This window comes from Ruminiclostridium papyrosolvens C7 (assembly GCF_000421965.1).
In the GTDB taxonomy this organism is placed as follows: Bacteria; Bacillota; Clostridia; order Acetivibrionales; family DSM-1351; genus Ruminiclostridium; species Ruminiclostridium papyrosolvens_A.
This window is the reverse complement of sequence record NZ_ATAY01000006.1, coordinates 115,344-173,014: the sequence shown is the minus strand read 5'-3', so window position 1 is coordinate 173,014 and position 57,671 is coordinate 115,344. Positions and strand designations below refer to the sequence as shown.

At 36.7% G+C, this 57,671-nt stretch carries 56 protein-coding genes and 1 tRNA gene (2 of these 57 cut by a window edge); 39 read left to right on the top strand and 18 right to left on the bottom strand.

The features are described from left to right. Positions 1-358, bottom strand: the 5' portion of a protein-coding gene (locus tag L323_RS22420) for a formate--tetrahydrofolate ligase (RefSeq protein ID WP_020813878.1). 1,313 nt of this gene lie to the left of the window's left edge; 358 of the gene's 1,671 nt are visible here — the first part of the coding sequence; the start codon lies at positions 356-358; the stop codon falls past the left edge of the window. A gap of 271 nt (positions 359-629) precedes the next feature. On the opposite strand from L323_RS22420, the gene L323_RS0120395 reads away from it, so the two are divergent. From L323_RS0120395 to L323_RS22350, 15 genes are all read left to right on the top strand, one after another. Next, positions 630-842, top strand: coding sequence for a sporulation peptidase YabG (locus tag L323_RS0120395; RefSeq protein WP_031341696.1), 213 nt, complete (start codon positions 630-632; stop codon positions 840-842). Between the two features lie 151 nt (positions 843-993). Next, on the top strand, positions 994-1,260 hold the full coding sequence (locus L323_RS22415) for a Veg family protein (protein ID WP_004619034.1): 267 nt from the start codon (positions 994-996) through the stop codon (positions 1,258-1,260). 267 nt (positions 1,261-1,527) lie between these two features. Next, the gene (locus tag L323_RS22410; RefSeq protein ID WP_020813877.1) at positions 1,528-3,096 is read left to right on the top strand and encodes a DUF3794 and LysM peptidoglycan-binding domain-containing protein; all 1,569 of its coding nucleotides are present in this window, start codon (positions 1,528-1,530) and stop codon (positions 3,094-3,096) included. A 203-nt stretch (positions 3,097-3,299) separates the two neighbouring features. Then, the gene (gene ispE, locus L323_RS22405) at positions 3,300-4,151 is read left to right on the top strand and encodes a 4-(cytidine 5'-diphospho)-2-C-methyl-D-erythritol kinase (RefSeq protein ID WP_020813876.1); all 852 of its coding nucleotides are present in this window, start codon (positions 3,300-3,302) and stop codon (positions 4,149-4,151) included. A 17-nt stretch (positions 4,152-4,168) separates the two neighbouring features. Beyond that, the gene (locus tag L323_RS22400; protein ID WP_020813875.1) at positions 4,169-4,855 is read left to right on the top strand and encodes a GntR family transcriptional regulator; all 687 of its coding nucleotides are present in this window, start codon (positions 4,169-4,171) and stop codon (positions 4,853-4,855) included. An 88-nt stretch (positions 4,856-4,943) separates the two neighbouring features. Then, positions 4,944-6,545: an ATP-binding protein gene (locus tag L323_RS22395; RefSeq protein WP_020813874.1), complete on the top strand. Its 1,602-nt coding sequence runs from the start codon at positions 4,944-4,946 to the stop codon at positions 6,543-6,545. Between the two features lie 147 nt (positions 6,546-6,692). Beyond that, positions 6,693-7,424, top strand: a complete 732-nt coding sequence (locus tag L323_RS22390; protein WP_020813873.1) for a PspA/IM30 family protein — start codon at positions 6,693-6,695, stop codon at positions 7,422-7,424. Positions 7,425-7,447: 23 nt separating this feature from the next. Beyond that, entirely contained in the window at positions 7,448-7,942 is a 495-nt protein-coding gene (locus L323_RS22385; protein WP_020813872.1) for a GNAT family N-acetyltransferase, read from the top strand. 31 nt (positions 7,943-7,973) lie between these two features. After that, positions 7,974-8,801, top strand: a complete 828-nt coding sequence (locus L323_RS22380; protein ID WP_020813871.1) for a hypothetical protein — start codon at positions 7,974-7,976, stop codon at positions 8,799-8,801. Between the two features lie 73 nt (positions 8,802-8,874). Next, positions 8,875-10,452, top strand: coding sequence for a DUF342 domain-containing protein (locus tag L323_RS22375; protein ID WP_020813870.1), 1,578 nt, complete (start codon positions 8,875-8,877; stop codon positions 10,450-10,452). A 47-nt stretch (positions 10,453-10,499) separates the two neighbouring features. Next, a complete protein-coding gene (locus L323_RS22370) occupies positions 10,500-12,425 on the top strand; it encodes a GAF domain-containing protein (RefSeq protein WP_020813869.1) in 1,926 nt (641 codons plus the stop codon). Between the two features lie 13 nt (positions 12,426-12,438). Then, on the top strand, positions 12,439-12,843 hold the full coding sequence (gene acpS, locus L323_RS22365; protein ID WP_020813868.1) for a holo-ACP synthase: 405 nt from the start codon (positions 12,439-12,441) through the stop codon (positions 12,841-12,843). 28 nt (positions 12,844-12,871) lie between these two features. After that, positions 12,872-14,011: a metallophosphoesterase family protein gene (locus tag L323_RS22360; RefSeq protein WP_020813867.1), complete on the top strand. Its 1,140-nt coding sequence runs from the start codon at positions 12,872-12,874 to the stop codon at positions 14,009-14,011. A 21-nt stretch (positions 14,012-14,032) separates the two neighbouring features. After that, positions 14,033-16,027: an ATP-binding protein gene (locus tag L323_RS22355; protein ID WP_020813866.1), complete on the top strand. Its 1,995-nt coding sequence runs from the start codon at positions 14,033-14,035 to the stop codon at positions 16,025-16,027. 50 nt (positions 16,028-16,077) lie between these two features. Then, entirely contained in the window at positions 16,078-17,004 is a 927-nt protein-coding gene (locus tag L323_RS22350) for a C40 family peptidase (RefSeq protein WP_020813865.1), read from the top strand. A gap of 5 nt (positions 17,005-17,009) precedes the next feature. Here L323_RS22350 and L323_RS22345 read toward each other — a convergent pair whose 3' ends face one another. Beyond that, positions 17,010-18,122, bottom strand: a complete 1,113-nt coding sequence (locus L323_RS22345) for an MGDG synthase family glycosyltransferase (RefSeq protein WP_020813864.1) — start codon at positions 18,120-18,122, stop codon at positions 17,010-17,012. 187 nt (positions 18,123-18,309) lie between these two features. Here L323_RS22345 and sleB point away from each other — a divergent pair, with 187 nt between their 5' ends. From sleB to L323_RS22300, 9 genes are all read left to right on the top strand, one after another. Next, the gene (gene sleB, locus L323_RS22340; protein WP_020813863.1) at positions 18,310-19,002 is read left to right on the top strand and encodes a spore cortex-lytic enzyme; all 693 of its coding nucleotides are present in this window, start codon (positions 18,310-18,312) and stop codon (positions 19,000-19,002) included. Between the two features lie 15 nt (positions 19,003-19,017). Beyond that, positions 19,018-20,409 (top strand): germination protein YpeB, encoded by a 1,392-nt coding sequence (ypeB, locus tag L323_RS22335; protein ID WP_020813862.1) that lies wholly within the window; start codon positions 19,018-19,020, stop codon positions 20,407-20,409. Positions 20,410-20,575: 166 nt separating this feature from the next. After that, the gene (locus L323_RS22330; RefSeq protein ID WP_242835218.1) at positions 20,576-21,025 is read left to right on the top strand and encodes a MarR family winged helix-turn-helix transcriptional regulator; all 450 of its coding nucleotides are present in this window, start codon (positions 20,576-20,578) and stop codon (positions 21,023-21,025) included. A gap of 86 nt (positions 21,026-21,111) precedes the next feature. Then, positions 21,112-21,642 carry a hypothetical protein gene (locus L323_RS22325; RefSeq protein ID WP_020813860.1) on the top strand — a complete coding sequence of 177 codons (531 nt, stop codon included), beginning with the start codon at positions 21,112-21,114 and terminating at the stop codon, positions 21,640-21,642. A gap of 67 nt (positions 21,643-21,709) precedes the next feature. Then, positions 21,710-22,165: a peptide deformylase gene (def, locus tag L323_RS22320; protein WP_020813859.1), complete on the top strand. Its 456-nt coding sequence runs from the start codon at positions 21,710-21,712 to the stop codon at positions 22,163-22,165. 10 nt (positions 22,166-22,175) lie between these two features. Beyond that, positions 22,176-22,844: a class I SAM-dependent methyltransferase gene (locus L323_RS22315; protein ID WP_020813858.1), complete on the top strand. Its 669-nt coding sequence runs from the start codon at positions 22,176-22,178 to the stop codon at positions 22,842-22,844. Between the two features lie 20 nt (positions 22,845-22,864). Continuing rightward, complete coding sequence (locus L323_RS22310) at positions 22,865-23,044, top strand: hypothetical protein (RefSeq protein ID WP_020813857.1); 180 nt, start codon at positions 22,865-22,867, stop codon at positions 23,042-23,044. Between the two features lie 96 nt (positions 23,045-23,140). Further along, on the top strand, positions 23,141-24,154 hold the full coding sequence (locus tag L323_RS22305; RefSeq protein WP_020813856.1) for an S-layer homology domain-containing protein: 1,014 nt from the start codon (positions 23,141-23,143) through the stop codon (positions 24,152-24,154). Positions 24,155-24,323: 169 nt separating this feature from the next. Beyond that, complete coding sequence (locus L323_RS22300; protein ID WP_020813855.1) at positions 24,324-25,340, top strand: type II CAAX endopeptidase family protein; 1,017 nt, start codon at positions 24,324-24,326, stop codon at positions 25,338-25,340. 36 nt (positions 25,341-25,376) lie between these two features. On the opposite strand, the gene L323_RS22295 is transcribed toward L323_RS22300, so the two are convergent. Together L323_RS22295 and L323_RS22290 are read right to left on the bottom strand one after the other, a co-directional pair. Next, complete coding sequence (locus tag L323_RS22295; protein ID WP_020813854.1) at positions 25,377-26,387, bottom strand: ATP-binding protein; 1,011 nt, start codon at positions 26,385-26,387, stop codon at positions 25,377-25,379. 33 nt (positions 26,388-26,420) lie between these two features. Beyond that, complete coding sequence (locus tag L323_RS22290; RefSeq protein WP_020813853.1) at positions 26,421-27,407, bottom strand: DnaD domain protein; 987 nt, start codon at positions 27,405-27,407, stop codon at positions 26,421-26,423. Between the two features lie 200 nt (positions 27,408-27,607). On the opposite strand from L323_RS22290, the gene L323_RS22285 reads away from it, so the two are divergent. Further along, on the top strand, positions 27,608-28,123 hold the full coding sequence (locus tag L323_RS22285) for a ferritin (protein WP_020813852.1): 516 nt from the start codon (positions 27,608-27,610) through the stop codon (positions 28,121-28,123). Between the two features lie 67 nt (positions 28,124-28,190). Here the strand turns inward: L323_RS22285 and L323_RS22280 are convergent, their stop codons facing one another. The 7 genes from L323_RS22280 to L323_RS22250 form a co-directional block, all read right to left on the bottom strand. After that, positions 28,191-29,804 carry a peptide ABC transporter substrate-binding protein gene (locus L323_RS22280; RefSeq protein ID WP_020813851.1) on the bottom strand — a complete coding sequence of 538 codons (1,614 nt, stop codon included), beginning with the start codon at positions 29,802-29,804 and terminating at the stop codon, positions 28,191-28,193. 194 nt (positions 29,805-29,998) lie between these two features. Continuing rightward, positions 29,999-30,982: an ABC transporter ATP-binding protein gene (locus L323_RS22275; RefSeq protein WP_020813850.1), complete on the bottom strand. Its 984-nt coding sequence runs from the start codon at positions 30,980-30,982 to the stop codon at positions 29,999-30,001. Continuing rightward, a complete protein-coding gene (locus tag L323_RS22270) occupies positions 30,972-31,982 on the bottom strand; it encodes an ABC transporter ATP-binding protein (protein WP_031341694.1) in 1,011 nt (336 codons plus the stop codon). The genes L323_RS22275 and L323_RS22270 overlap by 11 nt, the downstream gene beginning before the upstream one ends. Before the next feature lie 119 nt (positions 31,983-32,101). Beyond that, positions 32,102-33,097 (bottom strand): ABC transporter permease, encoded by a 996-nt coding sequence (locus tag L323_RS22265; protein WP_020813848.1) that lies wholly within the window; start codon positions 33,095-33,097, stop codon positions 32,102-32,104. A 16-nt stretch (positions 33,098-33,113) separates the two neighbouring features. Beyond that, the gene (locus tag L323_RS22260) at positions 33,114-34,037 is read right to left on the bottom strand and encodes an ABC transporter permease (protein ID WP_020813847.1); all 924 of its coding nucleotides are present in this window, start codon (positions 34,035-34,037) and stop codon (positions 33,114-33,116) included. A gap of 565 nt (positions 34,038-34,602) precedes the next feature. Next, a complete protein-coding gene (locus L323_RS22255; protein ID WP_020813846.1) occupies positions 34,603-36,330 on the bottom strand; it encodes a methyl-accepting chemotaxis protein in 1,728 nt (575 codons plus the stop codon). 314 nt (positions 36,331-36,644) lie between these two features. Then, positions 36,645-36,721 (bottom strand) — tRNA-Arg (locus tag L323_RS22250). A 218-nt stretch (positions 36,722-36,939) separates the two neighbouring features. On the opposite strand from L323_RS22250, the gene L323_RS22245 reads away from it, so the two are divergent. From L323_RS22245 to L323_RS22235, 3 genes are read left to right on the top strand one after another with little or no spacing between them, the layout of a single operon-like run. Further along, the gene (locus tag L323_RS22245) at positions 36,940-37,866 is read left to right on the top strand and encodes a diacylglycerol/lipid kinase family protein (RefSeq protein ID WP_020813845.1); all 927 of its coding nucleotides are present in this window, start codon (positions 36,940-36,942) and stop codon (positions 37,864-37,866) included. Positions 37,867-37,882: 16 nt separating this feature from the next. Beyond that, positions 37,883-39,049 (top strand): exonuclease SbcCD subunit D, encoded by a 1,167-nt coding sequence (locus L323_RS22240; RefSeq protein WP_020813844.1) that lies wholly within the window; start codon positions 37,883-37,885, stop codon positions 39,047-39,049. Continuing rightward, positions 39,046-42,195 carry an SbcC/MukB-like Walker B domain-containing protein gene (locus L323_RS22235; RefSeq protein ID WP_020813843.1) on the top strand — a complete coding sequence of 1,050 codons (3,150 nt, stop codon included), beginning with the start codon at positions 39,046-39,048 and terminating at the stop codon, positions 42,193-42,195. The genes L323_RS22240 and L323_RS22235 overlap by 4 nt, the downstream gene beginning before the upstream one ends. A 28-nt stretch (positions 42,196-42,223) precedes the next feature. Here the strand turns inward: L323_RS22235 and glgB are convergent, their stop codons facing one another. The 5 genes from glgB to L323_RS22210 form a co-directional block, all read right to left on the bottom strand. After that, a complete protein-coding gene (gene glgB / locus L323_RS22230) occupies positions 42,224-44,452 on the bottom strand; it encodes a 1,4-alpha-glucan branching protein GlgB (protein WP_020813842.1) in 2,229 nt (742 codons plus the stop codon). Between the two features lie 112 nt (positions 44,453-44,564). After that, positions 44,565-45,623: a sugar ABC transporter substrate-binding protein gene (locus L323_RS22225; protein ID WP_020813841.1), complete on the bottom strand. Its 1,059-nt coding sequence runs from the start codon at positions 45,621-45,623 to the stop codon at positions 44,565-44,567. A gap of 198 nt (positions 45,624-45,821) precedes the next feature. After that, positions 45,822-46,325, bottom strand: a complete 504-nt coding sequence (locus L323_RS22220; protein ID WP_242835217.1) for a DUF3793 family protein — start codon at positions 46,323-46,325, stop codon at positions 45,822-45,824. A gap of 97 nt (positions 46,326-46,422) precedes the next feature. Further along, a complete protein-coding gene (locus L323_RS22215) occupies positions 46,423-46,854 on the bottom strand; it encodes a flavodoxin (RefSeq protein ID WP_020813839.1) in 432 nt (143 codons plus the stop codon). Between the two features lie 35 nt (positions 46,855-46,889). Continuing rightward, positions 46,890-47,195 carry a DUF2325 domain-containing protein gene (locus L323_RS22210; RefSeq protein ID WP_020813838.1) on the bottom strand — a complete coding sequence of 102 codons (306 nt, stop codon included), beginning with the start codon at positions 47,193-47,195 and terminating at the stop codon, positions 46,890-46,892. 253 nt (positions 47,196-47,448) lie between these two features. On the opposite strand from L323_RS22210, the gene rpsF reads away from it, so the two are divergent. The 3 genes from rpsF (at position 47,449) to rpsR (ending at position 48,553) form a co-directional block, all read left to right on the top strand. Further along, on the top strand, positions 47,449-47,733 hold the full coding sequence (rpsF, locus tag L323_RS22205; protein WP_014311766.1) for a 30S ribosomal protein S6: 285 nt from the start codon (positions 47,449-47,451) through the stop codon (positions 47,731-47,733). Positions 47,734-47,744: 11 nt separating this feature from the next. After that, on the top strand, positions 47,745-48,173 hold the full coding sequence (locus L323_RS22200) for a single-stranded DNA-binding protein (protein ID WP_014311767.1): 429 nt from the start codon (positions 47,745-47,747) through the stop codon (positions 48,171-48,173). Positions 48,174-48,259: 86 nt separating this feature from the next. Further along, positions 48,260-48,553 carry a 30S ribosomal protein S18 gene (gene rpsR / locus L323_RS22195; protein ID WP_004619077.1) on the top strand — a complete coding sequence of 98 codons (294 nt, stop codon included), beginning with the start codon at positions 48,260-48,262 and terminating at the stop codon, positions 48,551-48,553. Between the two features lie 102 nt (positions 48,554-48,655). Here rpsR and L323_RS22190 read toward each other — a convergent pair whose 3' ends face one another. Then, complete coding sequence (locus tag L323_RS22190) at positions 48,656-49,336, bottom strand: response regulator transcription factor (RefSeq protein ID WP_020813837.1); 681 nt, start codon at positions 49,334-49,336, stop codon at positions 48,656-48,658. Positions 49,337-49,495: 159 nt separating this feature from the next. Between L323_RS22190 and L323_RS22185 the strand changes: the two genes are divergently transcribed. Next, positions 49,496-51,010: a carbohydrate-binding domain-containing protein gene (locus L323_RS22185; protein ID WP_020813836.1), complete on the top strand. Its 1,515-nt coding sequence runs from the start codon at positions 49,496-49,498 to the stop codon at positions 51,008-51,010. Positions 51,011-51,133: 123 nt separating this feature from the next. On the opposite strand, the gene L323_RS22180 is transcribed toward L323_RS22185, so the two are convergent. Next, positions 51,134-51,811 (bottom strand): DUF2461 domain-containing protein, encoded by a 678-nt coding sequence (locus L323_RS22180; protein WP_020813835.1) that lies wholly within the window; start codon positions 51,809-51,811, stop codon positions 51,134-51,136. Positions 51,812-52,010: 199 nt separating this feature from the next. On the opposite strand from L323_RS22180, the gene L323_RS22175 reads away from it, so the two are divergent. The 7 genes from L323_RS22175 to tilS form a co-directional block, all read left to right on the top strand. Further along, the gene (locus tag L323_RS22175; RefSeq protein ID WP_020813834.1) at positions 52,011-52,337 is read left to right on the top strand and encodes a DUF2007 domain-containing protein; all 327 of its coding nucleotides are present in this window, start codon (positions 52,011-52,013) and stop codon (positions 52,335-52,337) included. 108 nt (positions 52,338-52,445) lie between these two features. Next, complete coding sequence (gene pheA / locus L323_RS22170) at positions 52,446-53,282, top strand: prephenate dehydratase (protein WP_020813833.1); 837 nt, start codon at positions 52,446-52,448, stop codon at positions 53,280-53,282. 99 nt (positions 53,283-53,381) lie between these two features. Next, positions 53,382-53,726, top strand: a complete 345-nt coding sequence (locus L323_RS22165; protein ID WP_020813832.1) for a MazG-like family protein — start codon at positions 53,382-53,384, stop codon at positions 53,724-53,726. 15 nt (positions 53,727-53,741) lie between these two features. Beyond that, positions 53,742-55,745: a DHH family phosphoesterase gene (locus L323_RS22160; protein ID WP_020813831.1), complete on the top strand. Its 2,004-nt coding sequence runs from the start codon at positions 53,742-53,744 to the stop codon at positions 55,743-55,745. A 27-nt stretch (positions 55,746-55,772) separates the two neighbouring features. Beyond that, entirely contained in the window at positions 55,773-56,219 is a 447-nt protein-coding gene (rplI, locus tag L323_RS22155; protein ID WP_014311775.1) for a 50S ribosomal protein L9, read from the top strand. A 42-nt stretch (positions 56,220-56,261) separates the two neighbouring features. Next, positions 56,262-57,602 carry a replicative DNA helicase gene (gene dnaB, locus L323_RS22150; RefSeq protein WP_020813830.1) on the top strand — a complete coding sequence of 447 codons (1,341 nt, stop codon included), beginning with the start codon at positions 56,262-56,264 and terminating at the stop codon, positions 57,600-57,602. Positions 57,603-57,624: 22 nt separating this feature from the next. Next, on the top strand, positions 57,625-57,671 hold the beginning of the coding sequence (tilS, locus tag L323_RS22145; RefSeq protein ID WP_031341692.1) for a tRNA lysidine(34) synthetase TilS. The gene runs 1,375 nt beyond the window's last position; 47 of the gene's 1,422 nt are visible here — the first part of the coding sequence; its start codon is at positions 57,625-57,627; its stop codon lies off the right edge, out of view.

Below are 57,671 nucleotides of genomic sequence, written 5' to 3'. Positions count from 1 at the left end.
CCATAGGAACAACCTGAGCATAGCCACCTCCGGCAGCGCCTCCCTTTATACCCATTACAGGGCCTAAAGAAGGTTCTCTTAAAGCTATAACCGCATTTTTACCTATCTTTGCCATAGCTTGTCCAAGACCTACAGTAGTAGTAGTTTTTCCTTCTCCTGCGGGAGTAGGGTTTATTGCAGTAACAAGAACAAGTTTACCGTCATTTTTATCCTTTACCTTATCCCACAGCTTATCTGACAACTTGGCTTTGTATTTACCATAGAACTCAAGATCTTCGGTATCAATACCAAGATTTTTTGCTATATCTGCAATATGCTGCATCTTACATCCCTGAGCAATTTGTATATCAGTTTGCAATGTAATTTCCCCTTCCAAATACATTTATTATTTAACAAAACACACTATTTCCATATATATAACAGGATTAGAATAATTAACTTAAATACGAAAATATTATATAACTTAAATAGACTTCACACAATAGTTCACAAAACAAGGTTCAAAAATCATAGTATATAATATAAAGACTATTTAAATGTATAATGGCTGAATTACTAAATTTATTATAATTTTAATAATTATTTATATATTTGGCATACTATATATAACTTGAAGGGAAAGAATAATTATGAAGGAGATTGAAATAGGAAGCTTGGTTTATAGAAAATCTTACGAGAAAGATGTTCTTTTCAGGGTAGACGACATCAAAGAATGTGATGGCAGAAAAATAATTATTCTTAAAGGTGTAGAGGTTCGGTTAATTGCTGATGCAGAAGAGGATGACCTTGATATTTTAGATGAAAATAATGAAGAACAAAACAATGAAGAACAAGGTGAGTAAGAAACTGATAACGATTTTCAAGGCACCCCCTGGAGCAGGCGCATGTACAAAAAATGCTTGACATAAGGGCAATACGCTTGTATAATATATTATTTTTGACAAGCGTCCGAATTTATGCTATAATAAATTAAACTGATGATGAGGTGATACCATGATAGACAAAGGAGAGCTTTTTCAGATAAAGAGAGATATCGAAGGCTGTATTGGTGAAAAGGTACAGCTCAGAGCAAATAAAGGACGTAAAAAATCTTTCATACGTGAAGGCGTCTTAGAAAATACTTATCCAAGTATTTTCGTAGTTAAGTTTGAGAACGAGTATGATAATACCAGAAGAGTTTCATATAGCTATACAGATATATTGACAAAAGCTGTTGAATTAGTTGTATGTAAGGATGACAAAAAAATTCAGGTATGTTAATCTTGTTTAAGATTTTTATTAATCCTTAGGATTTATGTTATAAGCTTTCTGAGAAACTTAATAATATAACAAAACAAAAAGGGGACACAAATATTTGTGTCTCTTTTTTGTTTTGTAGGTTATTGTAGACGAATAAAATATAATTAAAAGTATTTTTGAGGAATAATACCATTACATGGAAAATATATATTACATAGTACATAGTTGTTTGTTTTTATATTTTAGATTGTGATATGCAATATTTAAGGATAAGGGGAGGTTGGAAAAATGTCTCTGGAGTTGTTAAAACAGGCATTTAAAGTAAATAATTTATTAGGCGAGGATACAATAGATAATGTTATTGAAAATGATATAATTGTTCCGGATGTTAAACCGGATATTGCCAAGATACTTCTTCTGGATGGGGATGTATTTGTTACCGGGTGTGACACAGGCACTGACAGAGCTGTGGTTTCAGGCTGCCTGCTTGTTAAGATTCTGTATATTTCGGCAGACGAAAATAGAAGTGTTAAAAGTATTACAACGAATATCCCATTTTCTTATACTATGGATATACCTGGAGTAAGAGGCGGTGTTAAAAGCAGAGCAAAGGGCACAATTGAGCATATAGATTACACCCTCCTTAATGAAAGAAAAGTAAATATAAAAGCTATCTTATCAATAAATTGCAGGGCATTTGATGAAATTGATAGGGAAATAGCCTCAGGTATAACAGGTATAGACGATATTCAGATATTGAAAGATGATATAGATATAAATACATATCTGGGCAGTAATAAAGTAAATTTTATCATAAAGGAAGATATGGAACTTCCTTCTACAAAGCCTACCATTGCCGAAATTCTTAGAAATGACTTAAAGATTTCAGGCAAAGATTTTAAAATATCTGACGGTAATGTAGTAGTAAAAGGAGATATAAATATTGCTACCTTGTACATATCGGATGATGAAAACAGGAGTATGCAATATATGGAGAATGAGCTGTCATTTACACAGTTTATTGAGCTGGAAGGGGTCAGGGATGATACTGATGTAAATGTGGATTTTGATTTGATTGACTACAAAGTTGAACCTTTTGAGGATAGTGACGGAGAAAAGAGGAATCTTAGGGCTGAAGCGACAATGAATATTTATGTAACCGGCTTGTACAAAAACTCATTTGAGGTGCTGGCAGATGCCTATAGTCCAAAAACAAGAATTATTCTTGAAAAGCAGCAGTTCTCTATAGACGAGACTGTTTCAGACAACAGAAGTCAGCTTATAGTCAAGGATACATTAAATTTTGAGGATTTTAATCCGGATGTTCGCGAAATATTTAATGTACTGAGCAGGTGCAACGTTTCTGATACGCAGATAGAGGATGAAAAACTAACTGTAGAAGGGTCAGTGTTAAATAATGTGATTTACCTGTCCAATGATGAGGAACAGCCTGTATTCTGCTACAGTAAGGAGATTCCTTTTAAACACGTCGTTGAGATTAAGGGTTTGAAAAGTGACATGAAGGTAGATACAAGTGTTGAAATGGAGCATTGCAATTATAGTATGCTTTCAACAGACCAAGTTGAGGTTCGCTGTGCAATAGGTGTTAATGCCAGAGTTGAAACCACTAAGGTTATCCCTGTTATAAACAAGGCAACGGAAGGCGTTATTGATGAGAAAAAAATTCTTTCTATGCCCAGTGTAATAATATATATTGTGCAACCCGGTGATAGTTTGTGGAAAATTGCTAAGAAATACTCGACAACTGTGGATAATCTTCTTATGGTTAATAACTTAAATGAAAAGGATGTATTAATGCCGGGACAGCAGCTGCTTATTCTAAAAAGGGCAATATAATATAATATAATTATATCCATAAATATAAAAAGGTTTTTGAGATTAACCTCAAAAACCTTTTTTTTACACTGTTATAATAAATGTATTTATTTTTAATAATTTCATACACAAAAATTGCCGAAGGCCTGTTATGATTGAATTTATTGATATAAGTATGTATTTTGTATATAATGTACTTAAATAAAAAGCAAAGGATATGTATAATGATCACATTAAATGCACATGCAAAGATAAATTTATCTCTGGATGTACTCAATAAGAGGGACGACGGTTATCATAACCTAAAAATGATTATGCAAACCCTACAATTGCATGATATCATAACTATTCAGGAAATAAAATCGGGTATTGAGATAGAATGTGATGCGCCGTATGTACCGAATAACAATTCAAACATTGCCTATAAAGCCGCTGAGAAGCTGATTGAAAAATATGGACTTGATACAGGTGTGCGAATAAAAATAGAGAAAATGATTCCTGTGGCTGCCGGACTGGCAGGAGGAAGTTCTGATGCTGCAGCAGTTTTAAAGGGGATGAATATACTTTTTGGGCTTGGACTGGATCAACAGGGGCTTATGGATATAGGAAAGACAATAGGTGCAGATGTTCCGTACTGTATAGTTGGAGGAACCGCTCTGGCTGAAGGAATTGGAGAGATAATCACACCGTTGCCGGAAATGGAAGCTATCCCTGTTATACTGATAAAACCAAGGTTTGGAGTTTCCACGGCATCCGTATTCAAAAGTCTCCAATTGGATAAAATTGCTGACAGGCCTAAAACGGATATGCTTATAGATGCGCTCAAGTATAAAGATATAGATTTTATAGGCAAAAACTTGTGTAATGTTCTTGAAAGTGTGACTGTGGAGAGATACCCTCTGATTGATAAAATCAAGAAGGATTTGATGTCCAAAGGGTCAATCGGAAGCATTATGAGCGGAAGCGGTCCTACTGTTTTCGGCTTATTTGAAGATGATGATATAGCTAAAAAGGCTTACAGTAAAATAAATAAAAACAGAGCTGACTGTATTTTGACATATATTACGAATGATTAAAGGGAGGATCATGAATAATGGCTAGTAAATTATCGAAAATTAATTTGAATGATTATAAACCATTGAGAGAAGTTATTTTTAATTCATTAAGAGAGGCTATTATAATAGGTGAGTTGCGCCCGGGAGAGAGACTGATGGAGGTTCAGCTGGCAGAAAAAATGGGTGTCAGCAGAACACCTGTCAGAGAAGCCATAAGAAAGCTTGAACTTGAAGGGCTAGTGGATATGATTCCAAGGAAGGGTGCCCATGTTGCGGAGCTTTCTATCAAGGATATAATGGATGTTCTTGAGGTAAGAGCATCTCTGGATGGGTTGGCTACTTCTCTTGCGGCAGAGAGAATTACAGACGACGAGTTGAAGGAATTGAAGCATATAAACGGTCAATTTGCTTCCTACATTGAAAAAGAAAATCTCAACGGTTCCATAAAAAAAGATGTAGAGTTCCATGACATTATTTATAAAGCATCCCGAAACGATAAGCTGATTTCAATATTAAACAATTTAAGAGAGCAGGTTCAGAGGTTCAGGGTTATATATCTTAAGGAGTATAACAATTCCAAGAACCTTATAAAAGAACATAATGACATATATGAGGCTGTCAGTTCCAGATCAATGGAAAATGCAAGAAATATAGCTAAAACTCATATAATTAATCAGGAATCCACAATTCTTTCTTCTTTGAAGATGCAAAAAGGTAATAGTTAATTATTAGTTAATGAGGTTAACAGACATTTTAATATTTTTTGTATATAATAAAGAGTAGGGTTGATTAATTTACAAAGAGGAAAAAAACATGTGGTTCAATGAATTTTTATCGAAATACAAATCAGGTATATCCCATGAGTTTCTGTTTTACTTCAATGTAAAGGACACCATGGACAATACAAGGAATTTTTTCAGATATATAGATGATGAATTTATTAAGCAGAGGAATTTTGGAATTGTAGCTTTTTACGATATTTCCAGAGGCCTAACTTTTTTGGCCCCTGAAATGGAAAGGGAATTTAACAAAATAACTGACAACGGGGCAACGAAATTATTTTTTTCAACACCCTCAAGAATTTTTCCGTTTATAGATATCGCGCTAAAAAGTACAAAGATGGCGTTGTTTATAGACCATGCCGAGAAAATAGTGCCTTCAGGTGATATCGGAAGTATGACTTTAGAAGAAAGAATGTCTCTGATATGGATGTCTGAATGGTCGGTTAATTCTAAGATTTCGTCGGTTGGAAGTACAATATTTATGCTGGCGGACAACCTTGTTGACATAAGTCGTGAATTTTTAAAATCCTCCTACAGGATAGAGCCCATTCTTGTGGAACTTCCCGGAGAAGAGGAAAGAAAAAGCTATATCGAATTTCTACTTAATGACAAATCTACTACATCTGAAATCTCCATCGACGAGTTTGCAAAGCTTTCATCGGGACTAAACAGGAAAAGTATAAAAGATATAAAGTTAAAGGCAGAAGCAGAGGGCGTTCCTATCAGTTTTGATTTTATTAAAGAGAAAAAACATGAGGTTTTAAAAAAAGAATACGGGGACGTTCTTGATTTTATATATCCAGAGATAGCTTTTGAAGATATCGGTGGAATGGAAGCTGCTAAAAGTTATCTTACAAAAAACATTATAGAGCCTGTCAGAAGAGGTGATTCCAGAAGAGTTCCAATGGGAATACTTTTGTGCGGCCCGTCCGGAACCGGAAAAACCTTGTTAGTGGAAGCATTGGCAAAATCAAGTGGGTTTAATTGTGTAAAGATTGATATGTCAAGGATTTTGGGCCAGTATGTCGGAGAGAGTGAAAAGAATTTTAAGAAGTGTCTGCTTGGGGCTAAATCACAGGAACCTGTTATAGTTTTTGTGGATGAAATTGATACTGCTTTCAGAAGAGGAGAGTCCGGCGACAGTGGAGTAAGCAGGAATATTTTCAGTGAATTTTTACAATTCACCAGTAATACAAATAATAGGGGAAGAATTATTTTTATTGCTGCAACAAACAGACCTGATCTTCTTGACGCTGCTTTAAAAAGAGCCGGAAGGTTTGATAAAAAGATACCTGTACTCCTGCCTGAAAAAGAGGAACGTGCTGAGATCTTCGAAATAATAATTAAAAAATACGGGTTTAATACCGACATTCAGGACTTTATTCCATATTCCGAACTGGCAGAAAGTTATACGGGAGCTGAAATAGATACAGTTGTCAGGAAAGCATATGAACTTGCTTGCAACAAGACAGAGGATCATCCTGCAATTACAGATGAGATTCTTAAAGAGGCTCTCAAAAAGTGCAGGCCAAGTACTCAGGAGATAGAATTTATGACAGAGCTTGCTATTGCTGAGTGTGATGATATTGATTTGCTGCCTGAAAAATATTGGGGCAGGTTTGATAAATCCTAAGTCAATAATATATGGTATTTTTAGAAATAATTATTTACATTACTGTGTTTTTATTATAAATTTAAAGTATCTTATGTATGGTTCATAAATTTTATTTATAATATTGTAAAAAATAGTGTTTATATACTTTTAAGGAGGAATAGGATAATGGGTTTATTTAGTAGACTGGGACAAATGTTTAGGGGATTTTTCGGCTTATTTGTTGGAAATCTGGAGGAAAGAAATCCTGATGCATTGTTCGAAGATATAAAGAACCAGATAGATAAGGCAAGGCGTGAGGCTGAGCAACAAATTATTGAAATTCAAACAAGTGCTGAAATGATCAAAATAGAGATGAAAACAGCTGAAAAAAATCTTAATGCCATAAAAGCAAGAGTTGAGTCTGCACAGAGGGTTGGAGATAAGGAACTTTTAGTTGAACTTCTGGTTCAGGAAGAAGAATATCAGACTGTATATGAGACCCATAAAGCAACTTATGATAACGCCATGGAACAGGTTCAAAAGATACGAGAGGACTACAAGATTTTTGAGTCTGAGATGAATGCGAAACTTAATGAGCTGAAAACTCTTAAATCACAGGCAAAAATGGCTAATCTGCGCGAAAATATTAACTCTGTTAATGCACAATATACTTCAAAGAATAGCAGGGTAGGAAGTGTTAATGACAGCCTTGACAGGGCACGTGATATAGTTAACAAAAAGACTGCTAGAGCCAATGCTGTAGAATCACTTAATCAGGATAATATTGATATGAAACTTAAAAAGCTGGATATGAATTCTGCAAGAGACAGGGCAAAAGCGAGAGCAGAGGCACTTCTCGGAGGAGATAACGGTGGTTTTGAGGTAAAAGAGAAAACGGACAACAAGATATCAAATTAATTCATGAATAAGGATAGTACAAAATGGATACACATATTAGAGAAGTAATTGAAGCAGATTTACCCAATATAACGGATATTTACAATTGGGCGGTTGAAAATACAACTGCCTCATTTGATATAAACCCGCAAACCATAGAGCAAAGAGCTGTATGGTTTTCCCATTATAAGGGGAATCGTTTTCCTTTAGTTGTCTATGTAGAAGATGGAGAGGTTGCAGGTTATGCTTGCCTTTCCCAATTCAGGGCAAAAGAAGGGTATAAAAACACGTGTGAGATGTCAGTGTACGTCCATCCTCATTATCAAAAAATGGGGATAGGCAAAAAGCTTATGGATTATGTAATAGAACTGGGGAGAGAAGCGGGTTACCATGTTATTATTTCGTGTATTACAACAGATAATAAAGTAAGTATTAAAATGCATGAGAAAACAGGGTTTAAGCTTTGCGGTGAAATGAAGGAGGTCGGGTACAAATTTGAAAGATACCTTGACTGCCTTTTTTATCAGCTTTTTCTATAGGATTGAATTTTTTATGTAAGCAGAGGGAATTATGAATTCTAATTTATTTGTAAGTGCACTTTTAAGATTCAGAAATTTTTCAACATTGATTATATGGACGGCTTTAATCAATTTGATAAGCAATAATAGCCAGGTTCAAAATATGATTACGTCACAGACTGCCGATTATTCTCTAGTTTTAACAGGAGCTTATGGGGCGGGAGTTGTGGTGTACCTTGCTATGGTTATACAAAGCATGTTCAGTAACAACTACAAGGAAGAAGTTAAAAGGAAGGAAAAGAAAAAGGAAATCAATGATCTGAATCGACAGTGCAACAGGCTTTCTTCGCAGGCAAGAAACCTGGGCAACCCAATTCAGAAACAAAAATTGAGAAAGATAATGCAGGATAAAAACGATATTTTTAATTCGCAAAAACGTGGTGACGAATACAGTTATCTTAAAGAAAAAATTGTTGAACAGAGTTTAAAGCTTGTTATTTCCTATACAAAGCTTATGACGAACTATTCAATAAGAAGTAAGGAAATATCTGAAATTAATATCAGTGATTTGATGAATAAAATCAATGCAAACCGAAGAAAGATAAGTTTTATGAAAGATGACAGAATGCTTGACGATATAAAGAACATCATTGAAATGGATGAAAAGGCTATTGAAAGAGTCAAGGAGGAGAGGAACGAATTAGAAAGAATACATGCAAGACTTGATTATATAGAGAGCATGTTGAATATGTTCAAACATCAGATAATATCAAGTATAGAATCTGAAGAAATGGTTGAAAAATTAGAGACAGCTGTGAACGAGGCAACGGCGCTGGACAGCGTGTTACAAGAAAGAAGAAGGAATCAGATAAGATTGTAATACAGACTGAGAGTGAGATAATTTGGACAACCGGCATTTGTAGCGTTTTATATGAAACCAAGGGGGATTTCAAATGTCAGCAAATATCACTATCTATTCTTCTCCGTACATTATCATAACACAACGGGATGATGGGTATTACATACAATCCTTAAAAAAAGGATTGAGTATAGATGAATTTCAAAAAATTCTAAATTCACATCCCGAAATCAAAGTAACAAACTTTGCAGTAATTAAAAATGCACTTGTATTGGCACCACAAGACCCCAAAAAATTTGCCAGTGCAAAAGAGAGAGTAAGTATAGAAGTATCCGGAGACGAATTAAGAGCTTACGTAACCGTTAATGTGGGACAACAAGAAATTTTAGGGACGGAAATAATCAAAGAGGTAGTTCTTGAATTAAATCGCAGAGGCATTGTTTATGGGATTAAAAAGGACGTGCTTTTAAATTTGATTGTCGGCAAAACGGTACTTATAGCTGAAGGAGAACTTCCTCATAACGGGAAGGATTCTCAAAACAGGTTATACCAAATAAAGGAAGCCAAACCTGAAATTAAAGAAGATGGCACTGCGGATCACTATGACCTTAACCTGATAAACATGGTGCAAGAAGGCGAATGGCTCGGCGAAAAAATTCATTCAACTTCGGGAAAAGAAGGGAAAACAGTATTTGGTAATCCCATAAAACCCATGCCCGGAAAAGACTATCCGATTTTTTTTGATCGCAAAACAGTTAGTGCCCTAGAAGAAGAGGGTAAGACAACTCTATACGCCATGAGAAAGGGCGCTGTTTATTTCGCAGGTGACAGTATAGGTGTATCCAATCATTTGGAAATAGGCGATAATGTAGGAGTTAAGACAGGAAACGTTGATTTTGACGGCTACCTAACCGTTAAGGGTACAATTGAGGACAACTATACAGTCACTACTACAAAGGATATAGAAGTACTTGGTGAATACGGTGTTGGTAGTTGTAAAGAAATAAACAGCAGCGAGGGAAGCATTTACATAAGAGGCGGTATCGCAGGTAAGGGTAAGACGGTTATAAAATGCAAAAAAAATCTGTACCTTAAATTTGTTGCTGATGCGGAAATAATCTGTGATGGAAGTGTACATGTAGGGTTTTACTGCCTGAACAGCAATATTATTGCTAAGGAAGTAATACTGGAATCATTAAAAGGCCAGATTATCGGAGGAAATATAACTGCAGATATTAGGGTACTTGCAGCTACATACGGTACTCCAAGTGAGAAAAGAACCAATATATGTGTAAAAGGATTTGACAGGATTGCACTTAAAGATTTACTTGATAATCTCACACAGGAAATAGAGCAGCTTAAAACCTCAATGAACCAGTATAAACAACAAATATCTATTTTTAACTTATCTGATGCAGGAAAATCAAGAAAAAATGAGTTTGAGAAGCTTAACGAAATTTATAACAATATTAGAGCGGAGCTGCAGGCAAAGGAGGAAGCCAGAAAGAATATTACAGGGTATCTGAAAGTCAAGGGAGAAGGAGAAATTACAATTCTTAAGAAGGCATTTCCGAACACCTTTTTTGAAATTAAGCGAATCCAGAAGGAAATTCAAAAACCGGTACTTAGAACAAGCTTTTACTATAGCGAAGGCACAATAAAAGAACTATAGATAGTAATCAATGCAGCAAAGTTTAATTGTTGGGGAGGGTAAGGTATATGAAATACCAGTCAATACTACAAAGGCTTGAAGATGAGAAGAAAGATGAAATATTATCAGCAAAACTATATAGATATACCGGGCTAATGCAAGCAATAGAATACTTTTCACAAAAACTTGTGTTTGATCAGATAATAGAGGCTGCTTTTGATTTTATAAACGAATTATTACTTGTAAACAACTCTATAGTATATGTTCTTGAAGATAACAGATACATTGCAAAGAAGGTTAAGGGCTTTAAGGACTATATAAGAGAAATAGAAAACACAAGTAAACTTGAAACTCTTGCTACTTTTTATGGAAATGTACTTTACGAAAAAGATAAAATAGTCAAGTTTTTTGACTTGGAAATGGTCTCTGACATGGGCATAAATGCCATAGTTCCGTTAATTATAGAAGGAAAGCTGTATGGATTTATAATGATTAACGGTAAAGATTTTGCTGATGATGACTATATAATATCAGAATCGCTGATGCGCCTTATAAATACCGCTCTTGAAAACTACAGCAGGTATGAGGATTTGGCTAAAGTAAATAAGGAGCTTGACGAAAAGATATTCAACCTTTTTGCAATAAACCAATCATCTAAGGTACTGTTAAGCGAATTACGAATTAATGTACTGTATGACTTATCTGTTGAATTATTCTCAGAATTAACAAGGAGTACTGTGACGGGCTTTGTTTTATATGATGAAAGAAATGGGAGATATACATTAAAGGGCTTTAAGGACGTATTTTACAAGATTAAGGATGCATTTGTGAGTTTTTGCCTTAATAAAAATTATAAAATTGACTCCAATAAGGTTATTATAGATTTAGAGAACCCCGATGACAGCAAGTATTTTTTCAATCTGTTTGAAGATTCAGAAGAGCAGGTAAAAAAGCTTGAAGCCAAGTATATTGTTATAATTATAAAAGAAAGCGAGATTCTTGGGTTTGTAACATTAAGTGATACTGTTACAGGGGACGAATATAGCAGCGGTATATTTGAACTTATAGAAAGCCTTGCATCATCAATGTATATTGCACTAAGCAATGCTAACTTATTTAAACAGGTAAATGAGCAGAAGCAAATTATCCAAAGAAAGCTGGATAAGCTAGTTTCTTTGAATAAATTAACAAAGAATATTAGCAGTTCGTTAAGAATAGATACCCTCATGGAGGTTGCAGCAAAGACACTTGAAATTTCTTTTAATATGCAAAAGGGACTGCTTTGTCTGTACGATAAAGAATCAAATGAGTTTAGTGTCTCCGAATCAATTGGTTTAGATGGTAATTTAGACAAAAGCATAATCCCAAATGATAAGTGGAGGCGTGTTTTTGAGGGTGATTGTGTTTATGAAATCGGGCAGGATAAAGTAGCCGAATATATAGGATCTGAGGCAGCTGAAAAGGTCGGAGAGGCTCAGGGAATACTAATCGTACCTATATATGTTGACATACTGGAAGTTGAGCTGTCAGGGGCCATTGTAATTTTTAAGTATGATGGTTTGCAGCTTGATAATGATGAAAATCTGATAACTCTTGAAACAATAGCAGGGCATATAGCACCGGTATTAAAGAATCTATCGGTTATTCAGATGCAGCAGAGGTTTATGCTTCCAAATTTTGTAGAGCTTTTCAAGAATGAGTTAAAGGACGAAGTAAAGGCTGCCATGGATTATAATATAAACTTGTCTGTTATACAGGTTGAGGATAAAAGAGATTTTATTTTCAAGGGTACAAGTATTATTGACAGCATAAAGGAGAACTTCAAAAAGGTATATCCTTTTTCATATAATAATGTGTTTATTATTGAGAATGAAGACGAAAATATTGAAGACCGGATAAGAAAATGTACGGGAATTTCTGATTTAAAGATAAGAAAAATGGTTCTGGGAAAGGATTTTAAGAATTTTGCAAGCTTCTTTGACCTTTTCAGATAAGGTGGTGCCGGTTGTGGAATTGCTTTTAGGGACGGATATTATAGAGGTTGACAGGGTAAAAAAAGCAATTGAGAACGGAGGCGTAAAGTTTTCGGAAAAAGTATTTACCCGTGATGAAATCGAATACTGTGAAAGTAAAAATGCTGCAAAATTTCAGAGCTATGCTGCCAGATTTGCAGCAAAAGAGGCTGTTTCTAAAGCTTTTGGAACGGGTATTGGTAAAAATGCAGCGTTTAATGAAATTGAAATTATTAAAGATTCTCTTGGAAAACCTAACGTAAGGCTCACTGGCAAGGCAAAAGCTTTTTATGATTCACTAGGGGCTGTAGGGATATCAATAAGTCTGTCACATTGCAGGGAATATGCTGTAGCGTATGTTACAATTTCGCTTATTAGCAACGGGAACAAAGACATTTAACGTAAATAATGACGTATGGAGGTTTGGTGTGCAACAGGTGTCGTTTATACATACTGCGGATATACATCTTGATACGCCTTTTTCATCACTGGGAGATAAGGAAAAAGCGGATATCAGGAGACGGGAATTGGAAAGCTGCCTTGAAAACATAATTGATAGGGCTAGAGTTCAAAATATAGATTTACTAATAATCAGTGGTGATTTTTTTGAGGAAAGCTGTGTACGTGGTTCTACAATAATCGGGGCAAGAAATCTTTTTTCAGAGCTTTACGGGACAGAGGTTGTAATTATCCCGGGGAATCATGACCCATTGAAAGAAAACTCTTATTACAACACACTAAGCTGGAGTGAAAATGTACATATTCTTACGGATTCAAAGCAGGTATTGTTCTTGAAAAAGTACAATACCTGTATTTATAACATGGGGGCATTTGGCCGGGTAGCAGAGGATTATTCAAGGATTAAGGAAAAAAGTATATCAGCAAACACATTTAATATATTGGTTTTTCATGGTACAGTTGATATGCCCTTTGAGGAAAGCAACTATAATGCCATAGAATCTAAGGATATTTTTAGTTTGGGTATGGATTATGTTGCGCTTGGACACATGCACAATTATATAAGGTATCAGAACAGGACAAGTATTATGATAAATCCGGGAAGTCCGGAACCGGTCGGGTTTGACGAAGAGGGAATACATGGCTTTGTTCAGGGAAAGATTATGTTTACCGATGATAATAACAAATTTGTTGAAGTAACTTTTGTACCGTGTTCCGGTAGGAATTACTACAATATAGAACTGGATGTTACCGGATGTAAGAGCAATGAAGAGATTATTCAAAAATTATCAATGGAGGATGACATACAGTTTTCTAATAAGGATTTATATAGTCTTACTCTAAAGGGATTTATTCCAAAAAATTTTACACCTGATATAAAGTGTCTAATGGAGTTTGTAAAAAATAAATGTTTCTATGTAAGGATAAAGATTGAAACTTCTATTCAATTCGATTATGAACAGTATCTTGAAGACCCCGGCATAAAGGGTGAGTTTGTCAGGATGCTTATGGATATGCAGGAAAATGAAGATTCACAAGATAGGAAAGAGATTTTGCACATGGCTATACAGTTGGGGTTGCAGGCTATGGAATACAACAGGGTGGACTGACAGGGGGATATTTAACCGGATATGAGAATCGATAGACTCCATGTAAGGGGATTTGGCAAGCTTCAGGATTTTAGTTGTGACTTTTCAGATGGTTTGAATGTTATTTATGGGCATAATGAGAGCGGTAAATCAACTCTTATGGCATATATCAAAGCTATGCTGTATGGAGTAAAGGGCGGGAGAGCCGGGAAAAACGGAATATTGCCAGACAGCAAGAGGTATATACCATGGAACAACAGCCAGTACGGCGGGTACATGAATATTAAACTGGAAAATGGTGAAATTTACCGCATTGACAGAGACTTTCTTGCTAACAAAATAAATTTGTATGATTCTTCTTTTAATGACATCTCAGATAATTTTATTGATATAAGAGATATAAATAGCATTGGTGAAAAGCTGGTAGGACTTAATGAGAACCTTTTTGAAAGAACTGTGTTTATTAAGCAAATGGGAACAAGGATTGATACTTCAACGTCAAAAGACCTTGTAGACAGAATCTCAAATATCCAGCAGAGCGGATTTGAGGATATATCGTACATAAAGGCACAAAATGCTCTTAAAGAGGCATTGAGGCGTCAAGTTGGAACAGATAGAAGTTATACAAGGCCTCTGGATATTATAAACCAACGTTTGGCTGAATTACAGGAGAAAAAGGTTAACCTGCTGAATGAAGAGAAAAGGCTTGAGGAATTAAGGGGAAAACAGCAGGATATATCTTTGAAAATTAATAAATTAAAGTTTAAGTACAGACTCCTAAGTCAGATAATTGATTATTGCAGACTTAAAGAAAAACTAAAAGTCTTATATGAAAAAAAGGAAGAAATACACTTTCTTGAAGAAGCTGTCCGTCAGGCCCAAGAAAACATTACTAAGCTTGAGGAGGATAAAAAGTCAGCAATACTTCATTTGAATAATAAGCAGATGGCCGGAAGTAAAAAGCTAAGAGGAACAGATGTATTATTGATGATATGTGTTACCGCTACGTTGGCAGTAGGTATAGCAGCATTAGTTTTTAACATTTTAAGTCCTTTATTTACTTTGATACCCTTTTTATCAGCCTTTATCCTTTTTGTTCTTAGGACAAGGAATATAAATAGGGAAGCGAAAGCGCTGCAAAAGGATAGAACAGATGAATTAAATAGTCAGCTTTCACAATTTGATGAAAGAATAGCTCAAAATAAGACTCAGTACCAAAAGCTTACAGAGAGAATTGAAGGTCTTAAGGTCAACAATGGAGCAGAGTCGCCTGAAAATGTTGAAAGTGAGATATCAAGGTTATACATCGAAATTATAAAGGATAAGGAAAAAATACAGGACAATCTTAAACAGCAAGAGAAAGAACTTTTCGAGGACATTTCAAAGGAGTCTTATGAAAATCTATTGGTAAAGTCCTTTGGTATTAATAAAAATGTTTTATCTGACCTCCAAAGGTGGGAAACTGAATATAATACGATTGCGCAAACTGTTAAAAATACCAGCATAGACAGCATATCTGACATTGATAATGAAATCAGCCGGTTGAGCCGCCAGAAGAAAAGTCTGGACTCTAAGGGAGAGGCTTTGAATATTGCAATAAATACATTGGAGGCTGCAGCTGAGCAGGTTAGAAAAAAATATGTACCTGTAATGAATAAAGTATTAAATAGCAGTTTTTCCGGCCTTACATCCCAAAAATATAACGATGTAAGAACAGGAGACAATCTCAAAATTATGGTGGACAACCCTGAGACAGAGACGTTGGTTCCGGTTTCAATGCTCAGTGATGGGACTATTGATCAGATATATCTTGCACTGAGGGTTGCTATTTCAGAGACAGTACTTAAAAATCATGAATGCATGCCCTTTATAATGGATGAGCCGTTTGCACAGTATGATGATGAAAGAACATTTAACGCACTTAAATATATAGGGAATATAAGCAAAAAACAACAGGTATTTATATTTACCTGTAAAAAAAGAGAAGTAGAACTTATCAGCAGTGAATTCCCTTGTAAAATCTGCTCATTGACATAGAGCCCATAAAAAAATATAGTATTTCTATAAGAATTGATTAAGAGGCAGTTATGAGGAAACATTTACTTATCTATTTATTTGCTATTACAGCAACATTTATATTAATATTATCCGGATGTGGAAACAGGGAAATTCCCGTTACCAAAAATGAACAGTATCTAAGCGGCATAACTTGGGATAATGCTGCTGTTATTAATGATGCCGTTGTTGATGTATTCACCCAGAATGACATTTTGAGTAAAAGACTGACACAGGCTCTTTTTAACCAGATAGTAAAGGTCGTTTCTCAGGAAGGGTCATGGACCAAGATTATGATGCTGGACGGAACGACAGGGTGGGTCAAGAGTAAGTACGTTACCAGGGATACCAGTTGTGTTACGGACGGTCGCATTAATAATAAAATAGTTGTAACAGCCAAAACAGTTTACGTTTACACAGGAACAGAAAATGACATAAAATATAAGCAGGTAGTTTTGGGAACTGAACTTTATTCCATAAGCAAAACAAAAACGGGCTATGATATTCTTCTGCCGGATAATAAAAGAGGTTGGGTTGAGGATGGCGGAGTAATAGCAGTACCTTCTACACAGAACAGTATACCGAAAACCTCGTCTGAAGGGTTTATTCAAACTGTCAGAAAATTCGAAGGGACCATATACATTATTGGCGGTGTCAGTAGATGGGGTATTGACTCGCCAGGCCTATGCTATGTCAGCAGCAGAATTAACGGAGTGGATATACCCCGTAATGTCAAGGAGATAGCAAAGACGGGAACAAGTGTTACATTACATGAAATAAAACCCGGAGACCTTCTGATGTTTAGTACAGACAATGTAAAAAAGGATGTCTCTGATGTAGGTGTTTATACAGGAAACAACGAATTTATACATTCAAGCCCCTCCAGAGGCGTTGTAACCGAATCCTTGGAGGACAGTTATTACAAAAACCGAATAGTTGGTATCAGAAGGATTTTTTAATAAATTCAGCCCGTTACAAGTTTGCCCAGTAAAGCAGCTATGTCATGGGCTGAATGTGGTTTTCCCAGTTCTTTTGAGTTCTCCCTCATTATTTTCAATGCAGAAGGGTCATTAGTTACCTGAGACAAAATATTTACAAGGTTATTAAAGCTTTCTATTTTATTGGCTACCCCGCTTCTGATTAAAAAGCTTGCATTACCCTCTTCCTGTCCCGGTATAGGCGATATTATAAAAATAGGTAAACCTTTAACCAGCGCTTCCGACACAGTCATTCCACCCGGCTTTGTTATCAAGAGATCAGAAATATCCATAAGCTCATTAACTCTGTCTGTATAACTAAAAACCAGTACCTTTTTACAGCTTTGTGAAGCGTATTCTTCAAGCTGAAATTTAAGCTTCTGATTGGTACCTGTAACCGCTATTATTTGAATATCAACATCACAGTTTAACAATGAGGCCATGGTTTTTTCAATATTTCCGAAGCCCATTCCACCGCCCATCACCAGAACGGTAAATTTATCTTCCAATCCGTATTTTACAAGTAGACCCTTCTTATCCGTAGGAGTCAAAAATTTAGGAGAAACAGGAATACCATAAGGGAAAATGATATTATCCGGTATTCCTCTGCTTATCATCTCAGATTTCATATTATCATTAGCCACAATAAATGCATCCATGCCGCTATCCAGCCATAATGAATGGACCACATAGTCTGTGAGTATTGCCACTGTAGGTATATTCAGTTTGTTTTTCCTTTTTAAAGATGACAGCATTTGCATGGGAAAAGGATGAGTACATACTATGGCCGACGGCTTATACTCATTTATAAGGGATTTTAGCTTATATGAAAGAAGCTTGTTTAGAGCTTTACTCATATCATATATACCTGTGCCTGTCCCAGAGGCAGTATAAATCATGCTGTATAGCTTGGGGCTTCGTTTAAGAGCTCCTAAGTAACTGCTTACAACAATTTTATCTACTACAGGATTAATATATTTCAATGCATCAAGAACATCAACTTTCCAATCGGGAGACTGTCTTTCAATTGACTCCTTCAGTGCCTCGGCGGCCTTCATGTGACCAGTTCCCACGGAGACGTACAGTATTAATACCCTCATAAAACACTCCAGTTCATTTGTCTGTTTCATTTATCAGAATCAATTACATTTTTGACAGGTTGCAGATTATTAATACATGTTTTTTATAAAGAAATAACATATTTGAGCAGACAACGAATATTTTTGAGAAATTAACCAAAAATAACTTTGCATGATATTTGCGAGATAATCGGAAGGAGGTACAAGTTTGAGAAAATATAAAATAATTGCTTTATTTTTACTAATAGTATTCAGTCTTACAATTGTTGATGAAGGGAAAATGTATTTAACAAGCTCTGCACCCTCCCTGAAAATTGGGGATAATGGTGAAAAAGTTAAGGATATGCAACAGGAGTTAAAGAACTGGGGCTACTTTGACGGAAAAGTTGACGGAAGATTCGGGTATGATACATTGAGATCGGTTCTCAACTACCAGAGGCAGTACGGCCTGAAAGCCAATGGAATAGCAGACAGAACCACTCTCCTTACAATGGGTCTTGCAGAGCTTATTGAGTCAGGTGTAGCAAATGCTGCAACATCGAACATATCAAATGAACAGCTACTTGCCAGAGCAATAAACGGTGAAGCCAGAGGTGAGCCATTTGAAGGACAGGTAGCAGTCGGAGCTGTAATTTTAAACAGAGTTAATAACTCAAAATTTCCAAAAACAGTAGCAGGTGTAATATACCAACCCGGTGCATTTACAGCAGTATCAGACGGGCAGATTAATGTCCCTATCAACCCCAAATCAACCGTTGTAAAGGCAGCAAGGGATGCTTTAGCAGGTTGGGATCCTACTGACGGGTGCCTATACTATTGGAATCCTGCCACGGCTACCAGCAAATGGATTTGGTCCAGAAAAGTAAAATACAAGGTCGGTAAGCATTGGTTCGGCATATAATACGGAGGTGATAATATGGCTGATAATGGCTTTCATTTAAATGACAGAAGAAGATCGTGGGCAGTACCCCTTGCAGTTATAGCAATACTGGCTCTAATTGGGGTATCAGTGTGGGGATACTATCAGAACAGGCAGTTAAATAGATTACAGGTTTTAATGACAAACCAGTATAACAGGGCTTTTGTTGATTTATCCGATTATGTTGATAATGTTGAGGCTCTGATGGCAAAATCCCTTGTTACTTCAACACCCGTAAGTACATCAAAAATGCTGGAGGAAGTGTGGAGGCAGTCAAATCTTGCGCAAACGAATATGGGGCAGCTTCCGGTAGCACCTCCAATACTTGAAAAGACATCTAACTTTTTAACACAAGCGGGTGATATGGCATATTCCCTTAATAACAAAACAATGAATGGTACTCCCTTGAATGATAAAGAGTATGATGCTCTGAAGAAACTTCACGGGTATGCAGTGTCTCTCCAAAAGAACCTGCAGGCAATCGAGGCTCAGGTTATTCAGGGGAAGATGTCTTGGGGTAATTATACTAACAAAGGTAATTTTATGGTGGCTTCTAAGGCAAAAGATCCTCAGACAAGTCAGTTTGAAAACATTGATAAAACCTTTCAGGAGTATCCGACTCTTATATACGATGGTCCCTTCTCAGACCATATGCTTAAATCAAAGCCTCAGGGATTAGGGAACAAAAAAGTTACGGTATCAGAGGCTAAAAATATTGCTGAAAACTTTATAGGCAAAGACAGAGTCAGCAGTGTAAAGCAACTTGAAAATAATGATCTTGGAAATATTAAAACATACAGGTTTAAAGTTATGTACAAGAATGAAAAGGATGATGAGTCCGCAGAGGTTGAAGTGACTCAGCAAGGTGGACAGGTTTACCTTATGTTGAGGAACAGGGGTATCGGCAAGGATACTGTAAATATGGAAAAAGCAAAGAAATTGGCTAAAGATTTCTTGTCCACAAAGGGATATAAGAATATGGTGGATACCTATTATCAGAAGGTTGACGGTACTGCGGTTATAAGTTATGCATACAAACAGGGCGGGGTAATCGTTTACCCTGATCTTATCAAAGTCAAAATTGCACTGGATAATGGAGAAATAATAGGTATTGAGGCAAAGGGTTATCTATACAACCATAAAACAAGAAGTATTCCTAAAACAACTCTTACGTTAGAGCAAGCTCGTTCTAAGGTTAATAACAGGATTAAAATAGACAGGCAGGGAGAAGCGATTATACCGACTAATTTTAAGACTGAAAAATATTGTTATGAGTTTATGGGCAAGGTGGATGGACGTACTTTTATTATATATATCAACGCCTTGACCGGAGCAGAAGAGGATGTACTAATGCTTGTATCAACACCAGAAGGTACTCTTACTATGTAAATCAGATAGAAATATATTGCTAGAAAAGATTTGATAGGTACGAAAGTGCCTCTTCAAGTCTTTTTTGCATATAGCGGCTTAAATGGTTGATAATAAGAGAAAATTATATTAGAATTCAAATTATTAGAAGTCTAATTTCTTAATTAATATTGTAAGACGAAAGGAATTGATTACAAAAATGGAGCCAAAGGAGTTGAACTTGCTTCTTATAAAGGTTGGGGCAATACACAGAAGGAGATCAGCAAACGAATTTATGAAAGAAGAGCTTTCATCCGGCCAACCAAGAATGTTAAACTATTTATTTCAAAATAACGGGTGTATACAAAGAGAGATTGCCGTTGACTTTAATATGGAACCTGCATCAATAACAAGTGTTTTAAACAGCATGGAAAAGGCGGGTCTTATTATCAGGAAGCCTGTAAAGGGAGATAAACGTGCATTAGAAGTGTGGCTCACTGACAAGGGATATGAAAAGAAGAAGGTTGTAGATGATATATTCGTAAAGATGGAGGGTATATGCTTTCAAGGATTTAATGAAAGGGATAAACTTGAGGCAAAAAACTATCTGACAAACATTTACAATAACATGGTAAATTGGGAGAGGGATAATAAATAGAAATAAAAATGTATATCAAATTCATTGCTAATACATATGGTAAAATATATAATTTATGTTAAAGTATACAATTTAGGGAGAGAAGAATGGATAGGAAATTTAAGCAGTGCATCTTTAACATAGTAGGATATTTCATACTTGCAGTGGGAATAGTTGATTTTATTAATGCATCCTGTGGGGCAAAATTAAGTACTATTGTGTGGACCAGGGCAGTTCCGGGTATTATACTAGTAATGGTTGGAGTAATATTTATTAGATTTGGCAAAAAAGTAGAGAGTGAAACAGATGGGGATGTCAAGAGCATACAACAGAAACAACTAAAGAGTTGTGAAAACTTAGGTATAGGACTTCTTTATATAATTTATTTTTTCAGGTGTCTTTTCATTCTTGCAATATCACAGACAACATACATACTCGAGGCATTTTATAATACACCTGTGGAGTTTAAGAAAAAAGTTATGGCTTCGCATATCCAGACATTGTTTTTAAATATACCGATTACCATAGTATACGTGCTGTGTATTATTTGGGGCATATACCTTATGGTGAGGGGCAAAAAGGGACTTAGTTTGGATTCGGAAGTACTTGTGGAAGTTGATAAAGGGAAGGATATTTGATATAAAATACTGGTTGTGACATACTCTAAGCAGAAATTAACATTGAGATTATGGGGGAATTATTTTTATGGCATTAAGAAATATTCGCACTGTAGATGATGAAGTTTTACGTAAAAAGTCCAGGCCGGTTGAGGAAGTCAACGATAAGATAAGAGAGCTGTTAAAAGATATGGCGGATACCATGTACAATACAGGGAATGGAGCAGGACTGGCAGCACCTCAGGTAGGTATTCTTAAGAGGGCTATTGTTATTGATATGGGGGATGGCCTGATAAATCTTGTGAATCCGGAAATTTTAGAGCAAAAAGGTTCTCAGGAGGTAATTGAGGGGTGCCTGAGTATCCCCGGCAAATGGGGAAAGGTCATAAGGCCTGCTGAAGTCAAAGTTAGAGCCTTAAATGAAAAAGGTGAAGAGGTTGTAATAACTGGTAAAAAGGATATGGCAAAATGCTTATGCCATGAGATAGACCATCTTGACGGTATTCTTTTTACAGACAAAGTAACAGAATACATTGAGGATTAGGAATTTTTATATGGAAAACTATGAAATAGTAAAAAAAGATTTTAATGAAATATCCGATATAGTTGAAGAAAGATGGAATAATAATAACTGCTACTTCAAAAATCTTATGAAATACCTCGGTGAGGATAATGAGCTTATTCTTGAAATAGGCTGCGGAAAAGGTGAGCTTTCAAATCTGTTGTCTAAAAAAAGCGAGCACGTTATTGCAGTTGATTTGGCAGACAAGATGGTAGAAAAGGCTATTTCTCATTATGGTTATAAAAATATAGATTTTATCAGTAGAAACATACTTGATATGGATTTTGGAGAAAATAGTCTGGATGCTATAGTTACTACTGCTACCGCACATCATTTACCTTACGAATGGTTGCTTTTGTTTGCTCTGAGAACCTTGAAACCCGGAGGTAAGCTTATAGTACTTGACCTTTATAAGGTAAAGACCTTTAATGATATGTTTTTTAACCTACTGGCAGTTATACCTAATATATTTATGAACATAGTTTATAACAGAAAAATAAAAACCGGTGATGAGCATAGCAGAGAGGTATGGAAAAGACATGGTAAACATGATACATATATGACTTTAAAAGAGATAAGGCTACTTACCCAAGAGCATTTGCCTAAAGCGGTGATAAGAAGGAAGCTGTTCTGGAGATACCTTATGGTCTGGGAAAAATAGAATCAAGGAGACTTTAAATAATGGCATCTTATATCTTTTATGTAGCGGTAATATCTGCTCTTAGTACATATATTAGTACTGCGGTATTATTAAAAAAAATCAAAAATGGTGAAGATGAGTTTACTGCCACTGCTTTAGGAAGCATATCTTTTGCAGTACTTATAGGTTGTATTGTAATGGGAATTTTACACGGAATATGAATAAAGTAATTTTGTGGAACATTTTTCATATAGTTAAGTCTAATACTATATAGCCGGCAAATAATACTAAAAACTACGTATAGGAGATGATTTTATATGAAAAGAACTGTTTCTGCATTAATACTGACGGGGGCTGTTGCTTTATCAAGTACATTTACATTTGCTCAGTCAACCGACAATAAAGAGATTAAATTCAATGATATATCAGGACACTGGTGTAATTCAGCGGTACAAATGCTTATGGAGAAAAATGTTATGCCATTTACAGGTGAGAAGTTCAGTCCCGCAAAAGCAATAACTAAAGGTGAATTTGTATCCTTGCTGCATGATGCTTTAGGAATACAGATAGAATACTTTGCGGCGCCCCAGATAAAGGATTATTTTGATGATGTAGATCAGAATGCATCTTACTCTTCTGATTTGATTGATCTTGTAACTGCAAACATTATAGAAAAGGGAGGTAAATTCAATCCCGGTTCTTCTATTTCCAGAGAGAAAATGATTCATTATGTAATGAATGCTTACAAGTATCAAATGGGTGATAAATACGCTCTTATAAATATTAAGCCCCCTTTCTTCAGTGACGACAGCGAGGTAGCTCCGGAGTTCGGAGGGGACGTTGGAAGAGCTGCCCACTATAAACTCATATCAGGCTCAAAGGGAATGTTTCATCCTAAAGCCAACACAACAAGGGGAGAGGCAGCTGTAGTAGTAAGCAAGCTAGTTAGCCTTATTGAAAAACAGAATCCTGTTGTGACAGTAACACCTGAGGCTGAAATAAAAGATGATTCTATAGTTATGAAAGTAACTCTCAAAAACAACTCAAAAAAGGCAGTAAGCTTTAACCATTCGTCTGGACAAAAATATGATTTTAAATTTCTGGATTCAAATAAAAAAGTTCTTTACACATGGTCTGCCGACAAATTCTTTACAATGGCATTAATGTACTCAAAGATAGAAGCAGGTGAATCGGTTGTTTATACTGAAACTCTAAGCGGAGATCAATATAAAGCAATAAAGGATAAAATAGCTTCAATGAAAGCCTATGTTATTGGCAATTCAAATGAATTTACTTTAGATACTCAAGGATACGAGATTGTACTTAAATAGAGTAATACATGAAATATGAATTGGTAAATTATTAAGGGAGACGTAAAACGTCTCCCTTTGTCATATACTAAATTAAACATATCAGAAAAAAATTGAAATACAAATAGGATAATAGTAATATTATAGTGAATGTATAATATTACATATATAAACCAACAGGAGGAACCAAGTGGAAAATAACTTAGATGAACAGTTTTCTTCAATTACAACGGATGAAAATAAAAAAAGACTGCCCGGGCCTGTAGCCTCCGGAATTCTTTTTTCTATAGTAACCATTTTACTCACCTTTGGAGGGCCTATCCTTAATTTTAAAAACAGTTATCTAAAGAGTGGGTTGGGAGAATTGATTTTTATTCTACTGCCGGTAATGGTTTTTTTGATTATAGGAAGATATGATATAAAAAGTACGTTAAATTTAAGAGGAACCAGACCTTTGAATTATCTGCTTGTAGTTCTTCTAACATTATTTGGAATGCCTGTGGTAGGAGTTCTTAATGCAATAACCTATGGATTAATAAGAGAAGTGTTTGGAAGAAACCTGCCTGTACCAAAGGTAATTGTAAACGATGTACCTACCCTTTTTATAGCTCTACTGGTTATTGGGGTTTCAGCAGCAGTTTGCGAGGAAGTTATGTTCCGTGGTCTTATACAGAACGGTTACCGTAAATATGGTATAGCCGTTTCTCTTGGAATAACATCTGTATTATTCGGACTTCTGCACCGTGATATTCAAAAGGCTGTAAGTACTATTCTCCTTGGTGCATTAATAGGCTTTATTGTATATAGAACCGGAAGCATTTTTACAGGAATGATCGCCCATTTTACCAATAATGCTTCGGCTGTAATTCTGGCTTTTATGGCATCAAAAATGACTGGGTACTTAAATGGAGAGGGTATACAGCAAACGCAAAGTTTTGATTTTTCATACTTACCTACAGCTTCCATAGCAATTGCATTCTTATTCTACGCTATTATCTATATGGGTTTAGTTTCAGGCTTTGTAGCTTTGCTGTATGCATTTTACAGAAGTACAAAGAAAGATGTTAAGGCAATGAAGGAAGAAGCAAGCCAATATGAATTAACGCATGAAAAAATCGGGCTACCTGCAATTCTGAGTATGCTGCCGGGACTTGTAATTATTTTATTTACATTCTTGTATCAGATAATGAAATTAAAATGGGGTTAAATCAAAAAAAAATTGGGCCATAGCCCAATTTTTTTGTCAAAGAAGCCTTATATCCTTACCCGCTAAAACCAACCTGTCAAAGAAGCCTACAATCCTTGAAGCAATACGCTCTGTATATAGCTCATAAAGCTTTTTAGGGCCTATATTCGTAGAAATAATAGTTTTACATGTACGAGCTGTGTTTTGAGATTGTCGGCTGTTCAGTATATTTAATAACTCTGCATATCTTGCATCACTCAATGGTTCGGTACCAAGATCATCTATTATCAGCAGTTCCACAGAAAAAATGCTCTGATATTTATCATCGGCATATTCATCTTCCTTGTAGTTCCTCATTTTATGTTCTGTGATAATATCAAACAGAGCAGGAGCTGTGAGATATAACACGGTTCTACCCTGACTTATGAGTTCTCTTGCAATACAGAAAGATAGAAAAGTTTTTCCCACTCCGGTTCGTCCGTTGAAAAAAAGGTTTTTCTGGTTTGGATCATCTATATTTTGTATGAACTCAATACAACTTTTCTTTATATTATTTATATTTTCTCTGGGTGAAATCCCAATACCATACTTTGCCTCATTTATTTCATCAGGATAAATCATTTCATTAAAGTTATCAAAACATTCCTTGCCATTAACATTTACGTTTGATTGTGCAAACAAATGGCTTATAATTTGCTGCCTGTAACAGGAACATCGCTGTGAGCCTGCGGTGTCAGTTATATAGCCCGTATCTTTGCACTTTTCACACTGATATGGGGGCATTAGGCAGTCAAAGCTTATATTATGTTCAGCCAGCAACTCATTTCTGGCTGACGTAAGCTCCGCTATTTTATCAGTAAGTTCATTTAAAATAACTGACTTGTCTCCGCTTACTGATAATATAAGTCTATTGTATTTTATTCCCAGATGATTAATCATGCTTTCAATTTCACGTAGCTGGGGGATTTTTGTATATAGCTGCTGTTTTCTTTGTTCCACAATATCTGCGGCAAGCTTTTGGCGTCTCTCGTACTCTCTCGCAATAATATTATGTATATCCCTATTCATAAACTACCTCTTTCATCCTTTTATGTGGTTTACCTATTTTGAGGTGTTTGTAAAAAAGTTTTCAAAGTATTCATCATCGTATTCCCTTTGCTCAAAGTTATCCCTTTGAGATTGTTTAGGCTTAGTTTTCTGTGTGCTCTGGCCTGCTTGTGGCTGGGACTTGATACTGTTTTCATATCCAAGTATTTCTTCAACAGTTACCAGTCCCAGGTCATGCCAGCGGGTTAATACACTGTTAAGAAACTTAAAGTCAGGATTTGTCTTTCCAACGGTTTTTTTCAGGGCTAATTCAATAACATCAAACCCGTACTTATAATCAATAACCCATCTTTCTACATACTCACTTTCGTATTCTGTCAGGGCCCTTCTAAGACGAAGCTTCTTGATAATGGTACCTTTTATGCCACGCACTTGCGACATATCCTCAAAGTACTTTTCAAGGTCAAAAAAGTTCTGAATACCCCTTCTATGCCAGTTTGTTGCAACTGCCTCTATATAACTTTTGTGGAAGGTATTATTGTCATGGCAGTATTTAAAAAGGGTATACATAACATCCTCATCAAACTTATATATGGTAAACCAGTTATCTATAGTCAGATACCAGTTCGGAGCCATAAGCCCCTGAAAAAACTTTGAATTAATTGCGGCAAGTGTGTTGTTTCTGCTTTTGTTCTTCTCAAAGTTTGCGTTAGCTTGCTCAGGTGTCGAAACTGACTTTAGTTTGTACATTCTTTGTATTTCGGCTTCTTTTAAGTCACTGAGTTGTATTTTGTCTTCTACCCAAGTGATAACCTCCAGGTTATCAAGGTTGGTCAAGGCAGACTTAACCTCATCCAGAGACAGGTTAAGAGTTTTTGCAAGTTCGTCTGAGGTTACCTTCTTATTATGTTTGCAAAGGAACAGCATATAAATATATACCTTTACACATGTACTGTCCATGGATGGCATATACTGGCTGATAAAAATATCTGACACCAGCGTGTCAGAGTAAAGTAATGACTTGAAATCCTCAAAATACATTTTGACTCCCGTAAACGTTATTTATTATAATTACTAAAATAATAATATTAATATAATTATAGCATATAAAGGACTGATAATTTATTAGTAATAATTATAAAATAAACGAATAATTTGTTTTGTTATAAAAAAAGGTTGGTATAAACATACTATCAAATGGATATTATACTAAAACCTATTCGAGGTTAAGGAGGATTACTATGATTAGCGAAAAGATGAATGATTTATTAAACAGACAGGTTCAGAAAGAATTTTACTCTGCTTATTTATATCTTGGTTTTGAAGCATATTTCCAACACCAGAATCTTGATGGATTTGCAAATTTTTTCCATGTACAGGTTCAGGAAGAACGCGATCATGCAATGAAATTTTTCAACTATATTACTCAGGCAGGGGGAAAGGTCAAATTATATCAGGTAGATGAGCCCGAAGATAAATTCAATAATCCCGAGGAGATATTTGATCATACATTGAAGCATGAACAAGAGGTTACAAAATCCATATACAATCTGGTAGATAATGCTTTGGCTGAAAGGGATCACGGAACAAATTCTTTTCTCCAGTGGTTTGTAACTGAACAGGTTGAAGAAGAAGCAACAGTTGACAAGGTCCTGAGAAAACTTCAGTTAATAAAGAACGACCCTCATGCTTTGCTTATGCTGGATGCGGAACTTGCTACCAGAGTGTACACAGCTCCTGCGGCAGAAACAGTGTGATACTATATTTCAATAAAAAACCGCCCGGTTCATCATGAACCGGGCGGTTTTGCCATTATCTTAGTTTTTATTTAAATGATGCCCAGTTTAAATATACAAATCCGAGCTTGGTTACTACATAGCCTTGTAAATTCTTATCTATAACGATTGGGTCAGTATAGAAGAATATTGGTGCTACTCCGGCTTCATCCATGAGAAGCTTTTCTGCATCATGGTACAATTGCATACGCTTTGCAGGATCAGTTTCTTTCTTTGCATCAGCTATTGCCTTGTCATATGCAGGGTTCTTATATTTTGAGTCATTCTGAGGGTTATTTGAAGTTATAAGATCCATAAAGGTTGATGGATCCATGTAGTCTCCAACCCATCCGTCACGAGCAATATCAAACAAACCATTCTTTCTGGACTCCTGGAATACATTCCATTCCTGAGCCTGAATTTCAACTTCGATTCCCAGATTTGTCTTTAACTGTTGTTGAATTGCTTCAGCAACGGCTTCATGACCTGCACCTGTACTTAAACCATAGGTTACTTTTGGGAAACCCTTTCCATCAGGATATCCTGCTTCTGCTAAGAGTTTCTTTGCTTCAGCAACATTCTTCTGGTAATCTTCAGGTTTTACTGAGTAGAAATCTCCACCTTTTGTACGGAAGTCAGGTGATTGACTAACATCAGCTATACCATATGGTACAAAGCCTGATGCAGGAGTTTCGCCTGATTTTCTAACCTTTTCAGTAATGTAGTTACGGTCAATTGCAAGAGATACTGCTTTTCTAACCTTTGGGTTATCAAATGGTGCTTTAGTGTTAAGCAGAGCCAGGTAGTAAGTTCCAAGCTGTGGTAAAATCTGAAGATTTCCGGCAGCTTTCTCTGCAGGCATTTCATCATGTGGTATGTTTCTTGCAAAAGATATCTGTTTGTTCTTAAATGCACCGAGAATAGCATTTGTATCATTCATCAACAACCATTCAATCTTTGGTGCAACTATAGTGTCTTTGCCCCAGTAGTTTTCGTTCTTCTCAAATACCAGCTTTGATGAGTGTTTCCAACTTGTCAAAACATATGGGCCATTTCCGATATAAGTCTTTGGATCAAGAGTCCATTTATCTGGATTTTTTGATACAACATCTTCTCTCAAAGGAACAAGAGTTGGGAAGGCTACGATTTCAGTAAAGAATGGGCAAACATTTTCCAGAGTTACTTCGAGAGTGTTATCATTAATAGCTTTAACTCCTAATGTATTGATATCAGCACCATTAGTGTTGATAGCTTCACCATTCTTAATAAAATACAGGTAATAAGCATAGTCGGAAGCTGTTTTAGGGTCAATTGCTCTCTTCCAAGAGTAAACAAAATCATTTGCAGTTACAGCTTTACCGTCTGACCATTTGGCATCCTTACGGATATGGAATGTATAAACTTTGTTATCTGCGCTTACGTCCCACTTTTCAGCAGTTCCAGGAACGATTTTACCTTCTTTGTCATAAGTAGTTAAACCTTCAAAAGCACAGTTAATATAAGTACCGCCATCCAGAGACTTATTAAGTGAAGGATCTATAGATGCTGGCTCTGATGCGATACTTGCACTAATGCCTTTAGTATCGCTGGAAGAACTTCCACAGCCCGCAAATACGGTTAGTATAGTAGCCAGTGAAAGTAAAAGAGCTAATATTCTTTTCATTTTTGCATACCCCCTATTATTTTTTATTAAATAGATATTTATAGTTCAAAAATCCATTTTTGCAACACGAATATTTTCTCGTAAATAAAAAGGTTTTATTCAGCACTTTTTATATTATGATCCCAATGTCGACCTCACCGGAGCATACGAGTTTTTATATATTACTTCCTTGCAATATGGAAAAATTTAATCGTCTATATCTTTCCCGCAAAGTGGCATGATACATAATGACCGTTGCCACAGTCTGTCAATTCAGGTACTTTCTGAGAACAAATATCTTTTGCATATGGACATCTTGTCCTGAATTTACATCCTGACGGCGGATTAACCGGAGAAGGTATTTCTCCCTTAAGGATAATACGGTTACGCTTCTTTGCAGTATCAGGATTAGGCTCGGGAATAGCTGTCAGCAGTGCTTTGGTGTATGGATGCAGCGGATTTTTGTACAATTCCTCAGACTCAACCAATTCAACTATATGACCAAGATACATAACACCAACCCTGTCACATGTATGTCTTACTACACCCAGGTCATGGGAGATAAACAGATATGTGAGGTTTAGCCTGTCCTGCATTTCTTCAAGTGTATTAATTATCTGCGCTCTGATAGATACGTCCAGTGCCGAAACGGGTTCGTCACAGACTATAAAGTCCGGCTGTACTGCGATTGCTCTGGCAATACCTATTCTTTGACGCTGACCCCCTGAAAATTCATGGGGATAACGGGATGCATGCTCTGTATTAAGGCCAACAAGTGTTAAAAGCTCTCTTATCTTATCTGCTCTGTCACTTTTGGAGCCTGCCAGACCATGTATATCCAATGCTTCTCCAACAATATCTGATACTGTCATACGCGGGTCCAGTGATGCGTATGGATCCTGAAAGATATACTGCATTTTCTTTCTGTATGGGAGCAGCTTTTTTCCCTGAAATTTTGTAATATCAATACCATCTATTTTTACAGTACCGCTTGTGGGATTATATATTCTCAGCATTGAACGTCCCAGAGTGGTTTTTCCTGAACCTGATTCACCAACCAAGCCTAGTGTTTCACCTTTATAAATATCAAAGGTAACATTGTCAACAGCCTTTACATATCCTTTTTTACCTACACTGTTCTTTATAGTGAAATATTGTTTCAGATTTCTGATTTCAACAAGAGTTGATTTATTTTCCATTATTCTGCACCTCCACACTTTCTTTTGCCCTCTCATCCATCAGCCAGCAGGAAGTAGTATGACCATCATCTTCCTTGTAGGCTTCAGGCATGTTGCTAATGCAAACTTTCAAACATTCCTCGCATCTTGGGGCAAAAGCACATCCGGAAGGAAGGTGAAGCAAATCAATTGGATTTCCTTTAATGGGAATAAGCTTTGAACCCTTAACGTTCAAGTCAGGTAATGAACGTAGAAGCCCTTTTGTATAAGGATGACGGGGGTTCTTGAATATGCTGTAAACTGTTCCCTGTTCAACTATTTTTCCGCCATACATAACTATAATATCATCCGCCATATCAGCCACGATTCCCAAGTCATGGGTAATCAGCACAATGGCCATTCCGGTTTTCTTCTGTATATCCTTTAGGAGTTCAAGAATCTGTGCCTGTATGGTAACATCCAGCGCCGTCGTAGGTTCATCGGCAATAAGCAGCTTAGGTGCGCCTGCAAGGGCCATAGCGATCATAGCTCTTTGTCTCATACCCCCTGAGAATTCATGCGGATATTGTGAAAGCCTTTTCTCAGGCTCATTTATACCTACAAGAGATAGAAGTTCCACTGACCTTTTCTTAACTTCTTCCTTGGATATTCTTCCATACTTGTGATAAAGGGACTCCGCAATCTGGTTGCCTATAGTAAAGACAGGATTAAGGCAAGTCATTGGGTCCTGAAATATCATTGCTACTTCATTTCCGGCAACATGAAGCCTTTCCTGCTTAGTCATTTTTGAAACATCCTTACCATCAAATGTAATGCTTCCGCCTACAATCTTTCCGGGCTTATCAATTAGTCCGATAACAGAATAAGAGGAAACACTCTTTCCTGAACCTGACTCCCCTACGATTCCCAGAACTTTACCTGGTTCAAGTGAATAGCTTATTCCACTGACGGCTTTAACTTCACCTGCCGGGGTAAAAAATGAGACCTTTAAATCATTTATTTCTAGTAGTTTATTATTCATAGCAATTACCTCACCTGCCCCTTTAAAAGGCATCCAATAATTATCTAAAGTGTATATCCCGTAATCATTTAAGATATACCCGTATCTTTCGAATCTAACATTCCAATTATTTCAAAGAATTATTTTTTCATCCTAGGGTCTAAAGCATCTCTCAGTCCGTCACCGAAAAGGTTGAAGGATAGTATAATAACACTGATAGCTGCTGCCGGGAAAATAAGCATATAAGGAAATGAATATATTCCCTTTAAGGCTGTTTGAGAAAGAGAACCCAGAGAAGCCATAGGTGATGATACACCAAGACCTATAAAGCTTAGGAAGGATTCTGTAAATATTGCTTCCGGTATTTTGAGAGTAGTTACAACTATTATCTGACCAATACAGTTAGGAATCAGATGTTTGAATATGATAGACCTGTTGCTTGCACCAAGTACTTTCGCAGCCAGAACATATTCCTGCTCTTTAAGCGCCAGAATCTGGCCACGTACTATTCTGGCCATATCCACCCAATATAAAAGAGCCATTACCAGAAAAATACTTATAAGACCAACACCCATACTGTTGAGAAAAGCAGGTGCATGACCTGACTTAATGTAACTGTCAATAGGTTTCTTTAATACGACCTGCAAAAGAATTACTATAAGTATAGTTGGAACTGAATATACAATGTCAACAATTCTCATCATAATATTATCAACCCAACCTCCAAAAAATCCGGAGATTGCACCGTAGATAATACCGATAATTGATATCATTATTGCCGCAACTACACCAACTGCAAGAGAAATTCTTGCACCTATCATTGTTCTGGTGAACAGGTCTCTTCCGAGACTGTCAGTACCGAATATATGTTGCATGCTTGGTTTTAAATTTTCCTGACCTTCAATAATCTGCTCATAGGAGTATGGAGAAATTATTGGTCCGATGATAGCAGCCAGAATTATCAAAATAATAACAACGAGAGCTCCGGTAGCCACTTTATTAGCTCTTAATCTGTTCCATGCGTCCCTCCAGTAACTAACAGATGGACGCATAATCTCAGCTGTTGCCTTTTCCTCATCTGTGGCAGGCAAAAATAAATTCTTTTCCAAAACTTTTGTATCATTTATAGTGTTCATTAATGTCACCCGCCCCTTAATTGATAATGTTGATTCTAGGATCAACGAATCTGTATACTACATCAACGATGAAATTCATTAATATAAGAATTGCTCCGAAGAAAATTGTTACTCCCATTACAGTAGTGTAATCTCTTCCCGTGATGCTGGTAACAAAAGTACTTCCCAAACCCGGAATGGAAAATATGGATTCAATTACAAATGAACCTGTAAGAACAGATGCAACCATTGGTCCGGCATAAGTTACTACAGGAAGAATTCCGTTTCTTAAGGCATGTTTAAATATAACAACTTTGTCTGAAAGACCCTTTGCACGAGCTGTCCTGATATAATCCTGATTTATAACATCCAGCATAGACGAACGCATAAGCCTCGTTATAAAACTCAGAGGAAAGAATGATAGTGCAAAGCCCGGTAAAATGTAACTGGAAATCGTGCTTAAATCACTAATTGTAGGCAGTATTTGTAACTGTACACCAAAAATTATCATACTAAGAGTAGCAACAACAAAACTTGGAACTGCAATTCCAAAGGTGACAATCAACATAATGAGCCTGTCTACAGCAGTATTCTTTTTAAGTGCACTCAATACACCAAGAACAGTTCCAATAACCATTGCCAATGCACTGGCGAAAATACCAAGCCTGAGTGAATAAGGGAACTTTTGAGCTATTATGTCTTTTACATCCTGACCAATCAATTGTATTGACTGTCCAAAATCACCATGAAGCACGTTCTTTGCGTAATTAAGATACTGAACCCCTAAAGGCTTGTCCAAACCATATTTTGCATTTAGGTTGGCTAACATTTCGGCTGTCATCTTCTTTTCACCTATAAATGGATTACCTGGTACAAAATGCATCAAAAAGAATGTAAGTGTGAACATAATCCATAAAGTCAAAAGCGAGACCAGTAGCCTTTTGATTATATATTTTGCCATAAAAGACCTCCTAACCGCGATTATGTAATGCGGCTTTTTTAAGTATATATTAATAAAGTTAATACCAGTAACAATCGCTACTGGACATAATTACAGACCTATTTGGACACAAAAAAAACAATCAATCTGAATATAGCTTAATGACGACATTGTCATTCGGGAAAACAAATTGATGTGCAACTTGCATAAGATATCAAAAAATGTCTTTATAATGCCGAATTATACACTAAAATGAAGGAAAGTTCAATAATTTATTCACATATTGATTCTTGTAAAATATTGTATTTAAGCGGGTTTCCAGGTTTTGTTTATTCTAAACAATCCCAAAGAACAAATTTTGGTAAAAATACCCATTAATTCATTAATCCAATAATACGTTAACATAATAAAGCATTAACAGATAGACGTATTAATACATTTAACAATGGATAGTGGTAATACATTAACATAATAAAGTAAAACCCAGTAAAGATAGATGACATTATCTATTATAAACGATTAGGATTTTTTGAAAACAAAAAATAGTAGCCGGTTGATTAGTCCGCTACTATTTCTTGTAAGAAAATTATAGTATGAATTTATTGATTTCATTATCCAATTGTTGAGCCATACCGGACAAATCACTTGAAGCCTTTGCTATTATCTCCATTGCGGAAAGCTGCTGTTGACTTGAGGCTGAAATTTCCTCAGAACTGGCCGCAGATTCTTCCGCTAAAGTTGCCAGGTCATGTGTATGGCTTGAAATTTCCCTGGATGCTTTATCGATTGTAGTTAACATTTCAGATACTTCTTTAGTTTTATCTGCAATAGCTTCTACAGATATTCTTATTTTATCAAAAGCACGTTTTGTAGTGTCAACAGCAAAGGACTGCTCGGCCTCCAGTTCTTTTGCCCTTTCCATGTTATGTGACGTCACAGCATTATTTGCTATTATTGCCTGAATTATGGCATTAATCTCTTTAGCAGCGGAGGAGGATTCTTCAGCCAGTTTGCGCACTTCATCTGCGACCACTGCAAAGCCCTTGCCGGCTGCTCCAGCCCTGGCAGCTTCTATAGCGGCATTTAATGCCAAAAGATTTGTTTGGGCCGCTATGGAGTTTATTACATCGGTTATACTACCTACCTTAATAATAGATTTGCTTAAGTCTGACAATGACTTATTTACCTCTTCAGATACAGATATATTCTCCTGTACCTTTTCAGACGTTAATACTATGGCATTATAGCCCTCCGAAACGGCTTCAAGTGATAGTATTACCGCTTTCTCATTTTCGGTTGTAGCATCATTGGCTTGTGATATGTGCCCTGCAATTTCTGTAATATGCTCACTGGTTTTGCTTACAACCTCTGACTGGTTGGCATTCCCCTTAGCGATTTCATCAAGTGATGCGGTTACCTGACTAATACTCTTTGTACTCTCGGCAGTAGAAGAAGTCAATTCTTCAGAATTTGCAGCCATGGTACCTGAAATATTGTGTAGTTTGGTAATAGTATTATGCAAGGAGTGTCTCATATCCGATATGGAATTAATAATTATCCCGATTTCATCCCTACGCTTAATCAATGAATTGTATGATTCATCAAAAACCAAATCAAAACCGGCTGTTTTTCTGATAATGGAAACAATAGTTGATATAGGACCTGTTATTGATCTGGCAATTATAACTCCTATCATGATGCAGACTAGCGATACGGCTATTATCAAAATAATAAGAAAAAGGGATGCTTGTCTTGCAGAATCAAGACTTTTCTTATAAACAACCGAGGCTTCTTTTATGTTGGCATTTATAAGGCTGGTTACATTGGCTTCAAGTTTGCGAAATACAGTATCACCTTTATCGCTGTAGATGGCAGATGCCTCTGGGGTGTTACCTGATGTAGATAATTCAATAATTTTATTTTTGATTTCTTTCCATGCTGTTAAGTTCTCATTTATGGATGTATATATCTTCGCTCCGTCAGAACCTAAATTTGTAGTAGAAATTTTTTTAATGCTATTATCAAGATTTTTCTCTTTTTCTATAATATCACTTAGAACAGCCATTTGATAACTTGTGTTATCAGACGCAATAAGCCTTAAGATATTTGTAAAATCGGTCATTAAAGCAGTTCCGGCGTTACTTAGACTTGCAACCTGATTAAGATTATCATTATACATGGTGTCAAGAGCTCTTTGTGCCTTTCGGGTTTGAAACCAGCCCATACTCCCAACAAGAACCATTCCAATAATCATCGCAAATATCAATAACACAAGCTTTACCCTTATTTTAGCATTATCCATTAGTTTAAACATGGTACATTTCTCCCTTATAATTTTATTAAAATTAACCTATAGGAAAGTACATAAAACTAAAATGCCAAAAGTAAAACTTTAGAATAACTTAAGTTGACCGAACCATTAGTTTACTCAATGGCCACTAACACTTAAATTACAAACAGAATTAATACTTAACTTACGTAAATAGTATACTATCAAATATGGAAATATGTCAAATATCTGACATAATAATTATATTTTACAAATAATATGTTAAAAAATTACAATTAACGACACGGTTTAAAAGACCAAAATAAAAACCTCTGAAATATTTTCAGAGGTTTTTATTTTGGCGCGCCCGGCAGAGATCGAATCCACAACCTTCTGGTCCGTAGCCAGACGCTCTATCCAATTGAGCTACGGGCGCATTTACTTTGCGTCTAAAACATGACGCACATAATATGATAATACATATCAATGCAAAAAGCAACCATTTAAGAAAAATAATTTTTTTCCAATTGATGTATAGTCTATACTGGAAACTTCTATATTTTAATAAGCCCCTTACATTATGTTAAAATATAATTACTAAAACAAAATTGCGAACTTTTATCCTGATAATAACCCCATACAGGAGGTAGAAATGTGAAACACGTCTTTATAATAAATCCCGCTGCCGGGAAGGGAAAGGCTTTAGAGCTTATACAGGTAATCAAGGACTATTTCAAGGGGAAACCCGATAAGTATGTAATAAAGATAACTGAGTATCCGGGACATGCAACAAAAATAGCCCGTGAATACGCAGTGAATGAACCATGCAGGATATATTCCATTGGCGGGGATGGGACTGTAAACGAAATAGTAAACGGAATAGCAGGAACTAATGCCTCTTTAGGGGTTATACCGGCAGGTTCGGGTAATGATTTTATAAGAAGCATACATGGGGAATATCAGAGTAGCGAAATAGTTTCTGATACCATAAAAGGTAAGGAAAGAAGTATAGATATGGCAAGAGCAAACGGAAAATACTTTATAAATATTTCATCTATAGGGTTTGATGCCGATGTTGTTTATAATGCTCAGAAATTTAAGAGGCTGCCATATATACCGGGAAGTATGGCATACCTGTTTTCATTAATATATACAATTTTCAAAAACAAAATAAGTGAGGTAAAAGTCACCATAGACGATGAGGAAATTAGTTTAAAAATACTTCTTGCCGCAGTTGCCAACGGTAGGTTTTACGGAGGAGGAATGCTGCCCGCCCCCGATGCTGCTTTGGATGACGGATTGTTGGATATATGTCTGGTGCGAGAGGTCAACAGACTTAAAATATTAACATTGTTTCCAAAGTATATGAAAGGTGAACACGGACAAATAGAATATGTTAGCTTTAAAAGAGCAAAGAAAATAAAAATTGAGAGTAAAGACACTATTGCACTGAATATAGACGGAGAAATTCTTACAGGAAAGGAAATTGAGTTTGAAATACTAAAAGGTGCCATTAATATTATTTATCCTGTAGGTATGACAACTGTAAGTACAACAAAGGAATGTGCAGTTAATTATTAACCGGGGGAGGGACAAAATGAAAATAATTCACACAGGGGACTGGCATATTGGAAAAGTGGTGAATGAGTTCAGTATGCTGGAGGATCAGGAATATATACTCAATCAGCTTATATCCGTTATATCAGATGAAAAACCCGATGCTTTGGTAATCGCAGGAGATATATTTGACAGGAGCATACCGCCTGTAGAGGCAATTGAACTGGTAGACAGAGTTTTCAACACAATCCTCCTTGAACTCAGGGTTCCTATTCTTGCTATTGCCGGAAACCATGACAGTGCTGAGCGTTTATCTTTTGGCAGCAGAATATTAACAAATAACGGACTGCATATTGCCGGTAGCTTTGACGGTAATGTACGCAAAGTAGTTTTGGAGGATGGTTTTGGGCCAGTCAGCTTCTACCTTTTACCTTACTCAGATCCCCGTAATATAAAGCATATTTTGCAGGATAGCGAGATATCTACCCATGACGATGCCATGAAAAAGCTTATTGAAAAAGTAGGACAAGCTATGTATGAAAATGAAAGAAGTGTAATGATTACACATGGCTACATAACTTATATTGGAGGGCAAGCAGAAATTACAAGCGAATCGGAGAGACCCCTTAGCATCGGGGGAACAGATATAGTTAATTCGTATCACTTTAACTCCTTTAGCTATACTGCCCTTGGACATCTCCATGCGCCTCAACGGGCAGGTGCGGATAATATAAGGTATTCCGGTTCTTTACTGAAATACTCCTTTTCGGAGGTTAATCAGAAGAAGGGTATAAATATAGTTGAAATTGACGGTGACGGTAATTCCAATGTAAGGTTAAAAGAACTTAAACCTAAAAAGGATATGCGTATTATAAAAGGCCCTATTGGGGAGCTTTTGAAGCCTGAGGTGTATACAGCCTCAAATACTGATGACTATATATATGCAATATTAACAGACAAAGGTGAGCTTATTGACCCAATATCAAAGCTAAGAAGCGTTTATCCCAATGTAATGGGACTTACAAAGGAAAGCGTAATGAACCGTGATGATAACAAAACTTCTGCATCCGAGGGCTATAAATCCAAAGCTAAAATAGAGCTGTTCCAGGAATTCTATAGCTCTATACAGGGGGAACCTTTGACACTGGAGGAACTAAAAATAGTGGAGAGGGTAATAGGAGAGGTAGAAACAGGAGGGTGTAAATGAAACCGTTAAAACTTACAATCAGCGCGTTTGGGCCGTATGCAAAAAAACAGTTTATCGATTTTACTACCCTTAATGAACAGATATTCGTAATATCGGGCCCAACAGGGGCAGGAAAGACTACAGTTTTTGACGCTATCAGTTTTGCTCTTTTCGGTGAAGCTTCAGGAAGCAGCAGAGACAGGGATAGCCTACGAAGTGACTTTGCAGAACCGGGAACGGAAACATTTGTTGAAATGGAGTTTGAACTCAAAGGTAAAATATATAAAATAAGGAGATCGCCACAGCAGGAACAAAAGAAGCTAAGGGGAGAGGGCTATACTTTAAGAAATGCCGATGCGGAGCTTCTGATGCCGGATGGTACACTGATTACCAAAATAATAAATGTTGACGAGTATATAAATCAGCTTCTTGGTATCAATAAATCACAATTTAAGCAAATTGTAATGCTTCCTCAGGGAGAGTTCAGAAAACTTCTGGAATCCGACAGTAGTGATAGGGAAGTTATATTCAGAAAAATATTCGGAACCGAGGATTTTGCAGAAATTCAAAAAAGACTGGATGAAGACAGGTTTGGTCTTGAGAAATCCGTTCACGACTTAAAAACTCAGATAGCTACCCATATAAATCATATTGATGTGGGTGAAGATCAAACACTTGTTGAAATGAGGACTGCTCAAAATGTTAATTTAGCACAATTCATTACTTGTATTGAACAGCTGATGCAAAAGGACAGATATATAATAGATGAAATCAAGGCTGAATTAAGTGAAACGGTAAAAGAACAGGGCATGCTCCAGAAAGAGATTACGAGATGCACAGAGGTAAACAAAAAGCTCTCAGACAGGGAACAAGCAAAACAACAATACGAGGCTCTTAGGTCGAGTGAGAACGAGTTCCGCGAAAAGGAAAAAATTCTTGAATATGCAAGAAGAACTTTACCAATAATTGAAGTCGATGAGCAGTGCAGAAAAGTGGACAAGGCACTGGAAATAAAGGCCGTAGAATTGGAGCTGACAAAGCAACAGCTTGAGAAAAGGAAGTCGGAGTTCAGAAATACAGAGGAGAGCTTAAATACTCATATAGGTTTGGAACCTAAAATTAAGAAACATGAGACTGAGCTTGCATTACTGGAGAAAATGCTTCCAAAGGTAATCCAATATGATAAGGGATTAAAGTACTTGGATGCTGTCAGAGAAGAATACGCTAAATTGACCGGAGAACTTGAAAAGGCCCGGAAGGACCTTGAGACAAACAAAGAAAAAGAAGCCCGGCAGGCAGAAAATCTGAAACTGCTTTATACAACAGAGGCTGAATGTATAAGCCTTGAAAGACAAATATCAGAAAACACAAAGCTTCTTAAGGAGCTTGATGGAATCAGAAAGCTTATAGAGGTATGTCAGGAAGAAATAAGTAACCTCGAAAATAAAAGGACTGAGTTTGCTTCCTTTGAAAAGGATTTTTATGAATTCAGAAGCAGACTGGAGTTGATGGAGGATAATTATATACTGGGGCAGGCAGGAATACTCGCTAAAACCCTGAGAGAAAATTCTCCTTGTCCTGTGTGTGGAGCCCTTGGCCATCCAAAGCCAGCTGAAATGCCATCTTGTATTCCCACGGAGGAGCAGATTAGGAATAAAAAAACGCAATTTTCCAAGTTAACAGAGCTCAGGACAGAAAAGTCTAAGGGGATTTCGGAATTAAACGGAAGTGTAGAAAGTAAACGCCAAGAGATACTCAGCAGGCTTAATGCTCTTGATGATAGCGTAATAACGTACGATAATACCGGATTGGTGGAAAACGGACGATTTGAGACTGTGTTGGGACATATAAATACCACGGGAATCGGGCTTAAAGAAAAAACTGTTGAATTAAAAGCTCGGTATAAATCAAAAAAAGAATTTGCAGACGAAAAAAGTACATTAGAAAAGGAACATACTGAAATTCGGGATAGGCTGAAAGTACAAGAAGAGTCTGTTCAGAACCTGACTACACGAAAATCCGGTATATCTGAAGAGATTACAAGACTGCAAACCGAAGCACAAGCTATTGAGAAAGAGATTTCGGAAGATATACGCTCGTCGTCAAAGCTGAAAGCCAGAATTGAAGAACAAAGGTCGAAAATAAATAAATACCGGGAACAATACGAGCAGCTTAAAAAGCTCCATGAGTCCTCCAGAGATGCTGTAAACAGAGCCGAAAAGGAAGTTGCTGTGAAGGTATCCTCTATAGAGGAAGGCCGGAAAGAATTTGTCACGCTGGAAAAGCTTTTAAAGGAAAAACTTGAGTATTCTAATTTTTCCGATTATGGGCAATTTTTGAATATGAAAAAGACCCAGAAAGAAATTGACATACTACAGCAGGAAATAAATACGTACTATCAAAACTTAAAATCAATAAATGATTTGTACAGACGTCTTGAGGAGGAAACAAAAGGGCTTGAAACACAGGATATTGTGACGCTAAATATACATTATGCAGAGCTGGGAAAAAAGCAGGAGGTTCTACAGGAACGTCATAATATAGTGTTTTCCAGATTCGACAACAACTCCAAAACAATAAAACAGCTTACTGCTTCCATTGAAAAATTAGAACAGCTGGAGGCAAAATACTTTATAATCGGGAAGCTTGCTAGGGTTGCAAAAGGGGATAACCCTCAAAGGATAACGTTTGAGAGATATGTGCTGGCAGCTTACTTTGACGAGATTATAATTGCTGCAAATCATAGACTAACCAGGATGACTGGTTCAAGATACTATTTAAAGAGAAAAGAGGAAAAAGGAAAGGGACGAGCTCAGCAGGGGCTGGAACTTGAGGTTTTTGACAATTATACCGGAAAGGCACGCCATGTTAAGACTCTTTCGGGGGGAGAGGGTTTCAAAGCTTCACTTGCTCTCGCGCTGGGATTAGCGGATGTTGTACAGTCCTATTCAGGGGGGATCAGCCTTGATACCTTGTTTGTTGACGAGGGCTTTGGCTCACTTGACCCTGAATCCCTGGACAGTGCTATCGAATGCTTGACTGAGATTCAAAAAACGGGCCGTTTGGTAGGTGTAATTTCACATGTAACGGAAATAAAAGAGAGAATACAATCAGTTCTGGAAGTAATTCCAAATAAAGAAGGAAGCTTTGTAAATTTCAATATATAACATTATAAAAAAGAATCCTGAGTCATACTCAGGATTCTTTAAATATCGGTCTGAAAACAAGTACGCCCAATGAGGGTATTGTAAGACAAAGCTTAAAGGGTCTTCCATGAAGAGATTCGTTAATCGCCGTAAATATTTTATTTGAATTATCCGGTTCATACCCGCCATACTTTTCATAGTTACTGTTCATAACAAGCTCATATTCAAGATCAAAAGGTACACCGATGCAATAATTATAGTTAACCGCAGGTGTAAAATTGCAAACAAATATCAGCATATCGTGGTAGTCTCGGCCCTTTCTTATAAAGGAAATAACACTATGGTCGTTATCATTGCAGTCTATCCACTCAAACCCGTCATAGCTTAAATCTACTTCATATAAAGCCTTGCTTTCTCTATACAAAGTGTTCAAATCCCTGACATAGGTTTGCAACTTTTTATGCATTTCATAATCCAACAGGTGCCAATCTAGGCCTTTTTTATCGTTCCACTCTATGAATTGTCCGTACTCCCCGCCCATAAACAGAAGCTTTTTACCTGGGTGACCATAGGTGTAACCATAAGTGGCCCGAAGCCCTGCAAACTTCTGCCAGTAATCTCCCGGCTGTTTGCTTAGCAGGGAGCACTTGCCGTGTACAACTTCGTCGTGAGACAGTACAAGAATATAATTTTCACTGAAAGCGTACATTAGTGAAAAAGTTATAAGATGGTGGTGGTATTTTCTGTATATAGGGTCCATTTTTACATATTTCAGGAAATCATTCATCCAGCCCATATTCCATTTGAAGGTAAATCCCAGACCACCCATATAAGGAGGTTTGGTAATCATAGGCCATGAAGAGGATTCCTCAGCTACCATTATTATGCCCTTGAAATACCTGAATACTGTTGTATTAAGCTGTTTAAGAAAATCAGCAGCCTCAAGGTTGAGATTTCCACCGTATTTGTTTGGAATCCACTGTCCGGGTTTTTTAGCATAGTCCAGATAAATCATAGATGCAACTGCATCTACTCTTAAACCGTCTATATGGTACTTTTCAAACCAGAATACAGCATTTGATATTAGGAAATTTCGTACCTCATTCCTTCCAGGGTTAAAAACAAGGGTACCCCATTCAGGATGTTCTCCAAGACGTGGGTCCGAATGCTCGTATAAAGCTGTTCCGTCAAACCGGGCCAATCCATGGGCATCTTTAGGGAAATGAGCCGGAACCCAGTCCAGAAAGACTCCTATATCATTCTGATGGCACATGTCAACAAAGTACATGAAATCCTCAGGTTTCCCATAACGGCTTGTGACAGCGTAATAGCCCGTAACCTGATATCCCCAGGAACCGTCGAAGGGATGTTCGGCAACAGGCAATAGTTCAATATGCGTATATCCCATATATTTTATATAGGGAATTAGTCTATCAGCAATAATCCTGTAATTGACGTATATGTCCCCGTTTTCATCAGGTTCTGCGGAAGTTGACCATGTTCCCAGATGAAGTTCATATATTGACATTGGACCGTTGAATACGTCTTTTTCTTCCCTGCTACTCATCCATTGGTCGTCACACCAAGTGTAAGTATCTATGTCCATAACAATTGAGGCAGTCTCAGGCCTCTTTTCAGCGTAGTAAGCATAAGGATCGGCTTTAAAAATCAGATTGTCATCAGGGGTCTTAATCTCATATTTATATAAATCTCCGGTTGATACAAGAGGAATAAATAACTCCCAGACACCTGATGAACCCAGTTCACGCATTTGGTGTCTGCGCCCATCCCACTGATTGAAATCTCCCACAACACTCACACGCTTGGCACACGGAGCCCATACTGCAAAAAGGGTTCCTTTTACATTATTATGGGTCATGACATGCGCACCTAGCTTCTCGTAAATCTTGTGGTGATTGCCTTGATTAAATAGATGTGTGTCAAATTCGGATATAAAAGGCCAGAAACTGTAAGGATCATGCGTTGAGAAGCTGTTTCCCGAAAGGTCGGTTATTTTGAGCTGATATTCAAAAATGTCACTCCTGTCCGGAAATGTTATTTCATATATTCCATCACTGCAAAGTTTTTTCATTGGAAACGAGTTGCCTGCGGAAACATCCAAAACCTCAACCATTTTAGCGGTAGGCAGATACACCCTGACAACGGTTTGAAGATTCTTACCTTCCACACCCAAGAGATGCATCCCCAGATATGAATGTGGATCTTTACACTCACCATTTATAATACTTGTAGCTGCTTCAACCAAATTTTTTCTCATGTAACACCTCTGAATTTAAAACGTAGGGGCAAATTTCTATTACCAATATTATAACATAATAAGGAAATTAACAATGCCGGTAAGTTTACGTTAAATATTATATACATGAGTACTATTTTTTACTTGGCCATTTGTTTTTCGGGACATGCCTGTATACGTCTTCAAGCTTATGAAAGCTTGCACGTATTACAGTGTCAAGAAGGGAATCCTTTGTGACAGCCACAGGCTCAACCATTTCATAGGGAATATCATATTCACCGTCATTAATAATTTTATTGCTGGCATAGTAATCATTTTTTAAAAGACCCATTGCAACATCGATAGCCTTTTCAGCCAATTGATCTATAGGCTTGTAGACAGTCAATAACTGAGTACCTTCGGCTACTCTCTGGCAGCCGGATATGTCGGCGTCGTGACCGGCAACAAGAACCTTTCCTGCCATGTGTTTTTTAGAAAGGGCTTCGATTGCAGAGCCTGCAAGACCGTCATTAGCAGCAATAACAGCATCAATCTTTTTACCTGCACTAAGGGCCTTATCCACACACTTATAGGCATCCTCAGGATTCCAGTCATCTGCCCAGACTTCATCAACGATTTTTATAGTGCCTTCGTAAAGATACTTATCCAATATATTTTTAAAACCTTTATTATACATAAAGCTATTATTATCGGTTTTAGCTCCGTTAATTATTATGTAATTTCCCTTGGGTACTTTTGATACCATGAGGGAGGCCATATATTCTCCCACTTTTATATTGTCAAAAGAGACATAAAAATCAGTGTTTCCATTCTTAATTAGCCTGTCATAGCAAATTACTCTTATTCCTTTATTTCTGGCCAGCTGCACAGCCTGCTGTGATTTTTCGTAGTCTTGGGCAACAATAATAAGAATATCTATACCCTCTGACAGCAGATTTTTAACCTGGGAAATCTGATTATCTATGTTATTGTTTGCATTACGAAAAAGAATTTCTGCTCCTTTAGCTTGGGCTTTTGCCCTGAGAGCATCTACGTCTCTTTGCCAACGTTCCTCGTGAAGGGTAGCCATGGAGAGGCCGATGGTTATTTTGTCAGGGTTATCGGCTGGTTTTTTGTAAGAGCAACCAGATGAAAGAACTATAAAAATAAGACTTGTAAGTAAAAGGAGTATTATTAGTTGCTTAATCCTCATCTAAACTAAACACCGCCTTTGTTAAAGTATGAAAGTTTACTCTATATTAAGTGGGAAGCCGTCACAGTATTATCTATATATTTTTTTCCGATTTAAAAGCGTTAATTTTATTGATTCAGATTATAAATACCATATAAGATTATCAAAAAAAACCAAAAAAGACAATATTTATTTGTGAAAATTAACCAATTTTTATTATTATGAGATAAGTAAACTTTTTACACATTCTCTGGCTTTGTCGTAGCTATCGAAAAGGAGGCGTGCATTTTCAGGGTTATGATAAACCTTCCAGTACTTGCAAATTACACTGTTTTCCCCGTTGTTTCTGATAAATCCTATTACGTCTTCAACCGGAATACCTAAAAAAATTCCTATTTCATGTGGACAAATGTATTCAAACCTGCTCTTTAGTTTTTCTATACATTCATCAAAGGTTATTTCCGAATCATATCCCACGGTATTCAAAAAATCTCTGCATTCCTTCTTGAAAAGACATTCTTCCATTAGTTCTCTTTTATAAAATAAGACCCTTACACTGTTTTGTCTTTCCCGGAGTTCTACATATTCCATATCCAGCTGGTTGTATATATATGCTTTGTGAGTTTTCCATAAATCATATAAGTTTCTTTTATTTTTAGTAAAGGTTACAAGTGAAGATGGTTTATTTCCCATTATGGTTGGTGCTGATGAAAAATAAATCATTGAAAGTAGGTAGTCCCGGTCGGGAAGAGTATTAATTTTTTTCATAAAGTCGATTGTATTTATTTTGATTGGAACTACCTCCTTTCATTTGACATAACTAAGCTTCAAACAATTTTTTGCCTAGTTCCTTGCATTTTAGAATACCAATATCATCAGGTTCAGTATGTATTATTAGTCCTTCCGTAACGAGAATGGCACCAAGACCTGTCATTCTCTCAGACCAGTCTTCCATCCACTGTCCGGTACCCCAGTCATATGAGCCGAAAAGCACCATTTTTTTGTCTTTAAGGTTGACTTGTTCCAATGACTCTATAAATGGCTCCATTTCTGTTTCTTCAAGGACTTCACAGCCCATTGAGGGACAACCTAACGCTACAACATCTGCATTCAATACATCATCAACAGTTGCATCCGAAACTTGTTTGACGATTACCTGTGTGTCATTGCAACCTGCACCTTCTGCTACCGCCATAGCCATCTTTTGGGTATTGCCGGTTCCACTCCAGAATATAACAATAATATTTTTCATAATAGATACTCCTATCATTATATTTTCCTCTATTATTAAGAGGGACAGACAGTACCATTAGCACCTTCCATTTTTGTTAGAAGCTCTTCAAGTGAGTTAGCACTACTTGTGTGGCTTCTAAAAACACTGATTTTCTTTTTCTTTGCCTCTCTAAGTGCAGTAAGAATCATTTTATGGGAAACTGTACCTGTAAATAAGACTATTCCGTCAGGGTTTCCGATAACCTTATCAAATCTTGCAGGCATTTGAGTATAAATCTTTACACGGTGTCCACGTTTACAACATATTTGTTTATATTCATCCTGCATTCTGTCATGACCACCTACTAATACAATGCTCATAAATAATTCCTCCTAAATCATTTATGATAATGATAATCATTATCAATTAACAATATAATATCAAATTTTTACATATCAGTCAATAATAAAGTTTGTGGGTTTTTGATATATATAACAGACGGAAAATAAGACTTGCTTATTCCAACACACTGTGATAAAATACAAAATTGTATGTTACAAATAAATTAAGATAACATCCTTGCTCTGTACTCATGATACAGGGCCGCTAAAGTCCGAGGGGAGGTGACCAATAATGTTAAAGAAGTATGAAACTATCTTTATTATCAATTCAGAAGTTGGCGAGGAAGCTACAAAGGCTCTCGTAGAAAAGTTCAAAACTATGCTCGAAACTTCAGCTCAGCTGGAAAGCATCGATGAATGGGGAAAGAGAAAGATGGCTTACGAAATCGATGATAAGACCGACGGTTATTATGTACTTGCGAACTTTTCATCAAGCCCAGATTTTCCTGCTGAATTAGAAAGAATCTACAAAATCACTGAAGGAATTCTCAAGTATATCATAATAAAGAAGGATTAGTAGGTGGGAGTATGAACAAAGTTGTATTAATGGGTAGACTTACAAAAGATCCAGACCTAAGATACACCAGTGGAAACAATACGGCAGTTGCGAGTTTCACACTTGCCGTAAACAGACGTTTTGCCAGAGAAGGACAGCCACAGGCTGATTTCATCAATGTTGTTGCATGGGACAAGAGCGCAGAGTTTTGTGGAAAGTATTTTACAAAAGGATTGCAGGTTGTTGTTGTTGGTAGGATTCAGACCAGAACATGGGACGATAATGAGGGGAAGCGTCATTACGTTACAGAAGTTGTCGCAGAGGAAACTTACTTTGCAGACAGTAAACGTAATGGTGAAACTGGTAACGGTGGTTCCACGCAGAAAACTTATTCTGAAACACCTGCCGCATCCGGTGATGGATTCTATCCAATGGATGAGGATGACGAACTGCCTTTTTAACATGGTATTTTGAAAACCGAAATTTAACAGAATTTTTTATAAATTAAATAAGTACCGCTAAGGGTGCTTGAAAGGAGGAGTTAGACATGCCAGGACCAAAGAGAGATAACAGAAGAAACGACAGAGATTCTTATGATAAGGGCGAAGGAAAAGGCGGCATGAGAATGAGAAGAGTAAAGAAAAAGGTTTGCTCATTCTGTGTTGACAAAGCTACTGATATAGATTACAAGGATGTTGCTAAAATCAGAAAGTATGTTTCTGAAAGAGGTAAGATTCTTCCTAGAAGAATATCAGGAAACTGCGCAAAGCACCAACGTCAGTTAACAGTTGCGGTTAAGAGAGCAAGACATATTGCTTTACTTCCATATACTGCTGAATAGAGATAGAAAAAGAGGAAAATATAATTTTAATCCAAAAAAGCACTGTAGACCTTTGTCTATAGTGCTTTTTAGCTTAATAAGAAAATTAAAATATCCTTACTTTTACTTTGATTTTATATCGAGTTTGTAGCCTAATCCGCGAATAGTATTTATAATGACTTTTGAATTTAAAGATTTCAATTTTTTTCTTATAAAATATATATACACTTCAACGTGATTTCCATGTGCATCAGTGTCTAGCCCCCATATTTTCTCTATTATTATATCTTTTGAAGTAATCATACATCTCCTAATAATTAAAAACTCTAAAATTTTGCACTCCTGACAGGTTAGTTTGATTTTTGCTTCTTCTGTCGATAGTGTTAAGCAGTTGGTATAAAGAGTAATGTCACCATAGCATAAGTTGTTATTTAAAAGTATTGAATTTTTTCGCCTACCTAAAGCTCTGATTCGCGCAAATAGTTCTTCCGTAGAAAAAGGCTTGACAAGGTAATCATCAGCACCACTGTCCAGACCAATTACTTTGTACGATATATCACTTTGAGTAGAAATAAGAAATACAGGTGATGTCAAGCCACTTTTCCTTATACTTTTAAGAAGATTAATTTCATCTACCGTATGAGTCAAAGTATCTATTACGATAATATCATGTGAACCCGTCAAAGCTAGATATAAACCATATCTCATACTGTCGGTATGGTCAATCTTGTGATTGTTTTCCTTAAATAATTGTACCAGAGAATCATCGGAAGGAATTCTGTCTTCAACAAGTAAAATATTCATAACAAAATCCTCATTTTTAATGACTTAAATATATGATGTTATATATTGAAAAAAATGTCAATAAATACTTCACATTGATAATATTTTTAAGGTTGGTTTAAGTTTCAAATTGTAAAATATAACCACATAAAGTAAAACATAAAAGAAAGGAAGGATTTTATGAAAAAAAAGTTAGTTTTGGTACTTACGCTGGCAGGTACTCTTGCTTGTAGTAGTATGTTAGCAAAAGCAGCTGTTACGGGAGACTTAAATTCTGATGGGGGAATAAATGCATTGGATATTGCAGCCATGAAGAGTAGCCTTTTAGGTGTTTCTACAATTAGTGATACTAAAGCTGCTGACTTAAATGGTGATGGTTCGGTGGATGCCATTGACTTTGCATTACTGAAAAGTTATCTACTGGGGAACATAACTACGTTCCCTGTTGATACTGTTACTCCCGTTGATCCTGAAGATGCATGGAAAGCAAATGTCGGTAAAATCACCTTAGGCAGCACAATAACTTGTACCGGAACAGGTGTAGCTGTAAGTGGTACAACAGTTAATATTACGGCCGGAGGTGATTTTGAGGTAGTAGGTACTTTGTCAAATGGTATGATTTACGTTAATACTACTGAAAAGGTTAAGTTACGTCTAAATGGCTGTAGTATAACCAATTCAAGTGGACCGGCTATTTTCTTTCAAAATGTGGACAAGGGATTTATTACAATCGTAGAAGGGTCAACTAACAACTTAACTGATGCGAAAACATACTCTACGGCTAATTCCGAAGCTAAAGCTGTTATATCAAGCAATGACGATTTAGAAATAAAGGGTGCCGGAACTTTAAACATTACCGGTAACTACAAACACGGCATTGCTGGTGATGATGATATCAAAATTGAAAACGGAAATATTAACATTAAATCTGCCCCTACGGACGGAATACATTGCAATAATACAATAGAAATTACCGGAGGAACACTAAATATAACTGCTACTTCAGATTGTATTGACACTGATGGTGACATAATAATTGACAATGGTGCCCTGACTCTAAGTGCAGGTGATGATGGGATTCACTCTGAATTAGATTTAACATTTAACGGCGGTACAACTACAGTTTTAAAATCCTATGAAGGTATTGAGGGTAAAACTGTAACAACTGTTAATAATGGTACTATTAATATTACAGCAACTGAAGATGGTTTGTGTGCTGGTACACAATTAGTTATCAACGGTGGAAATATTGCAATAATATCTGGAACAGATGGATATGACTCAAACGGAACCATAACTATGACGGGTGGAAATGCAGTTATTTATGGTGGAGGTCAACCGGATGGCTGTGCCGATTGTGATACTAACAATTTCACTATTACCGGAGGAACTCTTGCGGCGGTGGGGGGATGTACATCTTCTCCCACGGCAAGTACGTCTAAGCAATGTTCAGCTATATTAGCCGGGCCTTCATTAAATGCAGTTGTTAGCATAAAAGATGCTTCCGGAGCTGAAATCTATAACTTTACAGCTAAAAAAGCCGGTTCAACACTACTGTTTACTTCTCCATCTCTAGTATCGGGTCAGACTTATAAAATGTATATTAACGGAACATTATCAAAGACCTTTACAACCAGTACTATGGTAACCACTGCAGGTGGCTCTATCTTTGGTGGAGGCGGTATACGTTGGTAATTAAATAACATAATTGTGTGTAAAAAGTGGTCAGAATTATAAAGTTAAGAGAACCATCCAGATACTTGTAATATCTAGGTGGTTCTTTATTATCTTCTTTATTAAGCAGTAAATAACTAAGTCCTATCCGCCATAAGCTTCAATCATGCATAAGAAATCATATATCGGCTTTAGCTGAAGGAAACCTTGCCTTAATACTTCAGGTAATTCTTTTGAAAATGCAAGTTTAAAGTTATTCTGCACACTTTCAAAGAAAATATTTTTTCTGTCCAGCCATAATTTTAGATTTTCGGGTTGGTCAGGGAATTTGCTTCGCTTATACATATCGCCGCCAATAACAAACTGACTTTGAGATTCATAGCAAGCAAGGGCATCCAGAAATAGAGGGTGTCTGTTAATTATCATTTCCCGCATATTAGCCATTGACTTAGTTTCTGCACCGTAGAATCCTACACCGTAGCTTGAACCCTTTTGGCTTATTTCAAACCAGAAACATGGAGAGGTTGACATAATACTTTTATCCCTAAGAAAAACAAACCATACATTATCCCTGTAAAGTGTCTTATCTTTGGTAAAGCGTGTATCTCTACGAACTCTGGAAATCAATTTAGAGGGTATAGTTATAATTTGGTTATCTATTTCCATTATGGTAGGTATCAACTCTTCAATTAATTCTAAAAAAGGATTATACACATATTTTTTATAATCGGGTTTATGGCTATCGTACCATTCTTTACGGTTGTTCATTCTATTCTCAAAAAGAAATCTAAGGGCTTCACCGGTAAATCCATTAAAACTCATTGTAATGTCAACTCCTGTTAAATATTTGTTTTTTTAATTCTGACAGATAGAAGGAGTAAAATCAACGGAAGCTTATAGAAAATTTATTATAGGTATGGTTGTAAAACTGTTAACAATATTATATTAATAGTATAATATATTAAAAGGTGGAACGGGAAAACATATATGGGAATATTATGATAAATAATTTGGAGGGTATATGGATAATCAACAAGATCAAATTAATTGGAAGTATCTTAAAACAGCGGATAATGAGTTTGAGTTTAATATAATTAAGGGAAAACTCGAGGAAAATGGAATAGTATGTGTAGGGAAAGGAAAGGATCTGGGCCTTATTGACAGTACATTGTTAAATGTTATACTAGGGCCTTGTGTTCCTATAGATGTAAAAGTACCGGAGGACAGGTACCAAGAGGCACTTGAGATAATTAATACCAAGGTAAGTGATGAAGAACTGGAAAAGCAGGCACTGGATTTCGGCAAAACGGATAACGATGGTGAAAACGAAAATGAAAATGATAAATAGCCAATGTTCTACCCTTTTTGTATTATTCGGTTGGAAATATGGGTAATAAATGATATTATATATTATTGTCGGAAAAGAATTTATATATGAAACGGGTAGGGAAAATTGATGGTAAAGAGTATTGGTTATCTTGGGCCCTGCGGAACATTTTCACATGAAGCGGCAGGATTATATGCGGAGGGACAGTTGCGCACCCTAATGGAATTTGTGTCTATTCAGGATGTTCTTTATGCAGTTAAAGACAACGTTATAAGTGAAGCAATAGTTCCTATTGAGAACTCCCTCGAAGGTGCTGTTAACGTTACACTGGACGTATTGGCTAAAGAAGAAGGCTTATTTATTAAAGGAGAACTTATACTGCCCGTTAGTTTAAACCTGGTAGTCAGGAAGGGAACTTTATCTGGGGATATCACTACAATTATGTCACATCCTCAGCCCTTGGGACAGGCAAGAGAATACCTGAATAGATGCTATCCTAAGGCTGTTCAGGTTGAGGAAAACAGTACCTCTCAAGCTGCTCAAAGGGTTTCCGAAGGTGACGGTACTTATGCAGCAATTACAAGCCGAACAGCTGCTAGAATAAATGGGCTTGAAGTATTGGCAGCAGATATACAGGATGTTGCAAACAATCATACCAGATTTGTAATAATATCAAAAGAATACTCGAAAAGGACGGGTTGTGATAAGACTTCCATTGTGTTTTCAACGGATAACAAGCCCGGAAGCCTGTACAGAGTATTGGATATATTTAGCCTGTGGGATATCAATATGACAAGGATTGAGTCAAGACCATCCAAAAATGCACTTGGGCAATATATATTTTTTATTGATATTGACGGTCATATAGAGGATCAGGACGTTTATGATGCTTTAACAATGATAAAAAGAAAAACATCATTTTACAGGTTTATCGGTTCGTATCCCATGATTAAGGGAAAAATATAGAATATGCACCGAAAATAACGGGAAATGAAAGGCTATAGCCCCATAATAGTGGTATAATTTACATTACAAAAAATGGTAGACTATATGTGGGGGGAAGTTATGGCACAGTTTGACAATCAAATTGATATAACAAGAAATGTAAAGATTATTGAATGGCTAAAAAGCGAACTACTTACTGATGTAGCAAATTTGTTTAAAGCACTGGTGAACGGTTTTCGGGAAGAGGTTTCGGAAACACTAGCAGACACGCTTGCAAATATTATTTTAATTTGTTATCTTCTTGGAAAGCGGTTTGGTATTAATTATAAAACTATAGAAATGAAAATAGATAGTAAGATTAGGCTCGGCCTTGTGGAGAATCATGATGTTGAGAAATATTACGGGGATTTGTCAGAGCTGGCAAAACACCTTAATGTATCAAGATCCGGAAGGCAGGGGACTTAATTCGGGAGAATTCAGATGGATAGCAGAAAACTATCACGGATATTTATTCCAAAGGCGGGTTTTTACCTTTGGGTAATTTTCTTTCTCATAATAGTAATAACGGTTTTAAACCCTTTGGTTTCAATACCGGGGTATATTTTGCTTGTGTTTCTGGTGATTTATAACTATAAGTCCACCCATATCAGAAACCGGGAAATAACCAAGTACATAGAGACACTTACCTTTAATATAGACTGTGCTACAAAGGACACCCTATTAAACTTTCCTATGCCCTTGGTACTTGCAGAATTAGACGGGACAACTGTATGGTATAACTCCTCCTTCAAGGGCATATTCCAGAATGATACTTTTCAGGAGGAAACAGTAGCCGGACTTGTTTCTGACCTGAAACCCCAGATGATGGAAGGGGACAGCATAAACATATCTACGGAAATCACTATAAATAACAGGCATTATTCAGTTCTGGGCAACTTGGTAAAGCTCGATGACAGTAATAACGAGGAAAGTGTTATTGTTATGCTCTATCTTGTTGATAATACTGAATTAATAGACGAAAAAAAGAAGTTTGAGGACAATAAAAATACCGTAGGGCTTGTAGTAATTGACAATTATGATGACCTGATGCAAAGTATGGAAGACGCTGTAAGACAGCAATTACTGGCGGAAATAGATAAAAGGGTTACCAGTTGGATAAGTCACACGGGAGGAGTTCTGAAGAAATTTGAAAGGGACAAGTATCTTTGTATATTTGCATTCAAGTATCTGCATGAACTGGAAGAAAAACGGTTTGAAATACTGGAAACAGTTAAGGAAATAAATCTCGGAAACAAGATTCCTGTTACACTTAGCATCGGCTTGGGCATAAATGCTCCCACAATTGTTGAAAACCTGCAAAATGCAAATGCGTGTATTGACATAGCCCTTGGCAGAGGCGGGGATCATGTCGTAATAAAAGACGGCGACAATTTCAGATTCTTTGGTGGCCGTACCAGAGAACTTGAAAAAAGGACAAGGGTCAAAGCCAGGGTTATTGCATACGCCCTAAGAGGTTTGATAGATCAGGCGCCGTCTGTGCTTATAATGGGCCATGAGAATGCAGACATAGACTGTCTTGGAGCAGCACTTGGCATTTATCGTATCGTAAAGAACAGGGATAAAAGAGTAAATATTGTATTGAATCATTCTAATGCAAATATAGATGCAATACTAAATAAGATGGCAAAGGAACCTGAGTATACTAACGTTTTTGTTGGTACAAATGAGGCACTGGACCTGATAACCAAGAAAACACTTCTTATAGTAGTTGATACACACAAACCGGGATTTACGGAGGCTCCGGAACTGTTGAGAATGACAGAACAGGTAGTAATCATAGACCACCACAGGAGAGGGGCCGACTTTATTCAGGATGCCGTACTCTCCTATCAGGAGACCTACGCATCTTCAACTTGTGAGTTGGTTACAGAGCTTCTGCAGTATGTAGAAGACAGGATAAGGCTTACCAATATTGAAACGGAAGCTTTATATGCAGGAATCGTTGTAGATACAAAAAACTTTATATTTAAAACAGGTGTAAGAACCTTTGAGGCAGCGTCATACCTGAGAAGACAGGGTGCGGATACGGTGTCGGTTAAACAGTTATTCCAGAATGATTTGAAAACTTACATTACTATTTCAAATATAGTAAAAGATGCAGAAGTAGTGTATGATAATATTGCAATATCCATTTGCCCCAATAATATCAAGGGTGCGCAGCTTATAGCAGCTCAGGCCGCTGATCAGCTGTTGAGTCTTTCAGGACTTGTAGCGGCATTCGTTTTGAGTTACCATAATGGAGAGGTTGTAATCAGTGGAAGATCTCTTGGGGATATAAATGTACAGATGATTCTGGAAAAGCTTGGTGGGGGCGGACATCTTACGGTAGCAGGTGCTCAGATTGAGGATGTATCCATACAGGATGCAAAGAAAATGCTTAAAGATGCTATTTACGAATATATAGACAGCCTTGCAAAGGAATAATTAAACCGCAAACAGGAGGGTCAATCTATGAAGGTTATATTAAAACAGGATGTTAAAGGTTTGGGGAAAAAAGAACAGATGGTTGAAGCCAGTGACGGATATGCAAGAAATTTCCTCCTTCCAAGAGGACTTGCAGTAGAGGCTACTTCATCAAATGTAAACATAATGAAAACCAAAAAAGAAGCAGAAGCTCAGAAGAAAGACCGTGAAATATCACAGGCAAAGGAACTGGCAAAGAAGATAAAGGATATAACAGTTACATTAAAGGTAAAAGCAGGTGAGAACGGAAAGCTTTTTGGCTCTATAACAAGCAAGGATGTTGCGGAAGCGTTAAAATCTCAGCAGAAGCTTGACATAGACAAAAAGAAACTTGTTATGCCCGATTCACTTAAAGCAGTGGGGACTTTTGAGGTTGAAGTTAAGCTGTACCCCGAGATCAACTCAAAGTTTACAGTAAAAATAGAAAGTCTGTAAGGTTTATAGGGAACAACAACTAAAAACAAGGTGGAATATATAATGGATATAGGAACTCTTGGCCGGATTCCTCCTCAAAGCCTGGAAGCGGAACAATCTGTTCTTGGATCTATGCTCATAGACAAGGAAGTTGTTCCTGTTGTTATGGAGATATTGAAATCAGAGGATTTCTACAGGCCGGATCATAAAGAAATTTATGATGTAATTATTGAACTATTTGACAGAGCTCAGCCCATCGACTTGATTACTGTATCCGATCGCCTGAAACTTCACGGGAAGCTTGATCTTGTGGGCGGACTTGAATATTTGACCAATATTGCAACAGAAGTACCTACAACGGCAAATGTAAAGCATTATGCAAAAATAGTTGAAGAGAAGGCACTTTTGAGGAAGTTAATAAAGGCTTCATCGGATATAGTTGATCTAGGATACAATGCGTCAGAGGAAGTAACATATATACTGGACAAGGCAGAGCAGAATATATTTGATATACTTCAGAAGCGTAGTTCGCAGGGCTTTGTGCCAATAAAGGATGTTCTGGTAGATACATTTAACAAATTAGAGGAATTATATAATAACAGTGGAAACATAACCGGAATCCCTACAGGATTTGCCGACCTTGATTTTAAAACGTCAGGGCTTCATAATTCGGACCTTATATTAATAGCTGCCCGTCCTGCAATGGGTAAAACTGCTTTTGCGCTAAATCTTGCACAAAATGCAGCTGTACACAGCAATGTACCTGTTGCAGTATTCAGTCTGGAAATGTCTAGAGAGCAGCTTGTAAACAGAATGCTTTGCAGTGAAGCCATGGTTGACAGTAATAGAATGAAAACGGGAAAGCTTGAGGACAACGACTGGCAAAAGGTTGCCAAGGCATTAGGACCCCTTTCGGAGGCGCCCATATTTATAGATGATACACCGGGTATATCAATTACTGAAATAAGGGCAAAATGCAGAAGGCTAAAGCTTGAACATAATCTAGGACTTGTAATAATAGATTACCTGCAGTTAATGCAGGGGAGCAGGTCAAAAAGTGAAAACAGACAACAGGAAATCTCTGAAATATCCCGTTCTCTTAAGATTCTTGCAAAGGAAATAAATGTACCGGTAATCACACTGTCGCAGCTTAGCCGTGCTCCGGAAGCAAGAACCGATCACAGACCGATACTGAGCGACCTGAGAGAATCTGGAGCAATAGAGCAGGATGCTGATATTGTAATGTTTCTATACAGAGATGATTATTATAATCCTGAAACAGAAAAGAAGAATATAGCAGAGGTAATTCTTGCGAAACACAGAAACGGTTCTACGGGAACAGTAGAGCTTGTATGGCTGGGTCAGTATACGAAATTTGCAAATCTGGAGAAGTTCAGGCAATAAATACAGAAAAAAGGAAATGGTTATGCTCAAACAGTTGGTTTTGGAAACCATTAAAAATAAAGAGCTTAT

Coding starts and splice junctions, on each gene's coding strand:
- L323_RS22410 (WP_020813877.1), top strand. CDS start 1,528: ATGTCTCTGGAGTTGTTAAAACAGGCATTTAAAGTAAATAATTTATTA.
- L323_RS22350 (WP_020813865.1), top strand. CDS start 16,078: ATGAGGAAACATTTACTTATCTATTTATTTGCTATTACAGCAACATTT.
- rpsF (WP_014311766.1), top strand. CDS start 47,449: ATGTTAAAGAAGTATGAAACTATCTTTATTATCAATTCAGAAGTTGGC.
- L323_RS22380 (WP_020813871.1), top strand. CDS start 7,974: ATGAATTCTAATTTATTTGTAAGTGCACTTTTAAGATTCAGAAATTTT.
- L323_RS22290 (WP_020813853.1), bottom strand. CDS start 27,407: ATGTATTTTGAGGATTTCAAGTCATTACTTTACTCTGACACGCTGGTG.
- L323_RS22260 (WP_020813847.1), bottom strand. CDS start 34,037: ATGGCAAAATATATAATCAAAAGGCTACTGGTCTCGCTTTTGACTTTA.
- L323_RS22165 (WP_020813832.1), top strand. CDS start 53,382: ATGGCACAGTTTGACAATCAAATTGATATAACAAGAAATGTAAAGATT.
- L323_RS22280 (WP_020813851.1), bottom strand. CDS start 29,804: ATGAAAAGAATATTAGCTCTTTTACTTTCACTGGCTACTATACTAACC.
- def (WP_020813859.1), top strand. CDS start 21,710: ATGGCATTAAGAAATATTCGCACTGTAGATGATGAAGTTTTACGTAAA.
- L323_RS22310 (WP_020813857.1), top strand. CDS start 22,865: ATGGCATCTTATATCTTTTATGTAGCGGTAATATCTGCTCTTAGTACA.
- L323_RS22200 (WP_014311767.1), top strand. CDS start 47,745: ATGAACAAAGTTGTATTAATGGGTAGACTTACAAAAGATCCAGACCTA.
- L323_RS22215 (WP_020813839.1), bottom strand. CDS start 46,854: ATGAAAAATATTATTGTTATATTCTGGAGTGGAACCGGCAATACCCAA.
- L323_RS22210 (WP_020813838.1), bottom strand. CDS start 47,195: ATGAGCATTGTATTAGTAGGTGGTCATGACAGAATGCAGGATGAATAT.
- L323_RS22240 (WP_020813844.1), top strand. CDS start 37,883: ATGAAAATAATTCACACAGGGGACTGGCATATTGGAAAAGTGGTGAAT.
- L323_RS22375 (WP_020813870.1), top strand. CDS start 8,875: ATGTCAGCAAATATCACTATCTATTCTTCTCCGTACATTATCATAACA.
- L323_RS22220 (WP_242835217.1), bottom strand. CDS start 46,325: ATGATTTATTTTTCATCAGCACCAACCATAATGGGAAATAAACCATCT.
- L323_RS22175 (WP_020813834.1), top strand. CDS start 52,011: ATGGATAATCAACAAGATCAAATTAATTGGAAGTATCTTAAAACAGCG.
- L323_RS22275 (WP_020813850.1), bottom strand. CDS start 30,982: ATGGAAAATAAATCAACTCTTGTTGAAATCAGAAATCTGAAACAATAT.
- L323_RS22305 (WP_020813856.1), top strand. CDS start 23,141: ATGAAAAGAACTGTTTCTGCATTAATACTGACGGGGGCTGTTGCTTTA.
- glgB (WP_020813842.1), bottom strand. CDS start 44,452: ATGAGAAAAAATTTGGTTGAAGCAGCTACAAGTATTATAAATGGTGAG.
- L323_RS22370 (WP_020813869.1), top strand. CDS start 10,500: ATGAAATACCAGTCAATACTACAAAGGCTTGAAGATGAGAAGAAAGAT.
- pheA (WP_020813833.1), top strand. CDS start 52,446: ATGGTAAAGAGTATTGGTTATCTTGGGCCCTGCGGAACATTTTCACAT.
- rplI (WP_014311775.1), top strand. CDS start 55,773: ATGAAGGTTATATTAAAACAGGATGTTAAAGGTTTGGGGAAAAAAGAA.
- L323_RS22315 (WP_020813858.1), top strand. CDS start 22,176: ATGGAAAACTATGAAATAGTAAAAAAAGATTTTAATGAAATATCCGAT.
- L323_RS22400 (WP_020813875.1), top strand. CDS start 4,169: ATGGCTAGTAAATTATCGAAAATTAATTTGAATGATTATAAACCATTG.
- L323_RS22355 (WP_020813866.1), top strand. CDS start 14,033: ATGAGAATCGATAGACTCCATGTAAGGGGATTTGGCAAGCTTCAGGAT.
- dnaB (WP_020813830.1), top strand. CDS start 56,262: ATGGATATAGGAACTCTTGGCCGGATTCCTCCTCAAAGCCTGGAAGCG.
- L323_RS22265 (WP_020813848.1), bottom strand. CDS start 33,097: ATGAACACTATAAATGATACAAAAGTTTTGGAAAAGAATTTATTTTTG.
- L323_RS22325 (WP_020813860.1), top strand. CDS start 21,112: ATGGATAGGAAATTTAAGCAGTGCATCTTTAACATAGTAGGATATTTC.
- L323_RS22395 (WP_020813874.1), top strand. CDS start 4,944: ATGTGGTTCAATGAATTTTTATCGAAATACAAATCAGGTATATCCCAT.
- L323_RS22415 (WP_004619034.1), top strand. CDS start 994: ATGATAGACAAAGGAGAGCTTTTTCAGATAAAGAGAGATATCGAAGGC.
- L323_RS0120395 (WP_031341696.1), top strand. CDS start 630: ATGAAGGAGATTGAAATAGGAAGCTTGGTTTATAGAAAATCTTACGAG.
- L323_RS22160 (WP_020813831.1), top strand. CDS start 53,742: ATGGATAGCAGAAAACTATCACGGATATTTATTCCAAAGGCGGGTTTT.
- L323_RS22390 (WP_020813873.1), top strand. CDS start 6,693: ATGGGTTTATTTAGTAGACTGGGACAAATGTTTAGGGGATTTTTCGGC.
- rpsR (WP_004619077.1), top strand. CDS start 48,260: ATGCCAGGACCAAAGAGAGATAACAGAAGAAACGACAGAGATTCTTAT.
- L323_RS22255 (WP_020813846.1), bottom strand. CDS start 36,330: ATGTTTAAACTAATGGATAATGCTAAAATAAGGGTAAAGCTTGTGTTA.
- L323_RS22295 (WP_020813854.1), bottom strand. CDS start 26,387: ATGAATAGGGATATACATAATATTATTGCGAGAGAGTACGAGAGACGC.
- L323_RS22285 (WP_020813852.1), top strand. CDS start 27,608: ATGATTAGCGAAAAGATGAATGATTTATTAAACAGACAGGTTCAGAAA.
- L323_RS22385 (WP_020813872.1), top strand. CDS start 7,448: ATGGATACACATATTAGAGAAGTAATTGAAGCAGATTTACCCAATATA.
- L323_RS22270 (WP_031341694.1), bottom strand. CDS start 31,982: ATGAATAATAAACTACTAGAAATAAATGATTTAAAGGTCTCATTTTTT.
- L323_RS22345 (WP_020813864.1), bottom strand. CDS start 18,122: ATGAGGGTATTAATACTGTACGTCTCCGTGGGAACTGGTCACATGAAG.
- ypeB (WP_020813862.1), top strand. CDS start 19,018: ATGGCTGATAATGGCTTTCATTTAAATGACAGAAGAAGATCGTGGGCA.
- ispE (WP_020813876.1), top strand. CDS start 3,300: ATGATCACATTAAATGCACATGCAAAGATAAATTTATCTCTGGATGTA.
- L323_RS22190 (WP_020813837.1), bottom strand. CDS start 49,336: ATGAATATTTTACTTGTTGAAGACAGAATTCCTTCCGATGATTCTCTG.
- L323_RS22225 (WP_020813841.1), bottom strand. CDS start 45,623: ATGAGGATTAAGCAACTAATAATACTCCTTTTACTTACAAGTCTTATT.
- L323_RS22235 (WP_020813843.1), top strand. CDS start 39,046: ATGAAACCGTTAAAACTTACAATCAGCGCGTTTGGGCCGTATGCAAAA.
- L323_RS22180 (WP_020813835.1), bottom strand. CDS start 51,811: ATGAGTTTTAATGGATTTACCGGTGAAGCCCTTAGATTTCTTTTTGAG.
- L323_RS22185 (WP_020813836.1), top strand. CDS start 49,496: ATGAAAAAAAAGTTAGTTTTGGTACTTACGCTGGCAGGTACTCTTGCT.